The sequence below is a fragment of the Paenibacillus sanguinis 2301083 = DSM 16941 genome, assembly GCF_000374825.1.
Classification (GTDB): domain Bacteria; phylum Bacillota; class Bacilli; order Paenibacillales; family Paenibacillaceae; genus Fontibacillus; species Fontibacillus sanguinis.
Map to the genome: position 1 here is coordinate 169,998 of NZ_KB895382.1, position 57,671 is coordinate 227,668.

A 57,671-nucleotide genomic window follows, 5' to 3' on the forward strand; every position below is an offset into this window, starting at 1 on the left:
TAGTCAACCGCGAGCGCCGTCAATGCACTGGAATCCAGCCCTCCGGACAACAAGGTACACACCGGCACGTCCGAAATCAATTGCCGATCCATGGTATCCTGCAGCAACCGGCGAATTGTGGCTGCTGTCTCGGTGACATCATCCGCATGGGGTTCTGCCTCCAGCTTCCAGAAGGCATACTTGCGCAAGCCATTGCGGCTGTAAATCATCACATGGCCGGGGCGCAGCTCCTTCAGAGCCTTATATACACCATGCCCGGGGGTTCTGGCCGGACCTATGACGAAAATTTCAGCAAGCCCCTCAGGTCCAACGGCAGGCTCTACTTTGGGATGGCATAAAATCGATTTGGGCTCGGAGCCGAAGATGAGCGTACCGTCTATTTCACTGTAAAACAATGGTTTGACTCCCAGCCGGTCCCGGGCAAAAAAGACATGCTGCCGAATGCTGTCCCAAATGGCAAAGGCAAAAATGCCGTTCAACCGGTATACACAATCCGGTCCCCACTCGATATACGATTGCAGCAGCACCTCAGTATCGCATTGGGTCCGGAAGACCCGTCCTCTGCGTTGCAATTCTGCCTTCAATTCGAGGGCATTGTAAATCTCCCCGTTATATACAATGGTAAAAACCGCTTCTTCCTCGTAAGCGACCATCGGCTGAGCTCCATTGGCCGGGTCCATAACGCTAAGACGTTGATGTCCAAAAGCGCAGGGTCCGGAAATCCAGGTTCCCTGAGCATCCGGCCCTCGTTTTTCCAATTGACGGGTCATATTCAACAATAGATCAGACTGCTGAGTCAAATCCCGGTTCCATTCAATAAATCCGGTTATTCCGCACATGCTGCTGTCTCCTCTCTCTGTCTGTCTTCTCCAATTATCCATATCCAGATGAAAAGTAATAACAAAATATGCCTAGAGTAAGCATAAAATGTCTGTCCTGCATGGAAAACTATGCAGAATTGCGATGAGCAGGAGGATATAAAGAGGAGGCGTGAGCCAATGTACTATATAAAAGAGGCTATTTTCAGACATGTGACTAACCTGGATGGACAGCCCTGTGCCATGGTGCAGGTACTGCCGGGGGAAGCGGGCGGGCCGCAGTTGTATGTCTATCTTGCCCGATCAGAGTCTGCGGATGACGGCTATGAAATTATTCGGATGATTCGCAGTTACGCCGATGAGGAAATCGACTGGTTCAATAATGATATGCATCAAGCAACAGCGATTGTTAGCGAAGAGGAATTCGGGGATCAGGGGTGGCCTTCTCCCGAGCGGCAGCGCAAGGAATTCAAGGCAAGGCTTCTAGCCTATCCAGAGATTGCAGATCGCCTGAGAAAAGAGCTGCACGTATAAAGCTGAGATCACCGTAATTGGGAAAAAATACTTCTACGCCAAATAAGCCGCCCAAAGGCGACTTATTTGGCGTGGAAACGAATCTCACCGTCGGCAACAACCACGGCTTCCTTCGACTGTACCACGTTATTCCCGGAGGCCGCTTCCGGGGTGGCTCCAAGGGGCATGGCGGTGAGGGTATCCCCGGCTTGCTTCGAGCTCACGTTGTAGAGATAGTAAGCTTCATCTCGAATCCTTGATTCCGGGGTTACGTCTGGTCTTCCTTGAATTGTATATGATTTAATGACGGCTACATCTTCATCCATCCATCCAGCAATCTCCAAGGCGGCATTTTCCCGATCCGGGGCCGTCAGGGTTCCCAGGGATTGTCCGTTCTGATCATAGAAATGAAGCTCGCGGGGGGCGATGCACAAGTAATCGATATCGATGTCTAGTATTCGTTCCTGACTGGCTTCGGATTGCTCCATCCAGGCGATGGTGCCGGCAGGGTTCCACTTGATCTTTTGGGAGGGGACGTAATCTTCTTCCGGCAGCGCTATGGAACGAAGTCTTCTTCCTCCGCTGGTGTAAAAGGTCAGCTTCCCGCTTTCGTCGTCGTGCACGAACCGTTTGAAGCTCGGCGACAAGAACAGGGATGGCGCGCCGGTTGTCGAGTGAGGAATGACACGGTATTTTAACAGGTGAACTACATCGTCTCCCGTCTTCAGGTCAAACAACCAGACATTTCCCAAATAGCTCTGCATAAACAATTTTTGCTCGTCAGCGTTCCAATTGAACTGGTAAATATAGTCGTAATCCTCGGTTAGCGGCCAGAAGTTCTCCCGCAGCCGCTTGATTTCCCCTGTGCGTGTGTCGTATGCGGAGAGGTGATATTGCCCGGCAGTCTCCGTCAATTTGGGTTCCAGGAATACCAGTTGGTGCTCGCCCAGTGGAAACAGCAGCATATAACTGTTTATAAACGCGTTGTTCCAGATGTTGTTGGAATCGGTGAGCTTCTCGCTCCACACAACCTCTGCCCGTTCCGTAGAGGGATTTAGAGCAACGATAGCATTAATGAAGTTATGCTCTCCGTAAGATAACTGTGTGCTGACATAGGTGTTGCCTTGCAGCTTCAAGGAAGGACCACCTGACAGACTGTATTGATCCTTTCTCAAGCCTTCGGGCACGGCAAGCAGCTCTCCGTCGGAACCTTGCTCTGTCCGGAAGGTTAATTGCGTTATTTCAGGCTTTGCAAACATAACCTGCTTCAACTGCTCGGTAAGCTGCCTTGAAACGGTGTAGCCTGTCCGGGTATCCTGCATATCCATCAGCATGGCCTGCTCGCTGTTATCCCTGAGCCACAAAGTATAGGTGTATTTCTGGCCATCTGTATCTTCGATATGAAGACGATAATCCTGTTCTCCTATATTCAAGATGCCGGTGATCCGTTCGGCAGTATGGATGGCCTGCATAAATACTCCAATCTCATCCTGATCGGTATAGGGCGTATGAGATTCGCTCCCTAAAGACTCAACCGTAAGCGATTTTGCCACAATTAGCGGCTTGGTATTCTCGTCGATGTTGGTTTCCCGGGTTACAGGGCCTGGAGCAGACGGCTCGTTAGCCTGATCAACAGAGCAGCCAGCCAGCGCGGTCGAAAGGGCAATAGCAACGGTAAACACACTCACATTCCATTTTTTCATTTTCATGATTAGGTACGCCCCTTTTTTATAGATGTTATGACGTATAAGAAAAGGATAAAGTTGCTAATACGGATTCGTCCAGATACATGGATCGAGCAATGCAGGTTCCATTCAGCATTGAGCTTGCTGGGATCAAGATATTCTTGAATGGTGCTTGATAAAATGGAGCTTTGCGGTATAATATTACTGTTGTCTCAAAACGTGTCCCAGTAGCTCAGCTGGATAGAGCAACGGCCTTCTAAGCCGTCGGTCGGGGGTTCGAATCCCTCCTGGGACGTATAAAAAGAACCGATTCAATATGAATCGGTTCTTTTGGCGTCCTACCGGGATGAGAACCCCTAAGGGGTTCGTCGTAGCGAGCCAGTCGATGCCATGGCAGACTGGTGAACGGAGTCTCGCGCCGGAGCGCGAGTACCCCTCCTGGGACGTAAATGATAAAGGCTCCTTTTAAGGAGCCTTTTGCTGTCCCACCGGGATGAGAACCCCTAAAGGGGTTCGTCGTAGCGAGCCAGTCGATGCCATGGCAGACTGGTGAACGGAGTCTCGCGCCGGAGCGCGAGTATCCCTCCTGGGACGTAAATGATAAAGGCTCCTTTAAAGGAGCCTTTTGCTGTCCCAACGGGATGAGAACCCCAAAGGGGTTCGTCGTAGTGAGCCAGTCGATGCCACGGCATACTGGTGAATGGAGTCTCGCGCCGGAGCGCGAGTACCCCTCCTGGGACGTATAACAACAGGTTCATTTGAGACGTACTGCAAATTTAATTAACACGACAAAAACACACCTCCTAAAAGCTTGTTGGCAATTAGTTAGTGTGTTTGATTTTAAAGTCAGGTTTCAACATAGACACAAAATATAAAAGGCAAAAAAACCTTGGAAAGCGGGTGAAGGGAATCGAACCCTCGCCTCAAGCTTGGGAAGCTGGCATTCTACCATTGAACTACACCCGCAAAAGCTAAGCAAGAGATATTATAACTCCAAGTGAACGGAAGTTCAAGCGGTTGCCCAAAATCGGTTGCCCAAAATCGGTTGTCCAAAATTATGTGTTTCCCAAAAATACGACGGCGCATCCGATTTTTATAAGAAAACGCTTGCAGTCATTTTGGAAGTGTGATATAAAAAAAGAGAAATCTAAACGATTAGATTTTAATTTGACTTTGATTTATCAGGTTTCTAGTCAAGACATGGAAGGAGAGGGGCAAGCATGAGCAAGAGCCATCCAAGCATCAAAGATATTGCAGCCAAAGCGAATGTGTCTACGGCTACCGTCTCCTACGTGCTGAACGGAACACGCAATGTTCGTCCGAAGACCCGTGAACGGGTGTTGGCTGCTATAGCCGAGATGAACTACAAGCCCAACAATATTGCCAAAAGCCTCAAGCGCAGGCGTACCGATACCATTGGAGTTATCGCCGAGGATGTCACTGTATTCAACACGCCGGAGATTATCGACGGCATCAATGACTACGGAGATCGTCATGATCTGTACATTCTGCTGACTAACCTCCGGCTGGACAAGCGAATCGGCCGTAATTTCAGCCAGGTGGACAGCTATCGGGGTTATGCAGAGAATGCGGTATCAGAGCTGCTTAGCAAGCAGGTCGATGGAATCATTTACATCGGTGTTCATCCCCGCGATTTAACGGGACTGATTGATCCGGAGGGGAAACCGATCGTCTACACCTATGCCTATACGCAAGAGGATATCTCGATTCAATATGATGACGAGCAGGCCTCCTATGAAGCTATGTCCCATTTTGTTCAGCAAGGTCATCAGAGAATCGCTGTCATCAGCGGATTGATGGATTCCACCCCTTCTCGGCTGCGGTTGAATGGATACTATCGTGCTGTGACCGAGTTTGAGCTTCCGTTCGACCCGTCCTTAATCAAAATGGGTGATTGGGAGAAGGCGTCCGGCTACCGGCTTGCCAAGGAACTTCTGGTTATGGAGACGCCGCCTACCGCGATTTTGGCGATGAATGACGTGATGGCAGTTGGCGTGCTCGAAGCTGCAAAGGAATTAGGCGTTGACATCCCTGGAGATGTTTCGCTGATTGGCTTCGATAACCGTGAATTCAGCAACTATCTGACTCCGAAAATTACGACAATGGACCTTCCGCTCCATGAAATGGGCTACCTGGCGATGCAAACGCTGCATGAGCGTATGCAGGGGAAGGGCTCGGAACGTCCGCCAATGCCGGTATGCCGGTTAACTGAACGCGAGTCTGTAGCGCCTCCGCGTCAGCACAAAGAGATGGGGTAACACCTGAAGTCTCTTTTTGAGCAATAATTTAAACGTTTAGATTTTGATAATGGTGATTCCTTTCCGGGAGTAACCCCAAATCATCATGGTTCACCCGGCAAGCTCACATATAGCACTAACCATACCTTAAAGGAGGGTTCGTATTGAAACAGAGTAAGAAATGGGTGGTTTTTACTTTGATCTCCGTGTTGTGCATCGGATTGTTGAGCGCTTGTGGCAGTAAAAATGAAAGCGGTATCAAAAGTGGCGGAGATGGAGGCACAGCTTCCGACAAGCCGGAGGAAGTAACGCTGCGCTTCATGACCTGGGATTCGGGACAGACACTTCAGCCGTATCAGAACGCGATCAATGCGTTTATGGACAAGCATCCTGCAATTAAAGTTAAAGTGGAGTCTGTGCCGGACAATTACGATCAGAAGCTGCTTACCTCTCTGGCATCCGAGACGGCCCCTGACGTATTTATGGCGTGGAATTATCCGCTGTATGTTCCGGGTGGTGCTTTGGAGGATATGCAAACCTGGGTAGACAAGGATAGCTATGAACTGAACAAGTATTACCCCATTATTATGGACTATATGAAATATGATGGGAAGCTGTGGGGCTTGCCAACAACGTACTCTACCCGCGCTATTTATTACAACAAGAAGCTGTTTGACGAGGCGGGGGTGCCGTACCCGCAGGATGGATGGACCTGGGACCAATTTATCGAGACTGTACAGAAGCTTACCAAGCCGGGGCAATACGGGTTTATTATGACACCCGATGATGTGATGACGATGCAGCCGTATTTCTGGAGTAATGGCGGAGATATGGTCAGCGACGACGGTCAAACCATTCAAGGTGTATTGAACAGCGCCGAAAACATTGAAACCATGACATTCCTAAAGCAATTATACGATGCATCCTCCAAGATTAATTCGGCTGGCAAGTTCAGCACCAACAATGGCCTGGAATCGTTCCAGACCGGGCAAATCGCTATGTTTGATAACGGGATGTGGCCACTCGGCGACATGTTGAAAGAGGGCAAGCTTGATATCGGCACTGTTACTCATCCCCTTCCGGAGGGCGGAAGTCTGAAAGGGATTATCCATACATCCGGCTACTCTATGCCGAAATCCGGCAAGAACAAGGAAGCAGCCTGGGAGCTGATCAAGTTCATGTCCGGGGAGGAAGGGATCAAGATCATTACAGCGGACAAATTCGCCTTCTCACCCGTGATTTCCGTAGATGAGGAGAGCGGGTATGCCGCCGATCCTTATCTGAAGGCCTTTGCCAAGGAGTTGGAAGGAACGGACAAACTGGTCGCCAGCATGCGGCATGAAAGATGGAGTGAAGCCGAGGATTTGATTCGTGCGGCGGTACAAGCGATTTTCTATAGTAATGCCGATATCCAGAAGACATTGGATGAGGTATCCGAACAGGCGCAGGCCGTCTTAAAGTAATAAATGAGGACGAGGGGGCACCTGGCAAGGGCTCCCCATTCTTCATACGACGAGGTGATGGGAGAAATGTTAGCTGAGGCAAAATTGGCAACGACCAACCCGGACTTGGCTGGGCAACGTCGTTCACAGAGAAGGAAGCGGCGGCGTGAGAACTTGGCGGGACTGTTTTTTATTTCCCCCTGGCTGATTGGCTTTATGCTGCTCATGTTTTTTCCACTGGTCTTCTCCCTGGTGATCAGCTTTACACAGTGGAACATGACGGGAAATCCGCAATTCATCGGCATTGAAAATTATATTCATATGTTTACGAGTGACCCGTTCTATTTCAAGGCGATGGGCGTTACGTTCAAATATGTTTTCCTGATGGTTCCACTGCAAGTGGTGTTCGCTATTGTCATTGCCGTATTGCTGAACCGGGCTACTTATGGCATCAAATTTTTCAGAGCCGTCTTTTATTTGCCGTCCTTGATTCAGGGCGTGACCTTGGCTTTGATCTTCAGTTGGATGTTAAATGACGATTTTGGCCCGGTCAACTATATGCTCGAATTGGCTGGGTTGCCACGTGTACATTGGCTGACTGACCCGAACGTAGCATTGTATGCGCTGGTGTTCATTGCCCTTTGGGGCGTTGGCTCGCCGATGGTGCTGTACTTGTCGGCGTTGCGCTCGGTTTCCTCCGAGTACTATGAGGCTGCCGATATCGATGGAGCGGGACCCGTGCGCAAGTTTTTCAATATTACGCTGCCGCTGATCACACCGACTATTTTGTTCAATATATTGACCAGTCTGATTTCGGCTTTCCAGACCATCGTGCTGGCCTTCGTTCTGACGGGCGGCGGACCAGCCAACTCGACCTATTTCTATTCATTGCATGTCTATCGCAATGCATTTACTCATTTTAAGATGGGTTATGCCTCCGCGATGGCATGGGTTATGTTCATACTGGTGGTTCTACTGACCGGGCTTATTCTGAAGTCATCTAAATACTGGGTTTACTATGAAGCGGACGGAGGTGGTCGATGATGCAGACGTCCATAGGGAAAAAGCGGATGCAAACGGTGCTGTTTCAAATTCTGATCTGGCTGACAGCGGCGGCCTTTCTGTTCCCGATTGCCTGGATGTTGTCTACGGCGCTTAAGCTGCCGGAGGACATTTTTACGGCAAAACCGCAGCTTCTGCCGGAATCGTTCCAATGGAGTAACTTCATCAATGCGTGGAATGCCCAGCCGTTTGGCCGGTTTCTTCTCAATACACTTATTGTGGTAGGCGTGTCTACACCGTTTGCCATGCTGTCGGCCACGATGGTTGCCTTCGGGTTCGCACGGATTAACTTCTGGGGCAGGAACTCCTTGTTTTTGCTGGTCATCGGAACCATGGTCATCCCCTGGGATGTGACGGCGATCCCCCTTTATATCGAATACAATAAGCTGGGGTTGATTAATACGCTGTGGCCGATGATTTTGCCGGGTGCCTTTGGCTCCGCCTTCTTCATCTTCCTGGCAAGGCAATTTATTATGGGCATCCCCAAGGATTTGGATGAGGCAGCGGAGATTGATGGATGCAACCGATGGCAGATCTATCAAAGTATTATTTTACCTTTGTGTCGGCCGATTGTGGTAGTGATAGGTGTATTTCATTTTGTGTGGTGCTGGAATGAGTTTTTGACTCCGCTGATCTTTATTAATGACCAGAGCATGTACACCTTGCCACTCGGCATTAACTTGTTCAAGAATGCCTTCAATATTGAATATGAAAAGCTGATGGCCATCTCCTGCCTGTCGGTGCTCTTCCCGGCCACGCTGTTCTATTTTACACAAAACTTGATTCTGGGCGGCATTTCCCTGAGTGGAGTTAAAAAGTAAATGAGCTGACTGACGGAGGATGGAGGAGTCTGATGAACATACTGGAAAATGCAACATTCGCATTGGAATTTACTTCTCGCGGCGCGGTGAAGGGGTTTCGCTTCAAGGAGGACCCCAGCGCCATGAACTGGGTCGTGGATCCGGAATATTTACGCGAAGCCGGGTATTTGGATACGCTTGACAAGCTATTCGGGGAATGGAGCGCTGTGGTCGATGGTAAGACCATTGATAGCTGCGACTATACTCCAACCAGGATTCAGGCCAGCGGGGATGGTCTGATGGTTAGCTTTCAGGCGGAAATGCTGGAGGTTGACTTGGTTTATACCTTAGAAGGGGAGCGACTGCGCTGGAGCATCGCCTGCCGCAACGCATGGGATGCACCGGTCAGTCTGGACGGTCTGCATATATGGTTCTCGTTAGCCTATATCATGTTCCGCGACGAGAATGTACTGCGTAATATGCGAGAGTCTTGTGCGCTATTTGCCCATATTGGCGGGGACTTTGCCAAATTTGCCGCTATCCGTCGAAGTCATGAAGCTCCGCATTTGGCTGTTTACGGACAAGAAGGGATTACGGCGGCGTTTGGCTCCTTCTGCCGTTACGAGAACCGATTCCTGGAGCAGGTGTCTCCTTCGCTGGACGGGATCGTTTTTCACCGCCTGGGATTAGTGGAGAACGGAGCTTCTATGCCGGAATTGGCGGCTACAGACTGGATTTACGGGGATAATTTCTGTTCGGTGAAGCTAGAGGCTGGTCAGCAGTTGCGCTGGGAATATGTGTTTACTGCCTGTCAGGGAAGAGAGGACTTCTACCGCAAGGCGCTGGAGCATGGACATCCTCACTGGTCATATACGCCGGTGCTGACTGAAGGCGGGCCATTTGAAGCGGAATTGTCACTGGCAACAGGGCAAGAGATCGAATCCCTTCGTCTAGTCACGGTTGATACGCATTCTGATGGAGAACGACGTCTGGTCGTGGAAGACGTAACAGGACTTGCAACTATGGATCAGCAGTCCACAGGACAATATCAGCTCCATTACTGGGCGCATGACCCGGGGGAACGCAGGCTGGAATTAGTCCTGGAGGATGGACGTAAAGATATTCTGGTCTGGAACGTGCTGGAGCCGATTGACCGAATCCTGGAGAAGCGGGCAGGGTGGTTGTGCCAACACAGCTATGACGAGACCGGGCAGGCTGGAAGGCCCCACGCCTTTTTACCCCTGTCCAATCAAGGGGAGTCACTGGGCAAGCTGGGCTTCCTGCTGATGAAGAACAAGCTGGCGGCACCGATGGCGGAGCAGGTGCAAAAGGTAGAGGCTTCTGCGGTGCTGGACATGAAAAATCACTGGTTCGAGGCCGGTGACTTCTCGAAACCTCGAGCGTTATATGGATCGTTTTACCGGATTTTCGATCTGGATTATATCGCGCATGTCTTCTATTTGCTCTCGGAAATGGACGGTGCGCTCTTGAAGCTGAATTCACCGCAGACGTATTTGCAGTGGGCCGCTGAGGTGATGAGCGTCCGGCTTGATCCGGCTTGCCATGCCGGGCAACGGGAAAAGGATGAAACCGGGCTGAGTGGAGTGTTTATCCTTTACATCGATGACTTGTTGGCAGCTTTGGCTGCGTCGGGTCTGGAGCCGTGGTATAACAAGCTGAAAGGCCTTTGGGAGAGATTCGGCGAGCGATTGAGTCGTGACACACGCCAGTTCGCCGGGGCAGTAACCGAGCATTTCTACGATAACGCCGGGTTTGGGCCCACCTGCGAAACGCTGTTGCATCTTGGCATGAGCGAGGAAGCCGAGCAATACGGCCAACTGATTCTGGCCAACATTGGCTTCAGCAACGATTACCGGGCACAGAATCCGGATCGATGGTGGGAAGCGTTGTCCTATATGATCCATTCATTGTGGGGAGGATTGGTGGCGGCTTCGTCGCGGGTGGCTTACGAGTACCTGGGCAATCCCGAATATCTTGAAGCCTCTTACCGGGCTACGATGGCAGTATTCAACGGCTATGATTGGAACGTCAGGTCTACTCCCAGATGCTTGCAGCCGGGAGAGGCGGCTTCAACCTTTAGTGTAGCGGCTCCTAATCTGAATATGCCGGTGTTGTCCCGGAACCGCTTCGGTCAGTCGGTGTTCCAGAATGCGGATGATCCACTTTTTGCCGCTCTGTTCTCCAGTGTAACCGGAGATGACTGGGACATGGGCGAGGAACTGGTGGCTTACCTGCTCGGATTTGGAACGACAGCTTATGTGTACCGGGAGGCCTCCGGGAAGCTGCGATGTGTTAACGGGTATTTAACGGAGGAGCATGGGGGCGTTTGCATCACAAGCTATGCTGCATATCCGCAACGAATAGTCATGCTGGAAGAAGGACTTTCCCTGCAAGCCAAGCCCGGAAAGCAGCTACGAAGGGCCTGGCTCGTTGAGGGCGAGCTTCGGGAGATAGATGTGAAGACGAATGCATAGACGAATGCACAACATGCCCTAGTCGAGCCGGATTTCAGTGAAGAGTGGCGTAGCGTAAAAGCTACGCCATTGCTATCAAATAAATGGTGGAAGTTTATTCCCACTTAAAAAAGCGGAGAGAAGCAGTAGTGCATATTAAGGCAATTGCAATCATCACAACCACGGGAACTAATACACTATCTATTGGCAGACCAAGCGAAGCAGCTTTGAGAAGTTTTATCCCTTGTGTCAATGGCAATAGATCCGCGATTTTTTGCAGTGCAACGGGCATCATTTCGTAAGGCAGAGTAGCTCCCGAAAAAATAAGCATCGGAAAATACAGCAGGCTGGCAACGGCACTTGCTATTTTAAGGTTTGGCGCAATTCCTCCTACCAGCAGTCCAATGCTGAATATTGACAGCATAACCAGTAAGTATGCTCCCAAGAATTGAAGCCATGAACCGGATAACTGATAGCCAAAAAATATTGCCCCTGTGGCATAGACAAGGATAAGGGACAGAATCGAATAAAGTGCATAAATGACCACTTGTACCGTCAAGATAAGAGCAGGGCTGGCAGGTGTGACCTTGAACCGCTTTAATATTTTTCTGCTTCGATAGTCAGATATAACCAAGGGAAGCCCCATCACACCTCCGGCACAGATGGCAATGGTTGATACCGCACCGAAAGATTGTTCCAAAAAAGTATATTCTGCACCGTCGAAAGCAGGCTTGCTTCCAAACACCGCTCCCAAGATAATAACGACAACAACAGGCATACAGATAGCGAAAATGAACATATCCATCCCACGGAGGGATAACCTGATTTCTGTTATTAGCAAGGCTCTAAACGCTTTCATATCCTACCTCCTCTTCTGTGTACCAAAGGTATGCGTCCTCAAATTTTTCATAAGGACTGGTAGCGATTGCTTCTTGTGTTGTCCCATAAAAAATAGGTTCTCCCTTTTTCAAAATCATGATTTTGTCGCAAAGAGCTTCTACCTCGTCCATGAAATGAGAGGTTAATAAAATCGTAATTCCTTTCGCTTTTAATTTGGAAAGACTTTTCCACACCTCCCGTCGAGCTTTAGCATCCAAGCCGGTGGTTAGCTCGTCCAAGAATACGACCTCGGGATTTGGAATGAGTGACAGTACGATAGAAAGGCGCTGCTTCTGACCCCCCGAAAGCTCACTGACCAGGCCTTTCAACTTGTCAGAAAGTCCAAATTGTTTTAGAAGAGTGCCATAATCCAGGGAAGTTTTGTAAAGCGAAGCCGTGACCTCACAAAGTTCAGCTACCTTTATTTTGTCCTGATAGTTCGCTTCTTGAAATTGAACGCCAACTCTCTCAAACAATTTTTTTCGTTCTTTCTGCGGATTCATTCCCAAAATGGATATGGTACCGCTATCTTGCTTTTTTGTTCCCAAAATACATTCAATTGTAGTGCTTTTACCCGCACCATTTGCGCCCAGCAAGCCAAATACTTCTCCACGGCAAACGGAGATATTGATATTCTCCGCTGCTTTGATATGCTCGTAGGCCTTACATAGGTTTTTTACTTCAATCGTTGTTTCCATGCGATTATATCCCTCCCTTTTCTTTGTGTAAAAAAATAACACCAGAATGAAGTCTGGTGTTAAGGTGTAGGGTTTTCCTGAAATTGTTTTTTCATTTTCTCAAGCTGAGAAAGCATAATTTTTGCGTTCTGTTCCGCTTGGTGCAATGATGTTAGCAGCTGATCACACACAGAAATAATATCATTATTTTCCTTTGGGGTGTCAATCACTTGCCGAATGTCTGCTTCGGGATTTCGAGACAGGGTATTCAGCATTCGCAAAATTGCTGAAAGCGAATAATTGGCACAACGCAAGGAGCGTATGATTTTCAACCGTCGAATATCTTCGTCGCCATAAACGCGATAACCATTTTGTTTTCGCTTTATTGCAAGTAATCCGTTCATTTCCCAATTTCTCAAAGCATCTATTGAGATTTGTAAATCATCGGCCGCTTCTTTTCTGGTTAAAAACGTAGTGCCTGCTTCCTGCCGGTCGCCTAATAACAGTTTTTCAGTAATCGTTATGGCTTCTACAGCATTTCTTTGCTCTTTTCTAATCTGTTGCAGATAATATTTCGTCAAGCAAATGGCCTTGCCAAAATTACCAAGTGCGGATGTTTTAATAATAGTAATCGCTTGCTTCCTCAGGCCATTTTGCAGGACTTCAACCTTTAGAGCGAGTCTCGCAAATTTAATCTGCTCCATATGAAAATCTGTAAAGACACGATAACCATTTTCTTTACGCTCCGGTTTGGGAATTAGCTCAAGTTCTTCATAAAGCCGTACGGTATTGGGATGGATTCCAATGCTATTTGCTATTTCGGCTGTCTTGTAAGTGTTCATTTTTCACCGCCAATCTATTACATCATAATATCCAAATATATAAGTCTGGTGTTATAGTGGAGAGTTTTAATTGTACCTTACAAAAATGGAAGGACAAGCATGTGGAAACTATGGTTACCCTATAAAATGAAAACAAGCGTGTCGCCCATGTAGAACGATACGCTTGTTTTTAGACATTTTACTTGTCAGCAGCCCTTAATCCATATAGTTTTTTTATACAAGGTCGCAGGCCTCTGCCGGCATCCAGTGGGCATCCTGGCCTTCCCATTTGACATTGCAGCCAATCGGATTTGTTAAGGAGACGGAAATCGGCTTGCCTGAGACCAGCTCGGACAAGGCCCGCTCAAGATCATTTGTCGTCATCTTGCTAGTCTCGCGAGGATTATCTACCCCGCGGCCGGTATATACCAGTTTGCGTTCGGCATCAAATACATAGAAATGAGGGGTGCGCAGGGCTCCGTAAGCTTTGGCCGCTTCTTGCGACCGATCTCGCAAATAAACCCATGGAAAACGCTGCTCCTCCATTCGTTTAACCATATGCTCAAAAGAATCATCCGGATGCGTGATCTCGCTATTGGCATTGATGCCAACAAACGTGACGCCTTGCTCTTTGAATTTCTCGGCTGTCTGCCTTGTTACTTCATCTGACCCAACGACATAAGGACAATGGTTGCAGGTGAAGAACACGACAAGCACCGGGGATTTGGAAAAACTCTGTAAGGAATAAGTTTGGCCATCCGTAGCCGGCAGCAGAAAGTCTGGCGCAGTTGCTCCAATTTCCAACGTAAAACTCAAACCGATCACCTTCCCTATAAAATTTTGAAGCGCTTACTAGCATTGTACTTCATGCCACCTATTATCTCAATTTTTAATTTTAATCCTGACTTTTTGAACACTTTTTTAAAAGAAGATTGTGAATTTTTTTATTAAGGAGAGAAATAGAAAAAATAGTATTGTCTCTAGCGTAAAAATAATGTAAAGTAACTTAACAAATGAACCAATGCATTCTTCGCGTTAGTATTCCTCACACACAAATTGACCTCAGTTCGATTATTTGTCACTTATTTGAGAGTTAATGTGACACATGACATAGCATCGAACAGCGAAATGATTCAATCCGATCCTTTATCCAAACACAGCAAAGAAGCAATTATACACAAATGTCCATATGGGAGAGACGTTTTAGTTTGCCATATAAAGAGAAGCTTTAGCCACTTATGCTTGCAGATATGATTCCACCTTTTTTTCTTTAATGTATTGCAGCGAAGAAGAATTGGTGCACGCTTGTCCATGTATAGTGGATGTTTTGTCTACTTATTTTTGTGAGGAAAAGAGGCTGTGACATGATTCAACCTATTTTGCAGATTGAGGATTTGCACACCCACTTTTTTACCGATCGGGGCGAAATTCCTGCGGTGGACGGGATTAATTTGTATGTCAATCCCGGGGAAGTGCTCGGTGTGGTGGGCGAATCCGGTTGTGGAAAAAGCGTGACCTCCCTGTCCATACTCAAACTTATTCCCCAGCCGCCCGGTAAAATTACCGGAGGCTCTATCTTGTTCAAAGGACAGGACATCGTTGTGATGAAGGAACGTGAAATGCGCTCCATCAGGGGGAACTCCATTTCCATGATTTTTCAGGAGCCTATGACTTCGTTAAACCCGTTGTTCACCGTGGGTCAGCAAATTGGCGAATCGGTCCGGTTGCATCGTCAGCTCAGCAAAAGGGAAGCGCGGGACCATACCATCGATATGCTGAAAAAGGTTGGCATTGCGCGGCCGGAAGCAATGATTGACGAATATCCGCATCAATTGTCCGGCGGTATGCGGCAGCGGGTCATGATTGCGATGGCGATCTCCTGCAGCCCGGAATTGTTGATTGCCGACGAACCCACCACTGCGCTGGACGTAACCATTCAGGCGCAAATACTTGATTTGATTCGCCGTCTGAACGAAGAGAACGGCACGGCTGTCATGATGATTACCCATGATCTTGGCGTAGTCGCGGAGATGTGCCACCGGGTAGCGGTGATGTATGCAGGGAAAGTGGTGGAGGAAGGCGGCGTGCACGATATTTTCAAAAATCCACTGCACCCTTATACGCAAGGCTTGATTAAATCCGTACCTCGTATGGATGAAGACCGTAGACGTTTGTTTTCTATCCCTGGCAACGTGCCGATTTTGAATACGGAACTGACGGGTTGCCGCTTTGCGGAGCGATGTGAGCATGTTATGCCCGTATGCTTGGAGAAGCTTCCTGAATTGCGGGAATGCGAAACGGCGCACAGCTGTCGGTGCTGGCTTCATGAAACGCCATTGGAGGAAGTCATATGAGCGAACCGTTATTGCAAGTCGAACATCTGAAGAAGTACTACCCGATTGGGGGAGGTTGGTTTGGGAAATCTCCGCAGTTGGTCAAAGCCGTAGATGATATTTCCTTTACCGTACAAAAAGGGGAAACCTTTGGGCTGGTGGGAGAGAGTGGATGCGGCAAATCGACGACAGGCCGCTCTATCCTGCGACTGATTGAGCCCAGCGAGGGAACAGTGATCTTCGACGGGAAGGAGATTACGGCACTTTCCCCGGAAGAACTGAGACGCACGCGCAAGGACATGCAGATCGTGTTCCAGGACCCGTTCTCATCCCTGGACCCGCGCCATACTGTTCAGCGGATATTGGAAGAGCCGCTGATTGTGCACGGAATGAGCAATGCCAAAGAACGTCAGGCGATAATCCAGCGGCTTATTGATGTGGTAGGGCTAACCCAAAGCCATTTGCAACGGTATCCTCACCAGTTCTCGGGAGGACAACGGCAACGGATAGGAATAGCCAGGGCCCTGTCGCTGCAACCGAAGCTGATTGTGGCGGATGAGCCTGTCTCGGCGCTGGATGTGTCCATTCAGTCCCAAGTCATTAACCTGCTTCAGGATTTGCAGGAGGAGTTCGGATTGACCTATATCTTTATCGCTCATGATCTTAGTGTTGTGAAGCATATCTGTGACCGGGTCGCCGTCATGTACCTGGGGCGGATTGTGGAAATTGCCGACAAGCACAAATTGTATGCCAAGCCACAGCATCCATATACTCAGGCTTTGCTATCTGCCGTGCCGGAGCCGGATCCCGATCGCAAGCCGGAGCGCATTATTCTGCAAGGTGAAGTTCCAAGCCCGGCGAACGCGCCCATTGGCTGCGCATTCCACACGCGATGTCCCCAGGCGCTGGACATCTGTCACACGCATCGTCCTGAGTTAGCTGAGACGGACCAGGGACATCTGACAGCCTGCCATTTATTCACGGAGATGCGTGTGGCTGGCAAAGCTCATTTAGCCTGATAACAATAGGAGCATGAACCATGGTTTATAGCTGGGCCTCAGGTCTGGCTGCTTATAAACAACCTAAAAATAATCGTGATTCAGAAGGGAGCCATAATTATGAGAGTACAGAGATGGAGCAGTATCGTTTTAGTTATGATGCTTGGTGCAGCCGTTGCCCTTGCAGGTTGCAGTGGCAGTAACAACAGTGCCGCTGGTACCAACGCGGAGACCAACATGGAAGAGAATACATCATCGACATCCGTTCAGGATACGTTGATTGTTGGGCGAGGCGGGGATTCCGCTTCCCTGGATGCAGCGATCGTCACGGATGGGGAGTCGCTCAAGATTGCGCACCAAGTCTATGACTCCCTGGTGGAATATAAAGAAGGAACCACCGAGGTTCAAGGATCCCTTGCTGAAGATTGGACAGTCTCCGAGGATGGCTTGACGTATACGTTCAACCTGCGCCAAGGTGTAAAGTTCCATGACGGAACCGACTTTAACGCCGATGCGGTGGTGTTCAATTTCACTCGTTGGTCCGACCCGGCCAGTGAATACAAGTTTGAAGGGGACTCTTTCGATTACTATGATTCAATGTTTGGCCCGGATGGCAAACGCGTCATCAAAGAGGTCAAGGCTACGGATGCCAACACGGTAGAAATTACGCTCCATCAGCCGCAAGCGCCATTCCTGCAAAATTTGGCTATGACTTCCTTTGGTATTGCCAGTCCAACGGCAATTCAAGAGAAGAAGGAGAACTTCAAGAATGAGCCTGTAGGAACCGGACCGTTCGTGTTCAAGGAGTGGAAGCGCAACGACTCTATCACTCTTGAGAAGAATGCCGACTACTGGAAGGAGGGGCTTCCCAAGCTGAACAGAGTTATTGTTCGTTCTATTCCGGACAATTCTGCCCGCTTCAATGCTTTGCAAAGCGGAGAGATCGATTTGATGGAAGACTTGAGTCCGGATGATCTGGCCACGCTGGAGGCTAATCCGGAACTGCAGAAGATTGAACGTCCTTCCAACAACGTAGGTTATGTTGGTTTCAACCTGAAGAAAGAACCCTTTAACGATGTGAAGGTCAGAATCGCATTGAGCCATGCCGTAAATAAACAAGCTATTATTGATGCTTTCTTTGCAGGTCAAGCGGAGCCAGCCAAGAATCCTATGCCTCCGTCCCTCTGGGGCTACAACGATAGTATTACCGATTACGAATATGATTTGGACAAAGCCAAGGCTTTGTTAGCAGATGCGGGTTATGCCGACGGGTTGCCAGGCGAGTACACTTTCTACGCAATGCCGGTACCTCGTCCTTATATGCCGGATGGTAAAAAGGTTGCTGAAGTCATCCAGGCTGATTTTGAGAAGATTGGCGTAAAAGTGAACATCGAATCTCCGGAATGGGCGACCTATCTGGATGATGCGCAAGCCGGGGAGAAGGATGACTTGTTCATGCTTGGCTGGACCGGTGACAACGGGGACCCGGACAACTTCTTGTACACGCTGCTGGACAAAGATGCGATTCCGTCCAATAACTACAGCTATTATGCCAATGATGAGCTGCATGAGCTGCTCGTTGCCGCACAGACCGAGACCGAGCAATCCAAGCGGGAAGAGCTTTACAAGCAAGCCCAGGAGATCATTAAGGCGGATGCACCCTGGATTCCACTCGTGCATACAACACCACTGTTGGCTGCTAAGGCCAATCTGAAAGGGTACGTTCCAGCGCCAACAGGCACGGAGTATTACAGCAACATCTATTTTGAATAACAGGCGGTCTCTTTACGCCTCTGGCAGGTGAGCCTCAACTTGAAAGCTTATATTTTAAAACGATTATTCATCATGATCCCAGTGCTGATTGGCATGACAATTATTGTATTCTCCATTATTCATGCGATTCCCGGTGACCCGGCCGAGACGATTTTGGGCCAGAAGGCCACGGAGCAGTCTAAGGAGGCACTCCGTGAGCAACTGGGCTTGAATAACCCGTGGTATCAGCAATACTTCACGTATATGGGGGATTTGCTGAAAGGGGATCTGGGACAATCGATCCGTACAAGAGTGCCCATTGCACAAGAGATTACGCCTTATTTAGCGGCAACCGCAGAACTTACGATTGCAGCGATGGCCTTTGCTATCTTTTTTGGAGTAAATGCAGGCATTATCAGTGCATGGAAACAAAACTCATGGTTTGATTACATCTCTATGCTGATAGCCTTGATTGGCGTATCCATGCCAATATTCTGGTTAGGCCTGATAGAACAGTGGATCTTCTCTCTGAAGCTCCACTGGCTTCCTTCCATTGGCCGGATGAACCAGCGAGATCCGGTGGAGGTCGTGACCAATCTGTATCTTGTTGATAGTTTGATCGCGGGCCGCTGGGATCAATTATGGACGGTCATCCGCCACCTGATCTTACCGAGCATAGCGCTTGGCACCATTCCTATGGCGGTAATCGCCCGCATGACCCGTTCCAGTATGCTTGAGGTCATGAGTTCTGATTTCGTTCGGACTGCCAAAGCGAAGGGGTTATCCCAATTCATCGTCGTCTACAAGCATGCGCTCAAGAATGCATTTATTCCGGTGCTGACGGTGATTGGGTTGCAAACGGGGGCTTTGCTTGGCGGTGCGGTGCTGACAGAAACGATATTCGCTTGGCCTGGTGTCGGAAGATATATTTACGAAGCCATCAGCTCTCGAGATTATCCTGTCATTCAATCCGGAATTTTGATTATTGCTTTCCTGTTCGTATTCATTAATCTGATTGTGGATTTGCTGTATGCAGCAGTGGATCCGCGTATTCGCTACCGGTAAAGGAGGGGAACCATGGCACAGGCTACGACGAGCACAAACAATGTACCCGTAATACAGGTCGAGAAGGTTTCCGGACCTTGGCGCGATGCGTGGAAAGCTTTTCGCAGGAATAAAATTGCTATGGCCGGCATGATCATGATTGTGTTGTTTGTCTTGATCGCTTTGCTGGCTCCGGTTATTGCTCCTTATGACTATAAAGCCCAGCAACTGGCTGACCGGCTGAAGCCACCGTCTTCCGCACATTGGTTTGGCACGGACGATTTGGGTCGAGATTTATTCAGCCGGGTGCTCTATGGGGCACGTATTTCATTGTGGGTGGGTACGTTCTCGGTGGTAGGCTCCATTATTTTGGGGACGCTATTCGGCATTTTAGCGGGCTTCTATGGTAAATGGGTGGATATGATCATCTCCCGAATGTTTGATATTTTGTTGGCTTTCCCAAGCATCTTGCTGGCGATTGCCATTGTTGCCATTTTAGGACCCTCCTTGCAAAATGCCTTGTTAGCTATCGCCATTGTCAACATTCCGACCTATGGTCGACTGGTGAGGGCCAAGGTGCTTGGCTTGAAGAACGAGGAGTATATTACGGCAGCGCGCTCCATCGGTATGAAGGATAGTGGCATTCTACTCTGGCATATATTGCCGAATAGCCTAACGCCAATTATTGTGCAAGGGACGCTGGGGATTGCTACGGCAATTATTGAAGCGGCCGCATTGGGATTTCTGGGACTGGGTGCGCAGCCGCCTGCCCCTGAATGGGGCAAGATGCTGTCGGATTCGCGGCAATTTATCGCTACGGCTCCGTGGACAGTTGTCTTTCCAGGGGTATCGATTATGCTGACTGTACTGGCTTTTAATCTGATGGGGGATGGCTTGCGCGACGCACTGGACCCTCGAATGAAGAACTAGTAGATTTGTTCTCGCAAAAGACTGCCGGGGGTGATTGGCCCATGGCAGTCTTTTTGGTATTTTTGCAGAAGAATAGCCTGGTTTATGTGAAATGTCAGTTAATATGACACGGATTTATTTTTCAGTTATAATCAATACATAATAGAGCCATCCAACAGGATGGGAGGAGGCGGACGTATGGCTATAAAAGCAAGGAAGGTAAGCATCGTTGGTTCTGGTTTGGTAGGGACCGCCTGCGCTTACTCCATGATTAATCAATCGATCAGCGACGAGATCATGATGATTGACCGAACCTATGAGCGGGCGGTGGCTAATGCACTGGATCTTTCACATTGTATGGATTTTACCTCGACCCGTACCAAGGTTTCGGCTGGACGGATGGAGGATTGCAGTGACGTCGATGTGGTAGTGCTGACGGCTGGGGCTAATCCAAAGCCGGGGCAAACCAGACTGGATGTGCTGGAGGATGCGGAGAAGATCACGCGTGATATCGTACAACGCATCGTAGAGGGCGGCTTTCAGGGAGTTTTCGTGGTTGCAGCCAATCCCGTGGATATCGTAACACATATTGTACGTGATGTGTCAGGTTTTCCGCGCAATCGCGTAATCGGAACAGGGACCTCTATTGATTCTGCTCGCTTAAAGACGCTGTTGTCCGAGGTTTTTGAAATTGACCCGCGCAGTGTGAACGGGTACGCGATGGGGGAGCATGGAGATTCACAGTTTGTTGCCTGGTCTCATGTTACGATTGGCGGCAAGCCGCTACTGCATATCCTTGAGCAGCATAAGGAGCGGTTCGCTCACGTAAACCTGAACGATATCGCTCGCAAGACAAGAGATGCAGGCTGGGAAATTTTCACGCGCAAGGGCAATACACAATTTGGTATCGGGAATGCCTTGGCGTACATTGTACGTTCCATCCTTAATGATGATCATAAGATCATTGCCGTATCGGCGGTTCTGGAAGGTGAATATGGTCAGTCCGGCGTGTGTGTAGGAGTGCCGGCGATTATTGGAGAGGGCGGCATTGAAGAAGTGCTGGAGCTGCAATTATCTCCGGAGGAACAGCTATTATTTGAACGCTCCTGCGGAATAATTCAATCTGCTATGGCGAGTCTGACGCATTAGTCAGGTCTGACTTGTTAGTTAATGAAGGAACCGATGGAATTAGGCTAGATGGGGAGCGGTAAGAGAGCTGAAAAATTCTAATACAATGGATTCAAACACTTCAGGGTATTCCAAATTTGCAAGATGTGATGCATTTTCCATTATGATCTTTTTAGATGAATTTATTTCTTTATGGATAAGGTTTGCAATATTCTGAAAATCCTCCACATCGTGGTCGCCAATCACTATCAGAATCGGTATTTTAATATTTCTCAATTTTAAGACATTATCCTCTTCTTCAATTTCTATACTTTTGGTATCCGGTTCTTCTTTCATTAATGCTTTCATTTGCATATCTACTACTAAGTCTTTGATATCTTGTCGTACAGCATCCACAGGTCTGTCTCGCAAAATCCAGGTATTGAAATTCAATGCTGCAATTTTCTCAAAATCTTTCGACTGCAACAGTTTATCTTCTTCATCATAATAAGCAAGCAGAAATTGAGAATCATGCCAACCGCTGACTGCAGGTGCCATCAATACAATGCCCTGACAGATGTCCTGATTAGACAATACAAAGTCAAGTGCAATTTTCCCCCCAAAGGATGCGGCTACAATATAGGTGTTTTCAGCTTTTAAATAGTGAAGTAATTCTTTTAATATTTCGTTGTAGGAATACTCTCCACCTGTAAAATCACTTAAGCCATAACCGGGCAGGTCCATTCTGATTGTTCTGTAATAATTAGACATATTCTTAAATTCTCTATCCCACATACGACGATCTGTGATACCTGCATGGATGAAAAGTAAGTTTTCCCCTTCGCCTTGAGCTTCAAAATAAATATCAGCACCGTTGGCATGAAAGATTCCTTTGTTATTGCTCGCGTCCATTTTCCAGCTCCTTTTTGATTTGAACTGCATTCACTCTAATAATACCAGCAACTCGTGATAATGTGCAGGAAGAGTTATTTTAGAATATCTGTATTTCGCTTCATTTCTATAATGGGGGCTTGAAATAATAGTGGAGCCTGTTGGCCTGAGAAAGGGTTTCAGAATTTCGGATGACATCATACAGAAATAATTGCTTCATCTAATAGATGGGATAGACGGATCAGGAAAAGAGTCCCTGTCTATAGATTTGGTTCCTGACGACTACTCTCGAAGTAGGTCAAATAGTTTTAATGCTAGTTGTAATCGGTTAAGGTGGCGGCTACTCGCGCTCCGGCGCGAGACTCCGTTCGCCAGTCTGCCAAGGTATAGACTGTCTTACTACGACGAACCCCTTATGGGGTTCTCATCCCGTTGGGACGACAAAAGGCTCCCTAAAAGGAGCCTTTATCATATACGTCCCAGGAGGGATTCGAACCCCCGACCGACGGCTTAGAAGGCCGTTGCTCTATCCAGCTGAGCTACTGGGACATCTCGATATGAAAATGCAAGCAAAAAATATATTATCATAGGAGCAGGAAAGAAGCAAGGTAAAATATGTGATTTGTTGGTGACCACTGCTTTTTTGTCTTCCTCCAAGACTGTGCTATAATCTCAATTAACTGAAATACGGAGATAGGAGGTGCCCTTATCAGCGGATTACGACCCGAGGAGAAGGATAACGTCGTTTTGTTCCCGAAGACGTTGGATTATTATCAAATTGAATTGACTCGCATGTTGGAAACGGAGCGATACGGAGAAGCGGTGGAATTGTTGCAATTCCTGCTGCAATGTCAGGGTGAAGATCCGCGCCACTATGAGGAATGGCAAGCCTTGCTCGATTGGCTTATCGATGCGTTCCCTGCCTTGAAAGATGGTGCCTATGGAGCCGTGGCTGACGAAGAGGATGAAGAGACCGAGGAATCACTGGCTCGCCGACATGTGGAGGCGAAGCTGGCTGAGGATCCTGCTTATATGGACAAATTGCTGCAAGCTGCCATGGGTCGGCCCTTCTCGGAGCAAACCCTGCTTGCTCTCGATCAACTGGCCTATGTGAATCAGGGGGAAGTTGACGAAGCGTTGACCAACTGGTTAAGCGAGACGGAACTCCATCCGATGCTGCAATATCGAGTGCTCCAGACGCTGTGCCGCCGGGGATATACGGGAACGGTGTCGTTTTTTCGCGGTGGTGAATGGGTCGAGGTGGAGGTCGAGACGGTACCGCTCAAGCCTGAGGACTTTCCTGCGGCGGTACAAGCTGTTCAGGAGCGTGTGGCACAGCAGACGCAAGTGCATGATCCAACCTTGTTTTATTTCGCGCAGGAATTATGGCTGCAATTGGTCATGGCACTCTACGGCACGGCAGATTATCGCTCATTGCTTGGCGATGAGGATGCGGTGCTTGACGTTTGGGCTGCTGCCCTGCATCAAATGGTGGCGGACAGCCTGCCAGGAGGAAAGACGGAGGAAGAAATCCGCTCGCTTTATGGTATTACCGATGAATTGAGGCTCCGTTACGAGCAGGTGTGCCGAACATTTGGCAAATTTATGTCAACAAGCCAAATACGTAATTAATAGCCCGTATTTGAGCCTGCTCTTGTAAAAAAATCTATTGTTGTTTATAATATAGTGGTTATTCTGAACGTGCTCATAGAGACAGCTATACTGATTCCTGATAGCTGCTTTATTCGCGATTCGGGCTCAGTATTTAAAGTATATGTGAAATTTGGAGGGGAAGGCATAAAATGAAAGCAACTTGGGAAAAAATAGAGAAGAACCTCGGCGTTCTTGAGGTTGAAGTGGATGCGGAACGTGTATCCGCAGCACTGGATAAAGCTTTTCAAAAAGTAGTAAAAAAAGCAATCGTACCTGGATTCCGTAAAGGTAAAGTGCCTCGGTCCATCTTTGAAGCTCGTTACGGTGTGGAAAGCTTGTATCAAGATGCGATCGACATTTTGTTGCCGGAGGCTTACAGTGCTGCGATCGATCAAACTGACATCTTCCCTGTGGATCGTCCTGAAGTAGACGTAGAGCAATTTGCTAAAGGACAAGCATTCAAATTCAAAGCTAAAATTACTGTAAAACCTGAAGTGAAGCTTGGCGAATATAAAGGCGTAGAAGTACCGGCTGTTAACGTTGAAGTGAGTGAAGAAGAGCTTGCTGAAGAGCTGGAACGCTTGCAACAACGCCATGCTGAACTTATTGTTATCGATGAGGAGCCTGCTCAAAACGGCGATATCGTTGTTATCGACTTTGACGGTTACGTCGATGGTGTTCCTTTCGAGGGCGGCAAAGCGGAGCGTCATTCTCTGGAACTGGGAAGCAATACCTTTATTCCTGGCTTTGAAGAACAAGTGGTTGGATTGGCTACTGGCGACTTTAAGGATTTAACAGTAACCTTCCCGGAAACCTACCATGCCAAAGAATTAGCCAGCAAAGAAGCGGTCTTCAAAGTGAAAGTGCATGAAATCAAACGCAAACAGCTGCCTGAACTGGACGATGAGTTCGCCAAAGACGTTAGCGAATTTGATACTCTTGCTGAGTTCAAGGAAGATTTGAAGAGCCAACTGGCCAAACGTAAAGAGCAAGAAGGCAAAGCAGCTCGTGAATCCGCCCTGGTGGACAAGATTGGCGAAAGCGTAGAAGTCGAAATTCCTGAAGCCATGATCAGAGGCGAAGTGGACAATATGGTCCGCGATTTCGACAACCGTCTTCGTTCCCAAGGAATGGATATGGACATGTTCCTGGGCTTTTCCGGTCAAACATTGGACGATCTCAGAGCGCAAATGCAAGGTGACGCTGAGAAGCGTGTTCGTAATAACCTGGCATTGGAGCAAATCGCCAAAGAAGAGAAGTTTGAAGTTACTGAAGATGAGGTCAACAAAGAACTTAACAATATGGCGGAAGCTTACAAACGTTCCCCAGAAGAAATTCGCAACATTCTTGCAGCCAATGGTTCGCTTGCCGGGTTGAAAGAAGAAATTCTGATCCGCAAAACGATCGATTTCTTGCTGGAGAACTGTAAGGAAGTTCCTGCTGAAAAAGCGGAAGCGCCAAAGGCAAAAGCAGACAAGGAAGCAAAAGCAGACAAAACAGAAAAAGAAGCAAAACCGGCAGCCAAGAAGACGACGAAGAAAACGGCCAAGGCGGCAGATGCTGACAAAAAAGAAGCAGAAGCAGCCAAAGATGAAGAATAGTAGTTCATTATTCTTCCAGCGGAAGCTTCGCCTGAATACATGATTACAGTTAGGGCACGTATACTCAAATGCGTGCCTTAATTTTTCATCGTTTTGCGATACATATATTTCCATTTAGTGGGTCCAGGCTTCCGGTTATATAATATGTGGAGGCCAACATAAACTGTATGGTGTGAAAAATGACATGACGCTTTGAACATGGTAGAATGTTTCTGTAAGCGCAAGGGAAACTGAAAAGGAAAAGAGGTTGGTCACATGAGTCTGGTGCCTATGGTCGTAGAACAGACGAGTCGTGGAGAGCGTTCTTACGACATCTATTCGAGACTCCTTAAAGATCGCATTATTTTTCTCAGTAACGCAATTGATGATGAAGTTGCCAATCTCGTGATTGCTCAACTGTTGTTTTTGGCGGCTGAGGACCCTGAAAAAGATATTCACCTGTACATCAATTCTCCGGGTGGTTCCGTGACTGCGGGGATGGGTATATATGATACAATGCAATTCATTAAGCCCGATGTGTCCACCATTTGTGTGGGAATGGCGGCAAGTATGGGATCTTTGCTGTTAACAGCGGGGGCTCCAGGAAAACGTTTTGCGCTTCCTAACAGTGAAGTTATGATCCATCAACCGCTTGGTGGGGTGCGTGGTCAGGCTGCGGATATCAAAATCCATGCCGACTGGATTATTAAGACCAAGCAGAAATTAAACCAAATCTATGTGGATCGTACGGGTCAACCCCTTGAAAAGATCGAGCGCGACACAGACCGCGACTTCTTCATGAGTGCGGAGGATGCTGCTGCTTACGGGATTATCGACCGGGTCATCAACAAGCCCACTAATTTGTAAAGGGGTGTTTACATGTTTAAGTTTAACGACGAAAAAGGTCAACTCAAATGCTCATTCTGCGGCAAATCGCAGGAGCAGGTTCGTAAGCTTGTAGCAGGACCGGGCGTTTATATATGTGATGAATGCATCGAGTTGTGTACCGAAATTGTAGAGGAAGAGCTTGGTCATGAGGAGGAGCTGGACCTTAAGGAAATTCCGAAACCAAAGGAAATTCGCGATATTCTGGATCAGTATGTCATCGGTCAGGAACAAGCTAAGAAATCGTTGTCCGTTGCGGTGTATAACCATTACAAACGGGTAAACACACAAAGCAAGATCGAGGATGTGGAGTTACAGAAGAGTAACATCCTGTTGCTTGGACCAACAGGCTCCGGTAAGACGTTGTTGGCCCAAACGATGGCCAAAATTTTGAATGTGCCGTTCGCTATCGCTGATGCTACCTCCTTGACGGAGGCTGGTTATGTTGGTGAGGACGTAGAGAATATTTTGTTGAAGCTGATTCAAGCCGCCGATTATGATGTAGAGAAGGCGGAACGCGGCATTATTTATATCGATGAAATCGATAAGGTTGCGCGCAAGTCGGAGAATCCTTCAATTACTCGTGATGTATCCGGAGAAGGGGTTCAGCAGGCTTTGCTGAAAATCCTGGAGGGTACGGTTGCTTCGGTGCCGCCCCAAGGTGGACGCAAGCATCCACATCAGGAATTTATCCAGATCGATACGACCAACATCTTGTTCATTTGCGGCGGTGCCTTTGATGGCCTTGAGCAAATGATCAAACGCCGGATCGGCAAGAAAGTCATTGGCTTTAATGCGGTCAGCGATGGACAAAAAGAGCTTAAACCGGGCGAATACCTGTCCATGGTGTTGCCAGAGGATCTACTCAAATTCGGCTTGATTCCTGAATTTGTAGGTCGTCTGCCAGTTATTTCGACCTTGGAGCCGCTCGATGAGAAGACTTTGGTTCGTATTCTATCCGAGCCGAAGAACGCGCTTGTCAAGCAATATCAGAAGCTCCTTGAACTGGATAACGTCAGTCTGCAATTTGAACCGAAGGCGCTTGAGGCGATCGCTCAAGAGGCGATCAAGCGCAATACGGGGGCACGGGGACTTCGTGCCATCATTGAAGGCATTATGCTGGATGTGATGTATGAAGTACCATCCCGCAACGATGTGACGGACTGTGTGATTACTGAGCAAGTAGTTCAGGAGAAGGCGGTGCCTGAATTAAGCGCCACAACCAAGAAGAACAAAAAACAAGAAGAAAGCGCGTAAGCTATCGCGTAAAATAAAGACCGGGGTCTCCACCTTTGCGCTTGATCTGCCTGCCAAGGCTCTTCGCAGGGGTGGAGTTTGGTCGTTATGGGAGAGACTGAAGAATGACATACTTGAGACAAGATACGCGGCCCGTCAAGATTGGTAATTTGACGATCGGCGGCAGCAACGAAGTGATCATCCAGAGTATGTGTACGACAAAGACGGCCGATGTGGCTGCTACGGTCGCAGAAATCCTCCGGTTGGAGGAGGCCGGCTGCCAACTGGTACGCGTGACGGTGAACAATGAAGAAGCAGCTGCGGCGATCAAGGAAATCAAGAAACAAATTCATATCCCCCTTGTTGCCGATATTCACTTTAACTATAAGCTGGCTTTGTTAGCTATCGAGAACGGTATCGATAAGGTACGGATTAATCCGGGAAATATCGGACGCCGTGAGAAGGTTGAGGCTGTAGTGAAAGCCTGTAAGGAGCGGGGGATTCCGATCCGTATCGGTGTAAATGCCGGCTCCCTTGAGAATCACTTGCTGGAGAAATACGGTTATCCCACCCCGGAAGCTATGGTGGAAAGTGCCTTGTTCCATATTGGAATACTGGAGGAGCTGGATTTTCACGATATTATTGTATCCTTGAAGGCTTCTGATGTGCCAATGGCGATCGCAGCTTATTCCAAGGCGGCAGAGGTTATTCCTTATCCATTGCATCTGGGCATCACGGAGGCCGGGACTCTGTTCTCGGGGACAGTGAAGAGCGCAGCGGGTATCGGTGCATTGCTATCTCAAGGTATTGGCTCGACGCTGCGCATATCCTTGAGTGCCGACCCTGTCGAGGAAGTAAAGGTTGCTCGTGAGCTGCTCAAGACCTTTGGGCTTATTACGAACGCAGCAACCTTAGTATCTTGCCCGACCTGTGGGCGACTGGATATTGACCTGTTCTCTATTGCCAATGAGGTTGAGGATTACATCGCTAACCTGAAGGTGCCGATTAAGGTGTCTGTTCTGGGATGTGCCGTTAACGGTCCGGGCGAAGCTCGTGAAGCTGACATCGGAATTGCTGGTGCTCGCGGCGAAGGCTTGCTGTTCCGCTATGGCCAGATGATCCGAAAGGTGCCTGAAGCGGAGCTATTAAATGAATTAAAGAAGGAAATTGACAATATCGTGGAGGTTTTCGAGGCGACGGGAGAAATACCTGGACGCAAGGAACATCGTCCCCACGCCAATCCGTAATCATCCATACTAACCTTCTGTAGCCTTGAGAAAGACTACAGAAGGTTTTTTTGCATTTTGTTTGATGATGGAGGGAAAAGGCTATACTACCAAGTAACAGTCAAAGTGTGGGAGGCCTAACGAATATGGAGCTAAATGTCATTTTGATCGCAGTTCAGATGTTTTTTGCGATTGTCATTGGGATGTATTTCTGGAATCAATTGCGCAGCCAGAAAGGAAATCGCGTGGCGATCGACCGGGAGTCGCGTAAAGAAATGGAGAAGCTGCGCAAGCTGCGCGCAGTATCGCTGACCAAACCGCTCGCCGAACGTACACGCCCGGCTACGATGGATGATATCGTTGGGCAGAAGGATGGATTGCGGGCTTTGAAGGCGGCATTGTGCAGCGCCAATCCTCAGCATGTGATTATCTATGGACCGCCTGGCGTGGGAAAGACAGCCGCTGCTCGCGTGGTGATGGAGGAAGCGAAGAAGAATCCAGTGTCTCCGTTCAAGTCGAACGCCAAGTTTACAGAAATAGATGCAACGATTGCCCGGTTTGATGAACGGGGGATTGCCGATCCATTAATTGGCTCGGTGCACGATCCTATCTATCAAGGTGCGGGTGCTATGGGGATTGCCGGTGTCCCGCAGCCTAAACCGGGAGCGGTCACCAAGGCGCATGGCGGCATTTTGTTTATTGATGAGATAGGCGAGCTGCATACGATCCAGATGAATAAGCTGCTGAAAGTACTGGAGGATCGCAAGGTCTATTTGGAGAGCGCCTATTACAATTCGGAGGATACAGGCACACCTGCCTATATTCACGATATTTTCCAAAATGGCTTGCCCGCGGATTTTCGTCTGGTCGGCGCAACAACACGCTCTCCACAGGAGATTCCTGCGGCTCTTCGCTCTCGCTGTATGGAAATTTACTTCCGGCCCTTGCTGCCTGAAGAGATCGCCCAAATTGCCGAAGATGCCGTTGGACGAATTGGCTTTCAACCTTGTCCGGAGGCAGTGGAGGTCATTAAGAAATATGCTACGAATGGCAGGGAGGCCGTTAACATGGTGCAGTTGGCGGCTGGACTGGCCTTGACGGAGTCACGGGATCACCTGCTGTCCTCAGATCTGGAATGGGTGGCTACGAGCAGTCAGCTGGCTCCTCGACCGGACCGCAAAATCCCTGCCGGTCCAGCCGTGGGTGTGGTAAACGGGCTGGCGGTATACGGTGCGAACATGGGAACCTTGCTGGAGATTGAGGCTACAGCGGTGCCTGTGGATAAAGGTAAGGGGGTTTATCATATTACAGGCGTTGTGGATGAAGAGGAAATCGGTGGAGGCAGCCGGACGCTGCGGCGCAAAAGTATGGCCAAGGGCTCGGTGGAGAATGTGCTGACGGTATTGCAGCGCATTGGTCTGAACCCGTCGAATTATGATTTGCATATCAACTTCCCGGGGGGAACTCCGATTGATGGTCCTTCGGCTGGACTGGCGATCGCTACAGCAGTAGCCTCGGCAATCAAGCAAGTACCGGTGAATCATCAGATTGCCATGACGGGAGAACTCGGCATTCATGGCAAGGTCAAGCCGGTCGGCGGTGTCGTATCCAAGGTAGAGGCGGCGCTGCAAGCGGGAGCCTTGACCGTACTGATCCCCAAGGACAACTGGCAGTCCTTGTTCGAAGGTCTTGAAGGCTTGCGAGTCATTCCGGTTGAAACGCTGGCGGAAGTGTTCCAGCATGTATTTGGCCCTGAGGTAGAGAAGAGCCTGGAGGTGTCCATGGGTGGGGAGCATTTTGCCCCGGCATCGACTCCGGCGTCCTTCCTGCATGCGGAGTCGCCTTCGCAGGGTGGAGTCATTTAGCACGGCGCGATGAATCATAAGCTACATGGGGTTGAGTTGACGGGGAGCGATTGCTGCATTGGCAGCCGCTCCCCGTTGGTGTTTTTATAGAACATTTGCTAAAATAGCAATGATATCTACTGAGAACGTTTGGGAGGTGCATAAGTGGTGGGACCCTATAAGTCGAAGGGCCGGCGCTTTCCGCTGTTGCCACTGCGGGGCCTTCTCGTCTATCCGAGCATGGTGCTGCACTTGGATGTAGGACGGGAAAAATCCGTAAAGGCTTTGGAAAAGGCCATGGTCGAAGATAATCTGATTCTCCTCTGTTCTCAATCTGAAGTGAACATAGAAGAACCAAGCCAGGAAGATATATTCCGCATCGGAACGGTTGCGAAGGTGCGGCAAATGCTTAAGCTGCCTAACGGTACTATCCGTGTGCTGGTTGAAGGCATGGAACGCGCTGAAATCATGGAGTATTTGGATAATGAGGAATATTACGAGGTTATGGCCAAAGAGCGTCCGGAAGAAGAGAATGATGATCCGGAGGTTGAAGCGCTGATGCGCACGGTGCTAACCCAGTTTGAACATTATATTAACCTGTCCAAGAAGGTCACGCCTGAGACGTTGGCCGCCGTGTCCGATATTGAGGAGGCGGGGCGTCTTGCCGACGTTATTACCAGCCATCTTTCCCTCAAGATCAAGGATAAGCAGGAAATTCTGGAGACCGTCGATGTCCGCAAGCGGCTAGAGAAGCTGCTCGACATTCTGAATAACGAACGTGAAGTGCTTGAACTGGAACGCAAAATTAATCAACGCGTCAAGAAGCAGATGGAGAAAACCCAAAAGGAATATTATTTGCGCGAACAGATGAAGGCGATTCAGAAGGAGCTTGGCGAGAAGGAAGGACGGGCCGGAGAGGCGGAAGAGCTTCGCGCGCAATTGCAGGAAAAGGAGCTTCCGGATAAGGTACGGGAGAAGGTCGATAAGGAGATTGATCGTCTGGAAAAAATGCCGGCCAGCTCTGCTGAAGGGGGCGTCATCCGCAATTACGTAGATTGGCTGCTCAGCTTGCCATGGAGTGAGCGGACAGAGGATGACTTGGATCTAGCCAAGGCGGAGCAGGTACTTAATGAAGATCATTATGGACTGGAGAAGCCGAAAGAACGCGTCCTGGAATACCTGGCTGTACAGAAGCTGGTCAAGAAACTGAAAGGGCCAATTCTTTGTCTGGTGGGCCCTCCGGGAGTTGGTAAAACCTCGTTAGCCCGCTCCATTGCTCGCTCGCTTGGTCGTGAGTTCGTGCGTATTTCGTTAGGCGGAGTACGTGATGAGGCCGAAATTCGCGGCCATCGCCGCACTTACGTGGGCGCCATGCCAGGACGAATTATTCAAGGGATGAAGGCAGCAGGGACTTTGAATCCGGTATTTCTGTTAGACGAAATTGATAAGATGGCCTCTGATTTCCGTGGCGATCCTTCATCGGCATTGCTTGAGGTGCTAGACCCGGAACAAAACAATACGTTCAGTGACCACTTCGTTGAAGTGCCATTTGACTTATCCAACGTCATGTTTGTCACCACGGCCAATGCCGTGCATAATATTCCCCGCCCATTGCTAGACCGGATGGAAATGCTATTCATCCCCGGCTATACGGAGCTTGAGAAGCTGGAAATCGCAGGCCGCTATCTGTTGCCCAAGCAGAAGAAAGAGCATGGCCTGGAGCCTGATCAGCTTGAGATTGGTCAAGATGTCTTATTAAAGGTGATTCGCGAGTATACAAGGGAATCAGGCGTGCGTAATCTGGAGCAGCAGGTGGCAGCCCTTTGCCGTAAGGCGGCCAAGCAGATTGTGTCGACGCAGGAAACAGAACAAATTGCGATCGCACCTGATGATGTCAAGGATTACTTGGGAACTGGCAAATTCCGTTATGGCATGGCCGAAATGGAAGACCAGATCGGTACGGTGACCGGACTTGCCTGGACCGAAGTGGGGGGAGAGACGCTGGTCATCGAGGTAACGGTTGTTCCCGGAACAGGCAAGCTAACCTTGACTGGCAAGCTGGGTGACGTTATGAAGGAGTCAGCGCAGGCGGCATTCAGTTATACCCGCTCTAAGGCAGGAGAGCTTGGCATTGCGTCAGACTTCCATGAGAAGAACGATGTGCATATCCATATCCCCGAGGGGGCCATTCCGAAGGATGGTCCATCCGCAGGGATTACGATTGCTACGGCTCTGATCTCTGCGCTTACTCATCGGCATGTCTCCAAGGAGGTTGCGATGACCGGAGAGATTACGCTACGGGGCCGAGTATTGCCCATCGGTGGGCTTAAAGAGAAATCCCTGGCTGCTCATCGTGCGGGATATCGCAAGGTGCTGCTGCCGAAGGATAACGAACGGGATCTGGGAGACATTCCGGAGAGCGTGAAAGAAGATATGGTGTTCATACCTGTGTCCCACATGGATCAGGTGTTGGAACATGCGTTAGTTGAACAGCCCAAGTTGCATTGACGCACAAGGTTAGAGGCTGTTTGCACGCAAGCAGAGAGGATTGAATCGATGAAAGTAACAAATGCCGAGTTTGTAATCAGTGCTGTGGGTCCCAAGCAATATCCTGAGGACGGCTTGCCGGAGATTGCGTTGGCTGGTCGCTCCAATGTGGGCAAGTCATCGCTGATTAACCGGATGATCCAGCGTAAAAATCTGGCCAGAACAAGCTCTACCCCCGGCAAGACCCAGCATCTCAATTATTACCGAATCAATGAGGAACTGTACTTCGTGGATGTTCCTGGATATGGTTATGCGAAGGTCTCCAAGACCCAGCGAGAGCAATGGGGGAAGATGATTGAGCAATACCTGCAGGAGCGCGAGACGCTCCGGCTGGTGCTGCAAATCATTGACCTCCGGCATCCGCCGACCAAGGATGATGAGTTGATGTACGACTGGCTGAAGGCGTTTGATCTTCCGGTGTGTGTCGTGGCAACCAAGGCGGACAAGATTCCAAAGTCGCGCTGGCAGAAGCATATGAAGATTGTACGTGAAGGCTTGGCGCTTCGGGCCGGCGATCCGATCGTACTTTTCTCCTCGGAGGAAGGCACTGGCAAGGATGAGCTATGGGCCCTGATTAGCCAGCATGTCAAGGCGGAGGAATCCGGCAGAGAAGAGGGAACGGATGTCTCCGAAGACCCTGTGCGGAATTCAGTGGAAACCGATGGATAGCAAAGAGATTTAGAGCGGTCTAGGTAGGAAAGTGAGCATGTAGCGGGAATGCTATGGTTAAAAACGGCTTAATCCTGTTTTTTCTGGAAAATGGCAGAAATTCACGTTTTGGTTGCTGAGCAAAGGCTTTGGATCGTGGTGTATAATGTTGATAAAGCGAAACAATAAGAATTGAGGAGATTTTTATGGCTCAGCGGTTAGCCACAGAGTATGTTAATGCCAATATGCGTTTGTCGGAAGAACAGATGTCCCAATTTATTCACAAGGTATATGACCCGCATGTACGCCAGTACGTCAAGGTGCTTGATCACGGTGGACAGGAGGTTGTGCTGGAGGATGATGGCGGGGAGGAAGTTCGTTTGCCCTTCGACCGCAGAGAAGGATATTACGTCTGTGAGCTGTCCTTCCGTCTGGAGGCACCTCATTTGACCAATGTCATGAGATTGCTGTTTGCCGCGTTCAAAGGCACCGGCATGGTGACAAGGATTTATAACGGGTTCATGATGATGTATTATTATCAGGGAGGACGGGTCCGCAAAATTGTGGAGTATTCCCGGGATTCCTACAAGCTTGTTTTTGAACAGAAGGATGCGGCTGCGAATTTACAGCAGGTGTATATCAATAATGATATCGAAACAGAAATTTCCGGGATTCACAAGCGAATTAACGCGTTGCTTGATGCCCGCTTCGCTAGCAGAGACGCCCTGGAAACGGCAGCAATTGATGACGAACTGCGTAATTGCTCCCGCCGGCTCTTTGCGCTTGAAGCTTAGCAAGTAGAGTTGGGCAGAAGGGGAAATCAGTTCATAAGGTGAACGTCTCGCGCTCGCCAAGATATCTACAACCTGGGTGCTTCAAGAGAATAATTACTTTCGGACTCAGCCTTCTACATTCACCAATTCGTGAGTGGAGGAGGCTGTTGTTCGTTTAACCGATTAGGAATGCAGTAAGGCCGACTCGGTGGGGGTCGGGTTTGACGGATATAGTCTCAATAACCTACAATAATTTGGAAAGCTGCTTCAGAAGCATATTGGAAAATGAAAACGCATACCTTGGCGGAGTGATAGGAATGGAGGCGGACGATGAGTCGATGGTGGTTCAAAAAGCAGATGCTATCTTACCTTCCGCTGTTACTATTGATCATCTTTGTCCTGTTAGGTGCAACCTTCCTGTCAATTGTCCAGCAATCCAAACAAGATGTTGTTCGTGCCAATGGGGTATTTGCAGAGCATGTTCAGCAGATTGTTGATTTCAATCTCAAGGCAGTTGAGACGCAGGTTCTGAACGCGGCACTGCAAAATGAGAAGCTTGCCACTTATTTTTATGAGGAGGAACTGGGCAAACGTTATTTCTATAAATACGAAATCTCTAAAGAGCTGGATAAGATCAAGCTGTCATTGCCATTTATTGAATCGATCTATCTGTATCGCACCGCAGATGAGACGGTGTTGTCTAATGCGATGCTTCTGCCGTTGAACAAGCATGGCGATCAGGCGTTCATTCGGAGCTGGCTGGAACATAGTGAGCGTGATCACAAATGGTCCAATGCACGATCACTTCGTAACAAATATTCAGATCAGCCTGGAGATGTTGTTTCGTTAGTAAGCGCTTACCCTCCTCCAAAGGGTGAAAGTGGACTTATTGTTGTCAATGTGAAGGTGTCCGAACTGCAGCAACTGGTTGCGGAAATGAATCAGGCAGCGGACATTAGCAGTGCAAGGTTAATTGGCAGTAACGGCCTGGATATCTTCAATTCCTCGCTTACGAGCGACATGGAGGAACTACATCACATTGTATCGGACTATACAGGCTGGACGATTGCGACTGGCATACAGGACAACTCGGTTTATACCTTCGCCTCGGGGATGTTCACGGTGATGCTTGGGATTTCCTTTGTTATGTTAATATTGGGCATTGCCTGGATTGTTTATACAGCACGTAGTCAATACAAGCCAATCCATACCATCATGCAGCGTATTGTTTACTTTCGCTCGGCTCAACACGAGATTTTCCAGCCGCAGTCGCAGCCGACGAAGGATGAACTGAAATATATCGAAAAGGCCTTTCAGCATCTTACTAAACAGGTGCTCGAATATGAGCGTGAACAGGAAGAAAGCTTGATGTTCAAGCGTCGACACAAGCTGCGTGAGTTAGTTGCAGGTACCGAAATCTGGAATCGGGATGAATGGAAGAAGGCAGCTGTCAGGCTGAAAGTTTGCGGTTTCTCCACACAGTTGTCGATTGGAATTGTTGAGATCGATCATTACGCGGAATTTGCCAATCGTTACGCTACACGTGATCAGTATTTATTTCAGTTTGTTATGAACAGTGTATCCAAAGAGCTCGCAGGTCAACATGCCGTGAATATATGGGCAGAGTGGCTGGAGGGATCAAGGATGACGATCTTGCTGGTCGATACGAATGGAACCGAACAGCTTACTGAAGGGGATTCATTGAATAGAGATGATCGGGAGCTTCAGGAGAGGGTACATGTGATTGCTGCCAGTCTGTCTGATTGGGTCAGAAATAATCTTGATTTCACAATTTCGATTGGACTCAGCAGGATAATCTCCGATCCGGAGCAGCTATATTTGATTCATGCAGAAGCTCAGGAAGCTCTGAATGACAAGTTCATTCAGGGCAGCGGACGAGTGATTGCTTATGAGGAATTACATGTTGAGAGTCAGCAAGAAGTTTATAGACTGATCCCAAGGATTCGTTCCCTCACCCATGCCTATCGGATTGGAGAAGAGCGCTGGAAAGACGAGATGCATCTCCTATTCGAGGAACTGACCACCGGAGGCTTCGCCAGGAGTGATGTATACTATTTGATTAATCAAATTGTCCATATGCTGCGCAGAGAATTGATGGAGTTCTCTGAGGAGGGGCGGTCGCTATGGAGCCATGATATGTATCCGGCTCTGGAGCGTATGTTGCAAGGAATGGAGACGATTGAAGAGACCAGGCAGCAACTCATGGCATTATTTACCGAGATGGACGGCCGGTTTGCAAAATATCGCGAGTCGCGCAAGCATCATAGTCGGATGCAAGAGGTGCGACAATATATTGAGCGGCACTATGCGAATCCGCATCTGTCACTGAATATGCTGGAGGAGCGATTTGGCATTAGCGGCAAATACATGAGTGCCTTGTTTCGCGAAGAAATTGGCGATAAGTTTGTTGACTTCCTGGCCAAGATGCGCTTGAGTCATGCGGAGCGTCTGTTGCTGGAGACGAATGAGGCGATTCAGCAGATTGCGCTTCAAGTTGGGTATACGAATCCGATGACTTTTATTCGCAGCTTCAAGAAGCATTATGGCATGACACCTGGCGATTATCGCAAACAGGAAAAACGGGAAGGTCCATTGCTTTGAGCTTGTTCAGTTATCCGTTAAGGATGGCTGGTACAGGCTTTTTTCTGCGTGGATAGTGTTTTTTTGTAAAAACGTCAATCACCTGGAATTAACGCAATTGAGAATAAGGTCAACATTCTACCAAATGGAGATTAGTGGAATCTTGATGATTGCTTATCTGCGGGCAACCGCCCTATAGTCGATGTTAGGGTGGTACCACATCATAACATAAGCTAATTTGTTTTTAATGATCTGATTGAGGATGAAGGAGGTTGCGTGTGGCAAACTCAACTGGCGGTGTACTGAAGTTAAGTAATCAGGGTCGGCGCCGACGTGAGGCCAAGCGGAGATTTAGAGAAAACCTGCCGTTGCTCTCATTATTCGTGCCAGTATTGCTGTTCTACTTGATTTTCAAGTATGTACCGATGTTCGGCGCAATTATGGCGTTCAAAAACTACAACTTTACAGATGGCATTCTTCATAGTCCATGGATCGGGTTGGGCAACTTCGAGATCCTGTTCAATAACCCGCAGACGATTAACATTATTCGTAATACACTGGTGCTTAGCGTATTGAATATTGTCGTTGGCTTCCCAATTCCGATTTTGCTCGCTATTCTGCTCAATGAAGTACGCAGACAATGGTTCAAGAAATGGGTGCAGACGCTGGTTTATCTCCCGCATTTCTTCTCCTGGGTTATTGTTGGCGGGATCGTAGTAACGATCTTTGCTGAGCAGAATGGGATTGTGAATGCTGTTCTGGAACGGATGACTGGCAAGACCTTTCCCTTTCTTTATGACGAGAGATCATGGATTGCAATTTTCCTCGGAGCTGGTATTTGGAAGGAAGCCGGATTTAGCACGATTATCTTCCTGGCTGCCATCACGGGCATCGATCCCTCTCTCTATGAAGCGGCGAGCATGGATGGCGCCAGCAAATGGCGGCAGATAATCAATATAACCCTGCCGGGAATTAGTGCCACCATTGTCCTGCTCCTGATCTTGCAGATGGGCAGTGTGATGAGTGTGGGCTTTGATCCTGTGTATGTCCTGCAGAATTCCGGGGTGCACAACGTATCAGAGGTTATCAGTACTTATATCTACAAGGTCGGTATTCAAGGTGGACAGTTCAGCTTGACCTCCGCTATGGGCTTGTTTGAATCAATCGTGGGTTTCGTGCTGGTGTTCAGCGCCAATGTGGTCGCTCGGAGATTTGGCAATGGCCTATGGTAAACAAGACCATAGGCAATCAGCGGCTGCTGATACAGAGGGAGGGCGAGAGAGACTATGAGAACAACACGAGGTGAAAGATGGTTTTATGCATTTAATTACGGAGTACTGACATTGGCTGGACTCAGTTGCTTGCTGCCGCTTATTCACCTGATGGCGGTGTCCTTGAGTGATAACCATGCGATCCTGTCCGGGATGGTTACGCTGTGGCCGGTGGGCTGGAGCTTTGAGACCTATCGCTCGCTGTTTGAAGGCACGCGGATCGTGGAAGCTTTCAAGAATAGTGTCATTCTCACAGTTGTCGGGGTAGGTCTGAGTATGCTCTTCACGGTGATGGCGGCCTATCCGTTATCCAAGCGGCATTTCTATGCACGGAGAACGTTTACGTTGATTATTGTCTTCACCATGCTTTTCGGTGGCGGAACGATCCCGACTTTTCTCGTCCTGAAGGCATTGGGGCTAATCAATAGCTATTGGGCATTATGGCTGACGGGGCTGGTCAGCACGTACAATATGCTGGTCATGCGAACCTTCTTCGAGGGCATACCTGAAGAGGTGATCGAGTCGGCTAAAATAGATGGTTGCGGAGAGTACAGACAGTTGCTGCGAATTATATTGCCCTTATCTATGCCGGTCATTGCAACCTTGACGTTGTTCTATGCGGTCGGTTACTGGAATTCCTTCTACAGTGTGATGATTTTTATTCATGACACGACCAAATATAACCTTGCCGTCATGGTTCAGCAGATGGTGCAAAGTCAGACGATGCTGCAGGAGATGAATAATCTTCAATCGGAGAGTGTGCAGCAGATGACTCCGGAATCGATCAAGGCCGCTGCATTGTTCGTGATGCTCATTCCGATGCTGGTGGTATATCCTTTTCTGCAGAAGTATTTCGTAAAGGGTGTCATGATTGGTGCGGTTAAAGGATAGCTATAGAATTGTCTTGCTGAGAATTACGGTAAAATATATTAAATGGAGGTTATAGGATGATAGGCAGGAATCCAAGCAAGAGTGCGTTGCTAATCGCAGCGACTATGTTGGTTATGCTGGTGCTCGCTGCATGCGGAACAGGGAATAATGAGTCGACTGCAAGAGACAAGTCTGTCAATGGGGATAAGTCAGCAACCGGCCGCAGTACAATTACCGTTACCTTGTATGATCGCGGTAATGTGCCTCCAGCAGCAGGGACAGTGGACGACAACATCTGGTCTCAATGGATTAATGAACATAGTCCTGTAGGCGTTGATTTCATTCCATTCCCGCGCTCAGAGCAAGTGCAGAAGCTGAATCTGCTGTTTGCTTCAGGGGATGCACCGGACCTGATTCTGGAGTATGACGGTAACTTTCTTAATCAGCTGTATGGGCAGAAGCAGCTGTTGAGGCTTGATGACCTGATTGCCAAACACAGCACAACCTATAAGAAAATGACAGAGGAATATCCACAGCTGCGTACCCTCGGACAGATGGATGATGGCGGTACCTATCTGGTTGGGCGAATTCTGGGTATGAAGACCAATGACTACATGCTGATTCGCAAGGACTGGCTGGATAAGCTGGAGCTCGATATGCCGACCACAACTGAAGAACTTTTTGAGGTGGCCAAGGCATTCCGTGAGCAGGATCCCGATGAGAATGGGGAGCGAGACACATTCGGTATGAATATGGGCGGCAATAATGCAGAGTCTGTTATCAATGCCATGTTTAATAATGGCAGTCGTTTTGTACAGGATGGTAGGCTCGTTAATCCAACGGTAGGCGAGCAGGCAAAGGCAGCGGCCGATTTCCAGAAACGCTTGTTTGAGGCAGGCATCGTGGATAAGGATTTCCTGACAGATAAGACGGGTGAAGTGGCCAAGCAAAGCTGGATAAGCGGCAAACTGGGTATTTATCTGTCGAGTAGCGGGATTGACAATGCCTTACTGCTGGAAGCACACAAATCCTTGTTGCAGAATAATCCGGAAGCGGTGATTGAACCAGTCCCACTGCCAGAAAGCCCATATGGCGCCTTTAATCCCAAATATAAATCACCGATTCAAATGACCGGTGCAATCAATGCCCATGCCAAGGATCCGCAAGCCGTTATGCAATATATTGACTTCCTGGTAGAACAAGACACAATCATGACGTTAAAGAATGGGATTGAGGGTGTTCACTATAACAAGGATGCAGACGGTGTTGCGATCCCGATTGATGTGGAGAAGAATAAGACTGAACTGGTGGGCATGCTGGATTACAATATGCTAAGCTTCATCGGCACATTGCCAGAGAAGGAGCAAGCTGAGGTCAAGCTCAACATGGATGTTCCCGCAGAGAAGGCATTCAGTGAGCTGATTGACTCTGCACACGCAGCATTTCTGAATCCGGATCGGCCATTCGCTCATCCGATTATCAACTGGCCAGGCTTGCCGTCTGATCTGCAAGTGATATCTAAGAATACGGAAACCATTGGTGATATCTGGAGAAAGTCCATTGTTAGCGGTGATAAATATACGACCGATCAGGCGCTGGCTGATGTGCAGGCGCTATGGAACAATGCTGGCGGAACCAAGATTGATGAATATTTCAGCAATTGGCTTGAAGAGAAAGCAGACAATGTATTGTATATCAGTGATTTTCAACAGTAATATGACCAAAAATGAAAGCCCTTACCAGGAGAGAAGGAGAGAGACCGATGCAAGCTAATCTTGGCTTTCCCATTCAATCGAGCAAGCATATCCATCGCCATCCGGCTAATCCCGTGCTTACTCCCAAGGATGTGCCCTATGGCCCGGCAATGGTCTTTAATGCGGGCGTTGTCAAATTTCAGGGCAAGTATGTAATGGTATTCCGCAATGACTATGGCGATGAGCAAGGAGAGCAAGTATACCCAAGTCATACCACGAACCTGGGGCTAGCCTTCAGTGAGGACGGGGTGGCGTGGACGGTCGCGCCGAACCCGTGCTGGAGCTGGCATGATGAGGAGATTCAGCGGGTGTATGATCCGCGGCTTACCGTGATTGAGGGACGCTGCTATCTTTGCTTTGCAGTAGATACCAAGCATGGCATCCGTGGCGGAATTGCCGTTACCGATGATTTCCAATCGTTCGAGGTGCTCAGTCTGTCTGTGCCGGATAATCGAAATATGGTGTTGTTCCCGGAGCGGATCTGTGGTAAGTATGTACGTCTGGAACGCCCGTTCACGATATATAGCAGAGGGGGCAGGGATCGATTTGATATGTGGCTGAGCCGCTCGCCGGACTTACGTTATTGGGGGGACTCAGAGCTGTTGTTGGCCGTGGAGCAGGTACCCTTTGCGAATGATAAAATCGGACCGGGGGCACCTCCGATCAAGACGGAGCAAGGCTGGCTCACTACATTCCATGCGGTTGACCTGGACCCGACGCGTGGCAAAAACGGCTGGGAGCCTGCGTGGAAAAAGCGTTACACCGCAGGAATCATGCTGCTGGACCTCGACAATCCGAGTCGCGTGCTAGGGATGTACAAGTCGCCGCTCCTCGTGCCGGAGGCGGACTATGAGATTGCCGGCGGCTTCCGAAATAATGTCATCTTCCCGGGGGGGATGCTGCTTGAAGATTCCGGCGAAGTAAAGATTTATTACGGTGCTGCTGACACGGTGGAATGTCTGGCTACAGCAGACGTAGATGATTTGATTCGCCTTTGTTTGGAGCCGTAGAGCGGGGTGTAGAATTAAATAAACTGATGTAGAATGAATGCATATAGGCTGTTAATCTGGGCAAATGCATCAGTTTTTGGCGGATATCCTGAAAAAAGGTTGCAATTGCCCGTAATAGATGTTATTTTAAACTTCGTTGAAAAGAATATAGGAACCAGGATTCACTCAGGACATGGAGATGTTGCGAGAGAGTTTTCCCTCGGGAAGTGAATGACGTAGGTCCTAGCGGATGAAATTTTGTGACATATTTTATTCCTAGGAAGGGGGAACCGAAAGGTGGAACATTCGACTTTCGGAAGACACGTTGCTGTTGATGCTTGGGGGATCGACCCTGAAGTGCTGAACAACGCGGGGCTGTTGGAAGCTCACCTGGTGGAGGCCGCAGAAGCTTGCGGGGCCACGATATTGTCTATGCAATCCAGACAGTTTGAGGCACAAGAAGGGGCCGCTGTACTGGTGATGCTGTCGGAGAGCCATCTCTCGATTCACACATACCCTGAGAGAGGGTTTGCTGCAATCGATTGCTATACCTGCGGTGAAATGGTTGATCCGCAAGTAGCGGTGGAATATCTGGTATCCGTATTGGAACCGGAGAAGACGTACGTGAAGAAGTTGATTCGTGGCATGGGCGAGATGCAAGTCGTTGAGCCGAAGATTCAGGCTGCTGAATTCGTATAAACCTGATTGTTGAATTTGCATAACATGATAAATATAGTTTATAAATAACCATGGAGCCAGTCCATGGTTATTTATGTTGAATGAATACGATTTCATAAATTAGTCATAAAATACTCACGGATAGCTACGGGATCAAATAATTAATGTGATATAATTAACACAGTTTGCTTTTTGGTTCATGTTGAAGACATTTCATTTGAGGCAGGTGAACTTTGCAATGCACATTGTCGTGGTCGGACTAAACTACCGAACAGCGCCTGTGGAGGTCAGAGAACGCTTCTCTTTTGCTGATAAGGATATGCCGCAAGCGCTGCAGGAACTTATGCGCACCAAGAGTGTATTGGAAGGCGTGATTATCGCCACCTGCAACCGGACGGAAATATATGTTGTGGTAGATCGTCTGCACATGTGCGGATACTTTATCCGAAGCTTCATGGAACGCTGGTTCGGGGTTCCCCGTGAAGAGTTTACACGTCATTTATATATGTATGAGGAAGAGCAAGCGATTCGCCATCTGTTTAGAGTCGCTTGTGGACTGGACTCCATGGTTTTGGGCGAGACGCAAATTCTCGGCCAGGTGAGAAATGCTTTTTTGCTGTCGCAACAGGAGAAAGGGACAGGTACGTGGTTTAATCAGCTGTTCAAGCAAGCGGTAACGCTTGGCAAGCGGGCTCATTCGGAGACAACCATCGGGGAGAGCGCGGTATCCATCAGCTATGCGGCTGTAGAATTGGGCAAGCGAATATTTGGCAGCTTTCAGGGCAAGCGTGTACTGATTCTTGGCGCTGGAAAGATGAGCGAGCTTACGGCCAAGCACCTAAGCGGCGCAGGTACGGAAGAAGTGTTGGTAGCGAACCGGACCTTTGCCCGGGCTCAGGAGCTTGCCGCCAAGTTCGGCGGGGTGCCTTGTACGATGCAGGAGGCGTTGCAACGTCTTGAAGAGGTTGACATTCTCATTAGCTCAACGGGAGCGGAAGGTTATGTCATAACTTCTTCGCAGGTTGCCCGCAGTATGCAGCATCGTCAGGACCGTCCGCTGTTCATGATCGATATTGCGGTGCCCCGGGACATTGATCCGGCTATCGGAGAGCTGGAGCAGGTTTTTCTTTATGATATCGACGACCTGGAAGGGATCGTGGAGAGTAATATGGAGATGCGCCGTGCCGAAGCTGTCAAGATTGAAGCCATGATTGAGGAAGATATGGAGGCTTTTGGCGGATGGCTGCATACGTTGGGGGTCAAGCCGGTCATTCGAGCACTTCAGGAGAAGGGCTCTGATATTCATTCGGCTACACTCGATAGCCTCTTTAATAAGCTGCCTGAATTGGATGAACGCCAGCGTAAAGTCATTCGGCGTCTCACGAAAAGTATCATAAACCAGATGCTTCACGATCCGATTAATCGGGTCAAGGAGTTGGCAGGTGAGCAGCAGGGGCCAGAAGCGCTGGATTTGTTTGCTCACATCTTTGCTTTGGAAGACCGTCTCGCTGAAGAACATGCCGCTGCTTTGGTTGAAGAGGAGGCGCCGCCTGGGGAATTTCCAGAAATTCCGGTTGCTGAGAATAACCCGGAGCTTGCGGATACCCCAAGTGTAGCCGCAAGCCCGGTCTCCTATCAATCAGAACCTTCATTGCCCATGGTGAATATATAGGCATAGCGACAACATAATGTTTAGGATGAATTTGTGATCCCCGCCCTTGTTCCCTCCTGCGAATTGACTGTACAATTCGGGAGGGAAGGGCGGTTTTTTTCTGCCGAAAGGCAACCCGGAGTTCCTCTTGTTGTCAGAGACGGCATGGAAATATACGGTAGGGTAAGGTATGCTAGAAGCGATGCAACAACGCGATGGCGCGCCGTCGGGAAAGGAGCTTGGCATGCCTCATTACGTACCTGTGATGCTGAACCTGGAAGGCCAGAAATGCATGGTGATTGGCGGCGGGAAGGTGGCCGAGCGCAAAGCTGCGCTGTTGATTGAAGCGGGGGCGCAGACGATTATCATTAGTCCGGCAATTACAGCATACTTACAAAAACAGAGGGATGAGCATAAAATTCACTGGGTTAAGCGTAAGTATTTACCGGGTGATTTGGGGGGTGCTTTTCTCGCTTTCGCGGCAACGGACCAACAAACGGTGAATAGTGCCGTGGTTGCCGAAGGCGCCATGCTGGGAATTCCGGTCAATGACGTTAGTGAGGGCTCGCAAGGCAGCTTTATAACGCCAGCGGTTATTCGCCGCGGTGGCCTTGTTGTTGCCGTATCCACATCTGGTGCTGGACCAAGGGCTGCGCTTGCACTGTGCCGCGAGCTGGATGATTACATCGGAGATGATTATGAGCGGTATATTGAAGTGTTAAGCTCAGCTCGCTCCTGGATCAAGATGAACATATCGGAACCGGGATCAAGAAAACGATTGTTTCAAAAATTGGCTGAGGCGGATATTTTGACATCGATTCGGGCGGGGACATTCCATCCGCAGAGCGGCGAGGATATTGTGGCCTGGATCGAGAAGCAGGAGGAGTAGGGAATGACGAAGCGTACAATAGTGGTGGGAACGAGACAAAGCCAGTTAGCCTTGACTCAAACAGGGCAAGTTATAGAAGAATTGACCGCATTATGCGAGAGACATCATCTTCCCTTTCAATTTGAAATTCGTAAAATCATAACAAAAGGAGACCGGATTCTGGACGTCACCTTGTCCAAGGTGGGGGGCAAGGGGTTATTTGTGAAGGAGATTGAGCAAGCCATGCTGAGCGGGGAGATTGATCTGGCCGTGCATAGCATGAAGGATATGCCTTCAGTCCTGCCGGACGGCTTGATTAACGGAGCGGTCCCCAAACGGGTGGATCCTCGGGATGCCTTCATCTCCAGAACCGGGTTGCATCTGGATAAATTGCCGGAGGGCGCCAAGGTGGGTACGAGCAGCCTGCGCAGAGCCAGCCAGCTTCAGGCTTATCGTCCGGACCTGGTACTGGAGCCCGTAAGGGGCAATATTGATTCCCGGCTGCGCAAGCTTGAGGAAGGTCATTTTGATGCTATTATTTTGGCGGCTGCCGGATTGTACCGAATGGGTTGGGAGGGACGTATCACGGAATATTTGCCGGTGGACGTATGTCTCCCTGCCGTTGGACAAGGCGCATTGGGCATCGAATGCCGCGAGGACGATGCTGAAGTACGTCATTTACTGTCGCTATACAACGATGAAGAGACGGCCTTGACGGTGGCGGCGGAACGTCGTTTCCTCGGTGTACTGAACGGTGGCTGCCAGGTGCCGATTGGCGCTTATGCGACACTGGAGCATTCCTCCCGGCGTATTTCCTTGACCGGTATGGTTGGATCGACTGATGGGGTGACCATTCTTAAGGAGCATGCCGAAGGAGAGCGTCCGCTGGAGCTGGGTGAAGAAGTCGCGGAACGTCTGCTCTCTCTCGGGGCCGCTGATTTGTTAAAGGAAGCCGGGGTGTAATGGAGGATGGCAGGCAAAGTCTATCTGGTTGGAGCGGGTCCTGGGGATGCGCGCTTGATTACGTTGAAGGGCCTGGATTGCCTGGAGAAGGGTGATGTTATCGTCTACGACCGCTTGGCTAATCCAGGGTTGCTGCGGAGAGCCAAGCCCGGCGCAGAGAAGATATACGTGGGCAAACGGACGGAAAGACACACGATGAAGCAGGAGGATATCAATCAATTACTGGTTGACCTGGCACTGGCGGGCAAGACGGTCGTACGCCTTAAGGGCGGCGACCCGACAATATTTGGGCGAGTAGGAGAGGAAGCCGAGCTGTTAAGGCGTCACGGCATTCCTTACGAGATTGTTCCAGGAATTACAGCGGCGATTGCCGTGCCTGCCTATGCAGGGATTCCCGTGACTCATCGTGATATAGCCTCCTCCGTATCGATCATTACGGGCCATGAACGTCCGGATAAGCTGGATTTGGCCATTGATTGGGAAAAGGTAACCCATGCTACAGGCACGCTGGTCTTTATGATGGGGGTTGCCAATATCGGCTATATCACCAAGCAGCTAATACATTACGGCCGCCCGTCGGATACGCCGGTAGCGTTGATACGCTGGGGCACCCGGGCAGAGCAAGAGACGTTGACCGGTACGCTTGAGGATATTGAGGAGAGGGTGCTCGCTGCTGACTTTAAGCCTCCAGCAGTAATTGTTGTTGGCGAGGTCGTCAGTCAGCGGGAGCAGCTTCAATGGGCGGAGGCACTTCCCCTATTTGGCAAGCGAATTCTTGTCACCCGTGCCCGTTCCCAGGCAAGCGAACTGGTGCGGAGTATAGAAGATCTTGGCGGCGAAGCCTACGAGCTTCCGGTGATCGATGTAGTGATGCCGGATCATGCTCAAATCCAGGTGACTGATCAAGCCCTTGAGGCTTTGGAACGCTATGATTGGGTGTTCTTTACCAGCGTTAACGGGGTGGAGTATTTCTTCCGGCACCTGGAGAGACTGGGGAAAGATATCAGAGCGCTTTACGGTGCACGGATAGCTGCGGTTGGTCCGGCTACACAGGCGGCACTTCGCGCACATGGCATCGCTGCCGAGGGGTTGCCGGGACGGTTCCAGGCCGAGGGACTGATCGATGTTTATGGGCCCGAGCTGCTGGTCGGACAGCATGTGCTGCTGCCCCGGGGGGACCTGTCGAGAACATGGCTGCCCGCGGTGTTGCGGGAGCAGGGTCTTGAGGTTACAGAAGCGGTGATGTATCGAACGGTGCCTGCGAACGAAAGCGATGAGGAATTGGTAAAGTTGCTAGAGCTTGGGCGTATTCATGCCGCTACCTTTACCAGTTCATCCACGGTAACTAACTTGCTGTGTGCGCTGCGGGCAAGCGGTGCTGCTGATCCGGCCTCTGCACTTAAGGGTGTGGAGATTGCTTGCATCGGTCCGCTCACGGCCAAAACGGCCGAGGAGGCCGGGCTCAACGTGTCTATTCTTGCCCAAGAAGCCACGATTCCCAGCCTGATTGAGGCATTGTGCGCTTGGAAGCAACGGACTTCATAATAAAAATAAAGCTAATATTGACGGGATGCCCGTTACAGTTGATTACAGGAGGCTCATGATATGAATTTTCCAGTAGTAAGACATCGCCGTTTGCGGCAATCGGCCGCCATTCGGGGCATGGTGCGCGAAACGGTTCTGACGGTGGACGATTTTGTTCAACCGATCTTTGTCACTTATGGAAGTGGCGTTAAGCATGAAATCTCCTCAATGCCCGGCGTTTTTCATTTTTCGCTGGATACGCTGGAGGAAGAGGTTCAGACCATCGCAGATTTGGGGATCCCCGCGGTACTCTTGTTTGGTGTTCCCGATACCAAGGATAGTGTAGGAACTTCGGCTTATGCGGAGCATGGTATTGTCCAGGAGGCTACTCGAGTCATCAAATCACGTTATCCTGATATGCTCGTTATAGCGGATACTTGCTTATGCGAATTTACGGACCATGGTCATTGCGGCATGGTGCATACCTTTGAACGGGACGGGCAGGTATGCGGCGATGTGTTGAATGATGAATCGCTGGAGCTTCTGGTCAAAACAGCGGTCTCTCAAGCCGAGGCAGGTGCTGATATTATCGCCCCTTCCAATATGATGGATGGCTTCGTGCAAGCGATCCGTACAGGACTTGATGAAGCCGGGTTTAGCCATATTCCCATCATGTCTTACTCTGTTAAATATGCCTCGGCTTTTTACGGACCGTTCCGGGAAGCTGCGGATTCTGCGCCGCAATTTGGAGACCGGAAGACCTATCAAATGGATCCCGCTAATGCCCGCGAAGCGCTTCGGGAAGCGAAGTCCGATGTGCTGGAGGGTGCGGATATGCTGATGGTCAAGCCTGCGCTGGCGTTCATGGACATCCTGCGGATGCTGCGCGACCAGTTCGATCTGCCTCTGGTGGCCTACAATGTCAGCGGCGAGTATTCCATGGTCAAGGCTGCGGCACAACAAGGCTGGATTAATGAACGCGCGATCGTGACGGAAATGCTGCTTGGGATGAAGCGTGCCGGTGCGGACATCATCATTACGTATTTTGCCAAGGATATGGCACGCTGGTTGCGTGAAGGGCGTTAAGACAGCTAAGAGAGTAGCCGATTTGGCCATTCTTTTTATTATTGAGGAGGGTTATCGTTATGCAGGAGAAGTTAGGACGACGTGGAGCAGCACTATCACAGCAAGCTTTTGACGAAGCGAAGAAGGTTATGCCCGGGGGCGTCAACAGCCCGGTACGAGCTTTTAAATCGGTAGGCTTGACGCCGATGTATATCGACCGCGGCAGCGGCTCACGCATTTATGATATTGATGGCAACTGCTTTATCGACTATGTTTGCTCCTGGGGCCCCTTGATTATGGGACATGCTCATCCAGAGGTGGTTCGGACCCTTCAGGATACGGCTACCAAAGGAACGAGCTTTGGTGCGCCTACGCTATTGGAAACACAGATGGCACAATTGGTTGCTGAACGAGTCCCTTCAATAGATGTCGTGCGAATGGTTAACTCGGGCACGGAAGCGACGATGAGTGCAATTCGGCTGGCACGGGGATACACCGGGCGCAGTAAAATCATGAAATTTGAAGGCTCTTATCATGGTCATGCTGATAGCCTGCTCATTAAAGCCGGGTCGGGCGTGGCCACGCTGGGGTTGCCGGACAGCCCCGGTGTGCCGGAGGGAGTAGCAGCCAATACAATTGCTGTGCCCTATAATGACCTGGCTTCCGTAGAGTTAGCCTTCAACCGGTTTGGGGAGGAGATTGCTGGCATAATCGTGGAGCCTGTGGCTGGCAATATGGGGGTTGTTCCGCCGTTGCCGGGATTTCTTGAAGGGTTGCGCAGCATCACCGAGAAATATGGCAGCTTGCTGATTTTTGATGAAGTCATGACCGGCTTTCGCGTGGACATGCATTGTGCTCAAGGACGGTTTGGCATCACACCTGACTTGACTTGCCTGGGCAAAGTTATTGGAGGCGGGTTGCCGGTAGGCGCTTATGGAGGCAAACGCGAAATCATGGAGCATATCGCTCCAAACGGCCCGATCTATCAGGCCGGAACGCTAAGTGGCAACCCACTGGCAATGGTGGCTGGCTACACAACGTTGTCGCTGCTGACACCGCAGGTGTATGATCGCCTGGAACACTTATCAGCCAAGCTGGAGGCGGGATTTGTGCGCAATGCCAAGGAGCGGGGGATTCCATGCACGATCAATCGGGTTGGCTCCATGGTATGTCCGTTCTTCACCGATAGCCAGGTGATAAACTACGAAACCGCGAAGAGCAGCGATATTGCTTTGTTTAATAAATATTTTGCGGCGATGCTGGAGCAGGGCATTAACGTGGCCCCTTCTCAGTTCGAGGGAATGTTCGTGTCCGGTGCCCATACAGAAGAAGATATCGATCTGACCATCGAAGCGCACCGGCTTGCGCTACAAGCTTTGTGAGCCGGATAACCTATGGGGCGCGACGGGGAGAATGGCTGGAGCTGATGCCGGGCAAGCTGTCGCCAGCAGAAGGAGAAGAGCGGGTTGACGCTGCTTTGACCTGGCTCTTGGACCATATTGGCGCTCCGCCCAAGCTGATCCGTCGATTACACGCCGAGGGAGGGGTCAAGCTTGCCGGGGATCGCCTGCGGCTGCACCTCTTTCCGCCTCGGACCTCATCCTATGCTCCGCTTATAGCGGAGCTTGATCTTTTGGTGGAGGATGATTGGTGTCTGGTGGTGCATAAGCCGGCTGGCTTGAAGGTGCACCCCGATGGCGCTGGAACAGTCGCCCCTGTTTTACAGAGCGGGCTGACGACGACTCCGCCCAATACGCTGGCCAACCAGGTATCCGGGCTGTATGCGTTGCGCGGAGAAGCGGTTGCAGCAGCTCATATCCACCGCCTGGACGAGTACACCTCCGGACCGGTATTGTTCGCCAAAAATGAATATGCCCAGCTAAAGCTGGATGAAGCGATGAGTCGCAAAGTGATTCATCGTACTTATATTGCCTTCGTGCAAGGGGTGGTCGATCCGGAGCTGAAGATCATTGATCTGCCTATTGGGCGGGACCGTCACCATAATCAGAGGCGCCGCGTGTCTCCTGGCGGGAAGCCGGCGGTCACGCATGTGGAGAGGCTGGAGGTCTTCCCGCAGCACAACCTTAGTCTGGTCCGCTTGACGCTGGAGACGGGAAGAACCCATCAGATTCGCGTTCATCTTAGTCATGCCGGGCATCCGCTAGCGGGAGATACGCTTTATGGAGGAGACACTAGATGGCTGCCTTATCAGGCGCTTCATGGAGAGAGCCTGGCGTTCCCCCATCCGTTTACCGGAGAGATGGTAGAAGTGGCCGATCCCTGGCCGAGGGCACTAAACCAACTCTACGAGCAAATCCAGTAAAGTATTGACCCGCTGGCCAGATGTCCAACTGTTTATGAAAAAGCTGGCATGCACTCTTTTTTGAAGCATATAGATTAAAACGAGGATGATTTTGGATCATTGGCAACCGATGCTAAATCATGTTTTGGATATGCTGAAAGGAGGTAACGTTTTGGCTGATCAGTCCTATGGTCTCAGGTTCGATATTTATGAGCGCGTTCATTTATCGGAAGAAGTGATTGGTATTGAGGAATTGGAGGAAATCGAACTCTATCCAAAAATCCAGGTCATGCCCGGTGATGAGTATGCTGCGCTGCGCGGTCATTTGCTGCTGACGGGCTCTTACCTCGGCGAGGGAGAAAAGCGGGAGCTGGAGCACTATATTCCCGTGGAAATTACAATCCCCCTGAGCCGGGTGAACCGGTTGGAGGATATCACCGTCGAAATTGAAAATTTTGATGTGGACCTTCTAAGCTCACGAAGCTTGAACATTACGGGGGTGTTGTCGCTACAGGGAATTGAGACCTCCACCTTGCTATCGGAGAGCCATAGCTGGAAGGATCGGGAGTTTACGACCGCCCATGTAGTTCGCGGGGAGGAAGACGATGCCGAGGATGGATTGGAGGCGGAAACGTCCAGCTCGCTGCTGGCGGATGAGGATCGTTCCGGCTCGCCGCTTGGCTGGGAGGAAGCGGATACGGAAATATACTCCGAATCATCGGAGCATGAGGAGCAGTCAGCACCTGCCCTATCCACTGCTCCATGGCAAGCATTTCCGGAGGAGCGGTTGCCCTCTCAGGCGCCAACTGGGGACGAGCAGCAGGAATTAAGCTGGTCTGATGATATTGCCGGCTTCCAGAATACCGCCGCATGGGCGGACAAGGAATATGAAGCGGCGGAGGAGCGAGACGAAAAAGCGGACAGTCATGTCTGGTTTAAGGGAGAAGCGCACACCTATGGCGATATTCGTCATGCGCAATCCGACACGGAGGCCCAACAGAATGCCGGATACGCTGATGACGTTCAAGAAGCCGGGACTCTGCCCGATGAAGTTCTGGCTGAGGATGACTATGCTTTAGAGGCTTCCTCTCAGGGGATAACCGAAGAGTACTCCGATCCGCCAACGGAAGAGAAGCAGGAAATGAAGATTGCGCTTGGCGCCAAGAAGAACGGCTCAAGCGACAGCGAAGGCTTTGGCCTCACCAAGCTGCTCTCCTCCTCTTCAAGACTTGCCGAAGAAGGGGAGGCTGATGAGGAGGATCTCGCCGATGAGGCGGGAGCCGAGGTGGGCGAAGGCGAGGAGCTGAGATGGAAGAACCTGTTCATTCAGAGCGAGGACCAAACTCCATTCCGAAAGGTAAAGCTGGTGATCGTGCAGCGTGAAGAGACGCTGGATGATATCGCTGAGCGCTATCATCTTAGCTCCAGGGAGCTGCAATTGTATAATCGACTCTCTGAGCATGAACTGGCCGAAGGGCAAATTCTCTACATTCCCTAGGCTCGTGACTGGTTAGCCGGACTTAGGATTGACTCCGGGAGTGTTCCAAGTTATGATAATATAGATCAACATAAATGGATCTATGGCAAAGACTTGGAATGGGAAGAGTAGGCAGGGTGAACCCTTCAGAGAGCGGAATCAGAATGCTGAGAGATTCTGCGGGACACGTAGCTCGCCGAAGTCGCCCGGGAGTTGTTCGTTTGAGCGCAGCAATCGTTAGAATGAACCGGTAGCAGCCGTTATCTGCATAAGTGTCGTATAGCTCTTTATTTTAATTTGAAGACTTGCGAAACAAAGGTGGTACCGCGAAAGTAAAGCCTTTCGTCCTTTGAGACGAAAGGCTTTTTTTGTTTTTTGCAGCGGGCAAGCGATGTTTGCTTGGCTAGCGATTATCTTCAAAAAACCAAGGCTATGCTTATTGTAACGGAGGTTGAAAGGGATGACAGAAAACCAAGGTCAAGGTAAACAAGCGTCGACGGAAATGCCAACGACGTATGATCCGAAATCGGCAGAACAGAAATGGTACTCCTACTGGTTGGAGGGGGGCTTCTTCCAGGCTGGAAAACGTCCGGAGGCCAAGCCGTTTACTATCGTAATTCCGCCGCCTAACGTCACGGGCGTATTGCATATTGGTCATGCGCTGGACTTCACGCTTCAAGATATCCTGATCCGTGTCAAGCGGATGCAGGGCTATGATGCGTTGTGGCTGCCAGGCTCCGACCATGCAGGTATCGCGACGCAGGCCAAGGTGGAGCAGAAGCTGCGCGAGCAAGGCGTTAGCCGTTACGATTTGGGACGCGAGAAGTTTCTGGAGCAGGTTTGGGAATGGAAAGAGACGTATGCCTCGAACATCAAGTCGCAGTGGGCGAAGATCGGGTTGTCACTCGACTATTCCCGGGAACGCTTTACGCTGGATGAAGGCTTGTCAGATGCCGTAAAAGAAGTGTTCGTCAAGCTGTATAACAAAGGGTTGATTTATCGCGGCAAACGGATTATTAACTGGGACCCGGCTGCACGCACCGCTTTGTCTGATATCGAGGTGGAGTACAAAGAGACGCAGGGACATTTGTATCATTTGAAATACCCGCTGAAGGACGGAAGCGGCTCCATTACGGTGGCTACGACGCGTCCGGAAACAATGCTGGGCGATACGGCCGTAGCCGTTCACCCGGAGGACGACCGTTATAAGGACATGATCGGTAAAATACTCGTGTTGCCTGTTATTGGCCGCGAGATTCCTATTATTGCCGACGAGTACGTGGAGAAGGACTTTGGTAGCGGCGCGGTGAAGATTACGCCGGCGCATGATCCAAATGATTTTGAAGTGGGCTTGCGTCATGATCTGCCGCAAATTATCGTGATGGACGAGAGCGGCGTCATGAACGACGAAGCTGGACCCTACAAAGGTCTGGACCGGGCCGATTGCCGTAAGAAAATTGTCGCGGATTTGAAGGAGCAGGGTGTACTGATCAAGATTGAAGATCACCTGCATCAAGTTGGCCATAGCGAAAGAACGGACGCCGTTGTTGAGCCTTACTTGTCCACACAATGGTTTGTTAAAATGCAGCCGTTGGCAGAGCCTGTTATAAATGCGCAAAAATCGAACGAAGGCGTGAACTTCGTGCCAGAGCGGTTCGAGCGGACCTATCTGCACTGGATGGAGAACGTACGCGATTGGTGTATTTCCCGTCAGTTGTGGTGGGGACATCGCATTCCGGCCTGGTATTCCCAAGAAACCGGCGAGATGGTTGTAGCCAAGAGCGAGGAGGAAGCGCGTGAGAAGCTGGGCCGCGACGATCTCGTTCAGGACAACGATGTATTGGATACCTGGTTCAGTTCAGCCCTCTGGCCATTTTCAACGATGGGCTGGCCGGATGAAGAAAGTGAAGATTTCAAGCGTTATTATCCGACGGATGTGCTCGTAACAGCCTACGATATCATTGCATTCTGGGTATCGCGGATGATCTTCCAGGGCTATGAATTCACCGGCAAAATGCCGTTTAAGGATACGCTCATTCACGGCCTTGTACGTGATAGCGAGGGGCGGAAAATGTCCAAGTCCCTGGGGAACGGGGTTGATCCGCTTGAAGTTATTGAGAAGTATGGTGCTGACGCGATGCGGTATATGCTGTCGACCAGCAGCACGCCAGGACAGGATCTGCGCTTCCGCTGGGAACGCGTAGAGCAGGCGCGTAATTTTGCAAATAAAATTTGGAATGCCTCCCGCTTTGCTTTAATGAATCTGGAGGGCGTGCAGTATGAAGATATTGATATCAGCGGGGACCTGTCGACTTCGGATCGTTGGATTCTCCACCGCCTGAACGAGACAGCGCGGGATATCACCCGTCTTATTGATGCCTATGAATTCGGCGAGACTGGCCGCTTGCTATACAACTTCATTTGGGATGATTTATGCGATTGGTATATTGAATTTGCCAAGCTGTCGTTCTATGGAGAGGATGCTGCTGCCAAGCAGAAAACCCAATCCGTATTGGCCTATGTTCTGGACCGAACACTGCGTATGATCCATCCGTTTATGCCGTTTATTTCCGAGGAAATATGGCAGCATTTGCCGCATGATGGCGACACGATTATGCTGGCCGCTTGGCCGGAGTTCAAGACCTCTCTGGAAGCACCGGATGCTGTTCAGGAAATGAACCTCTTGATGGATGTCATCCGTGCTGTACGGAACATCCGTGCCGAGGTGGGCGTACCGATGAGCAAGAAGGTGGAGCTATTCATCAAGCCGGGGAATGCCGAAGTGCTGAAGGTGCTGGAGCGCAATGCTCATTATATACGCCGCTTCTGCAACACCTCGGAATATGAGGCTTCCCTGACGGTTGCCGTGCCGGACAAAGCGATGACTGCGGTAGTGACTGGCGCCGAGCTGTTCCTGCCGTTATCCGGACTGATTGATATCGGTCAGGAGATCGAGCGCTTGTCCAAAGAGCTTGATACGTTAAACAAAGAGGTTGAGCGGGTAGAGAAAAAGCTGGCGAATGAGGGATTTGTAGCGAAGGCTCCGGCCAAAGTCATCGAGGAAGAACGTAGCAAAATGGCGGATTATGCTGAAAAACGCGATAAAGTGCTGGCCCGGATTGCTGAACTGAAGGGCTAAGCTGGAAAATAATAAATCGAAGGTGACGGAAACATGGGGGATCATACAGACGAAGAATCACGCTCCCCGGGACTGCAAAGCTATGACGAAGCGGTAAGCTGGATTAACGCGCTGCTGCCGTTTGGCATTCGGCCAGGACTGGAGCGCATCGAACTAATGATGGAGCGGCTAGGGCATCCTGAACGGAGACTCAAGTTCATTCATATTGCCGGGACGAATGGGAAGGGCTCTTCCTGTGCTTTTCTGACCCGAACATTTCGCGAATGCGGTTACCATGTGGGGACGTTTACGTCCCCGTATATCACCAAATTCACGAATCGGTTCCAATATGATGAGACGGATATTCCTGAGCAGACACTGCTTGAATTAAGTAATCGTATTGCTCCGTTGGTGCAGGAGATTGCCGATACCCAGCTTGGTTCTCCGACGATGTTCGAGGTTAGCACAGCGATCGCCATTCTGTATTTTGCCGAGGTCTGCTATCCTGATGTGGTGGTATGGGAGACCGGGCTTGGGGGAAGGATGGATGTTACCAACATCGTGACGCCAATCGTTTCGCTCATCACGAATATTGGCTACGATCATATGGATGTGCTAGGTGACAGCATTGAGCAAATTGCCAGGGAAAAGGCGGGAATTATTAAGCCCGGTGTACCTGTCGTAAGCTGCGTGGAGCAACCGGAGGCTATCGCAGTGCTGAAAGAAACGGCGGAGGCCAAGCGCGCCCCCCTATATTTGCTGCAAGAGCAGTTTCATTATAAACGCCTGTCAGCCGGAGAATCGGAGCAGCAAATTCATTTTTGCGGCCCTTTTCGCGAGCTTCCGCTCACCCTTGGCCTGATTGGCGAACATCAATGCAAAAATGCATCCGGCGCTATGATGGTACTGGAATTGCTGCGACAGTATATGGCCTTCGTCCTGGAGGATGAGTCGCTACAGGATGGCTTCCGCACCACCTTCTGGGCAGGGCGGCTGGAATTGATTCGCAAGCAGCCACGCCTGGTGCTCGATGGTGCCCACAATCCGGAAGGAGCGGCATCGCTTGCCCAAAGCTTGCCTGAGGCCTTTCACTACCGCAAACTTCATTTAATGATGGGGATGTTAGCCAATAAGCATCATCATGGCTACTTGAAGCATATATTACCAATAGTGGATACACTTATACTGACCGAGCCCGATTTTCGCAGGAAAATGGATGCCGAGGCATTGTACAACCTCGTGACCCAAGTTAAGGGAACGGATGCGAAAGCGGATTTGAAAATTATCGTGGAACGTGACTGGAGAAAGGCCCTTTCGCTGTTGGAGTCACGGACGGAACGGGACGATCTTGGGGTAGTGACCGGTACATTATATATGATATCCGACGTGCGGGCGGCCCTTTTGCATCAAACCGATTCTGAAAAAGGCTGGTGACCATTTTGTCAAATATTACGGAACAACATGTACACTTTATTGGCATCGGGGGCTATGGTATGAGTGCCATTGCCCGCGTCATGCTGGAGATGGGTTATACCGTCACGGGATCGGACGTCGCTTCCCAGGAATTGACGGAGAAGCTTGCTGCCAAAGGGGCGAAAATTTATATCGGTCATACTGCAGAGCATGTTCATGGAGCTGATCTGGTAGTCTACTCCACGGCATTGCCGCAGGATAATGTGGAGCGT

The 57,671-nt window shown here is 49.7% G+C and carries 46 protein-coding genes, 3 tRNA genes and 1 other annotated feature (2 of these 50 cut by a window edge); of the genes, 39 read left to right on the top strand and 10 right to left on the bottom strand.

Going from position 1 to position 57,671, the window contains the following annotated elements:
* On the bottom strand, positions 1–839 hold the 5' portion of the coding sequence (gene asnB, locus C557_RS0112975) for an asparagine synthase (glutamine-hydrolyzing) (RefSeq protein WP_018752305.1). The gene continues 1,006 nt to the left of window position 1, outside the view; only the first 839 of its 1,845 coding nucleotides appear in the window; it begins with the start codon at positions 837–839; its stop codon lies beyond the left edge, outside the window.
* A 159-nt stretch (positions 840–998) separates the two neighbouring features.
* Between asnB and C557_RS0112980 the strand changes: the two genes are divergently transcribed.
* Positions 999–1,352 (top strand): hypothetical protein, encoded by a 354-nt coding sequence (locus tag C557_RS0112980; protein ID WP_018752306.1) that lies wholly within the window; start codon positions 999–1,001, stop codon positions 1,350–1,352.
* Between the two features lie 62 nt (positions 1,353–1,414).
* On the opposite strand, the gene C557_RS24210 is transcribed toward C557_RS0112980, so the two are convergent.
* Entirely contained in the window at positions 1,415–3,040 is a 1,626-nt protein-coding gene (locus C557_RS24210) for a YhfM domain-containing protein (protein WP_018752307.1), read from the bottom strand.
* 197 nt (positions 3,041–3,237) lie between these two features.
* Here C557_RS24210 and C557_RS0112990 point away from each other — a divergent pair.
* Positions 3,238–3,311 (top strand) — tRNA-Arg (locus C557_RS0112990).
* A 208-nt stretch (positions 3,312–3,519) separates the two neighbouring features.
* Here the strand turns inward: C557_RS0112990 and C557_RS24985 are convergent.
* Together C557_RS24985 and C557_RS0112995 are read right to left on the bottom strand one after the other, a co-directional pair.
* Positions 3,520–3,774, bottom strand: a complete 255-nt coding sequence (locus C557_RS24985) for a hypothetical protein (protein WP_154656229.1) — start codon at positions 3,772–3,774, stop codon at positions 3,520–3,522.
* A gap of 137 nt (positions 3,775–3,911) precedes the next feature.
* Positions 3,912–3,982: transfer RNA gene (locus C557_RS0112995), tRNA-Gly, on the bottom strand.
* Positions 3,983–4,236: 254 nt separating this feature from the next.
* On the opposite strand from C557_RS0112995, the gene C557_RS0113000 reads away from it, so the two are divergent.
* The 5 genes from C557_RS0113000 to C557_RS0113020 all read left to right on the top strand — a co-directional run bounded on the left by C557_RS0113000 (position 4,237) and on the right by C557_RS0113020 (position 11,073).
* A complete protein-coding gene (locus tag C557_RS0113000; protein ID WP_018752308.1) occupies positions 4,237–5,295 on the top strand; it encodes a LacI family DNA-binding transcriptional regulator in 1,059 nt (352 codons plus the stop codon).
* A 143-nt stretch (positions 5,296–5,438) separates the two neighbouring features.
* Positions 5,439–6,737: an ABC transporter substrate-binding protein gene (locus tag C557_RS0113005; protein ID WP_018752309.1), complete on the top strand. Its 1,299-nt coding sequence runs from the start codon at positions 5,439–5,441 to the stop codon at positions 6,735–6,737.
* Positions 6,738–6,803: 66 nt separating this feature from the next.
* The gene (locus C557_RS0113010) at positions 6,804–7,760 is read left to right on the top strand and encodes a carbohydrate ABC transporter permease (RefSeq protein WP_018752310.1); all 957 of its coding nucleotides are present in this window, start codon (positions 6,804–6,806) and stop codon (positions 7,758–7,760) included.
* The gene (locus C557_RS0113015) at positions 7,757–8,599 is read left to right on the top strand and encodes a carbohydrate ABC transporter permease (RefSeq protein WP_018752311.1); all 843 of its coding nucleotides are present in this window, start codon (positions 7,757–7,759) and stop codon (positions 8,597–8,599) included. Before C557_RS0113010 ends, C557_RS0113015 begins: the two co-directional genes overlap by 4 nt.
* 32 nt (positions 8,600–8,631) lie before the next feature.
* Positions 8,632–11,073, top strand: coding sequence for a hypothetical protein (locus tag C557_RS0113020; protein ID WP_018752312.1), 2,442 nt, complete (start codon positions 8,632–8,634; stop codon positions 11,071–11,073).
* A 94-nt stretch (positions 11,074–11,167) separates the two neighbouring features.
* On the opposite strand, the gene C557_RS0113025 is transcribed toward C557_RS0113020, so the two are convergent.
* From C557_RS0113025 to C557_RS0113040, 4 genes are all read right to left on the bottom strand, one after another.
* Complete coding sequence (locus C557_RS0113025) at positions 11,168–11,911, bottom strand: ABC transporter permease (RefSeq protein ID WP_018752313.1); 744 nt, start codon at positions 11,909–11,911, stop codon at positions 11,168–11,170.
* Entirely contained in the window at positions 11,898–12,629 is a 732-nt protein-coding gene (locus C557_RS0113030) for an ABC transporter ATP-binding protein (RefSeq protein ID WP_018752314.1), read from the bottom strand. Before C557_RS0113030 ends, C557_RS0113025 begins: the two co-directional genes overlap by 14 nt.
* A 59-nt stretch (positions 12,630–12,688) precedes the next feature.
* Positions 12,689–13,450: a MerR family transcriptional regulator gene (locus C557_RS0113035; RefSeq protein WP_018752315.1), complete on the bottom strand. Its 762-nt coding sequence runs from the start codon at positions 13,448–13,450 to the stop codon at positions 12,689–12,691.
* Between the two features lie 213 nt (positions 13,451–13,663).
* On the bottom strand, positions 13,664–14,245 hold the full coding sequence (locus tag C557_RS0113040) for a thioredoxin family protein (protein WP_018752316.1): 582 nt from the start codon (positions 14,243–14,245) through the stop codon (positions 13,664–13,666).
* Between the two features lie 548 nt (positions 14,246–14,793).
* Here C557_RS0113040 and C557_RS0113045 point away from each other — a divergent pair.
* The 6 genes from C557_RS0113045 (at position 14,794) to C557_RS0113070 (ending at position 21,614) form a co-directional block, all read left to right on the top strand.
* On the top strand, positions 14,794–15,783 hold the full coding sequence (locus C557_RS0113045) for an ABC transporter ATP-binding protein (RefSeq protein ID WP_018752317.1): 990 nt from the start codon (positions 14,794–14,796) through the stop codon (positions 15,781–15,783).
* On the top strand, positions 15,780–16,781 hold the full coding sequence (locus C557_RS0113050) for an ABC transporter ATP-binding protein (RefSeq protein ID WP_018752318.1): 1,002 nt from the start codon (positions 15,780–15,782) through the stop codon (positions 16,779–16,781). Before C557_RS0113045 ends, C557_RS0113050 begins: the two co-directional genes overlap by 4 nt.
* Positions 16,782–16,880: 99 nt before the next feature.
* Positions 16,881–18,533 (top strand): ABC transporter substrate-binding protein, encoded by a 1,653-nt coding sequence (locus C557_RS0113055; RefSeq protein ID WP_026263463.1) that lies wholly within the window; start codon positions 16,881–16,883, stop codon positions 18,531–18,533.
* 39 nt (positions 18,534–18,572) lie between these two features.
* Positions 18,573–19,577: an ABC transporter permease gene (locus C557_RS0113060; RefSeq protein ID WP_018752320.1), complete on the top strand. Its 1,005-nt coding sequence runs from the start codon at positions 18,573–18,575 to the stop codon at positions 19,575–19,577.
* A gap of 12 nt (positions 19,578–19,589) precedes the next feature.
* The gene (locus C557_RS0113065) at positions 19,590–20,486 is read left to right on the top strand and encodes an ABC transporter permease (RefSeq protein WP_018752321.1); all 897 of its coding nucleotides are present in this window, start codon (positions 19,590–19,592) and stop codon (positions 20,484–20,486) included.
* 177 nt (positions 20,487–20,663) lie between these two features.
* The gene (locus C557_RS0113070; protein ID WP_018752322.1) at positions 20,664–21,614 is read left to right on the top strand and encodes an L-lactate dehydrogenase; all 951 of its coding nucleotides are present in this window, start codon (positions 20,664–20,666) and stop codon (positions 21,612–21,614) included.
* 39 nt (positions 21,615–21,653) lie between these two features.
* On the opposite strand, the gene C557_RS0113075 is transcribed toward C557_RS0113070, so the two are convergent.
* Together C557_RS0113075 and C557_RS0113080 are read right to left on the bottom strand one after the other, a co-directional pair.
* Positions 21,654–22,484 carry an alpha/beta fold hydrolase gene (locus C557_RS0113075; protein ID WP_018752323.1) on the bottom strand — a complete coding sequence of 277 codons (831 nt, stop codon included), beginning with the start codon at positions 22,482–22,484 and terminating at the stop codon, positions 21,654–21,656.
* A gap of 454 nt (positions 22,485–22,938) precedes the next feature.
* Positions 22,939–23,012 (bottom strand) — tRNA-Arg (locus C557_RS0113080).
* Between the two features lie 198 nt (positions 23,013–23,210).
* On the opposite strand from C557_RS0113080, the gene C557_RS0113085 reads away from it, so the two are divergent.
* The 26 genes from C557_RS0113085 to murC all read left to right on the top strand — a co-directional run.
* On the top strand, positions 23,211–24,095 hold the full coding sequence (locus C557_RS0113085; RefSeq protein WP_018752324.1) for a hypothetical protein: 885 nt from the start codon (positions 23,211–23,213) through the stop codon (positions 24,093–24,095).
* Between the two features lie 170 nt (positions 24,096–24,265).
* The gene (tig, locus tag C557_RS0113090) at positions 24,266–25,717 is read left to right on the top strand and encodes a trigger factor (protein ID WP_018752325.1); all 1,452 of its coding nucleotides are present in this window, start codon (positions 24,266–24,268) and stop codon (positions 25,715–25,717) included.
* Positions 25,718–25,972: 255 nt separating this feature from the next.
* Positions 25,973–26,563, top strand: a complete 591-nt coding sequence (gene clpP / locus C557_RS0113095; protein ID WP_018752326.1) for an ATP-dependent Clp endopeptidase proteolytic subunit ClpP — start codon at positions 25,973–25,975, stop codon at positions 26,561–26,563.
* 12 nt (positions 26,564–26,575) lie between these two features.
* The gene (clpX, locus tag C557_RS0113100; protein ID WP_018752327.1) at positions 26,576–27,838 is read left to right on the top strand and encodes an ATP-dependent protease ATP-binding subunit ClpX; all 1,263 of its coding nucleotides are present in this window, start codon (positions 26,576–26,578) and stop codon (positions 27,836–27,838) included.
* A gap of 104 nt (positions 27,839–27,942) precedes the next feature.
* A complete protein-coding gene (gene ispG / locus C557_RS0113105; RefSeq protein ID WP_018752328.1) occupies positions 27,943–29,064 on the top strand; it encodes a flavodoxin-dependent (E)-4-hydroxy-3-methylbut-2-enyl-diphosphate synthase in 1,122 nt (373 codons plus the stop codon).
* A gap of 125 nt (positions 29,065–29,189) precedes the next feature.
* Positions 29,190–30,908 carry an ATP-dependent protease LonB gene (lonB, locus tag C557_RS0113110; RefSeq protein ID WP_018752329.1) on the top strand — a complete coding sequence of 573 codons (1,719 nt, stop codon included), beginning with the start codon at positions 29,190–29,192 and terminating at the stop codon, positions 30,906–30,908.
* Between the two features lie 147 nt (positions 30,909–31,055).
* Positions 31,056–33,395 carry an endopeptidase La gene (lon, locus tag C557_RS0113115; protein ID WP_026263465.1) on the top strand — a complete coding sequence of 780 codons (2,340 nt, stop codon included), beginning with the start codon at positions 31,056–31,058 and terminating at the stop codon, positions 33,393–33,395.
* A 48-nt stretch (positions 33,396–33,443) separates the two neighbouring features.
* Positions 33,444–34,103, top strand: coding sequence for a ribosome biogenesis GTP-binding protein YihA/YsxC (yihA, locus tag C557_RS0113120; protein ID WP_018752331.1), 660 nt, complete (start codon positions 33,444–33,446; stop codon positions 34,101–34,103).
* A gap of 185 nt (positions 34,104–34,288) precedes the next feature.
* Positions 34,289–34,876: a hypothetical protein gene (locus C557_RS0113125; RefSeq protein ID WP_018752332.1), complete on the top strand. Its 588-nt coding sequence runs from the start codon at positions 34,289–34,291 to the stop codon at positions 34,874–34,876.
* A gap of 309 nt (positions 34,877–35,185) precedes the next feature.
* Positions 35,186–37,477: an AraC family transcriptional regulator gene (locus C557_RS0113130; protein ID WP_018752333.1), complete on the top strand. Its 2,292-nt coding sequence runs from the start codon at positions 35,186–35,188 to the stop codon at positions 37,475–37,477.
* Between the two features lie 257 nt (positions 37,478–37,734).
* On the top strand, positions 37,735–38,688 hold the full coding sequence (locus C557_RS0113135) for an ABC transporter permease (protein ID WP_018752334.1): 954 nt from the start codon (positions 37,735–37,737) through the stop codon (positions 38,686–38,688).
* Positions 38,689–38,742: 54 nt separating this feature from the next.
* Positions 38,743–39,618, top strand: a complete 876-nt coding sequence (locus tag C557_RS0113140) for a carbohydrate ABC transporter permease (RefSeq protein WP_018752335.1) — start codon at positions 38,743–38,745, stop codon at positions 39,616–39,618.
* Between the two features lie 56 nt (positions 39,619–39,674).
* Entirely contained in the window at positions 39,675–41,312 is a 1,638-nt protein-coding gene (locus C557_RS23545; protein ID WP_018752336.1) for an extracellular solute-binding protein, read from the top strand.
* Positions 41,313–41,359: 47 nt separating this feature from the next.
* Positions 41,360–42,361 carry a glycoside hydrolase family 130 protein gene (locus C557_RS0113150; RefSeq protein WP_018752337.1) on the top strand — a complete coding sequence of 334 codons (1,002 nt, stop codon included), beginning with the start codon at positions 41,360–41,362 and terminating at the stop codon, positions 42,359–42,361.
* A gap of 276 nt (positions 42,362–42,637) precedes the next feature.
* On the top strand, positions 42,638–43,039 hold the full coding sequence (gene speD / locus C557_RS0113155; RefSeq protein WP_018752338.1) for an adenosylmethionine decarboxylase: 402 nt from the start codon (positions 42,638–42,640) through the stop codon (positions 43,037–43,039).
* Between the two features lie 217 nt (positions 43,040–43,256).
* Positions 43,257–44,690 (top strand): glutamyl-tRNA reductase, encoded by a 1,434-nt coding sequence (gene hemA, locus C557_RS0113160; RefSeq protein WP_018752339.1) that lies wholly within the window; start codon positions 43,257–43,259, stop codon positions 44,688–44,690.
* 169 nt (positions 44,691–44,859) lie between these two features.
* The gene (locus tag C557_RS0113165; protein WP_018752340.1) at positions 44,860–45,558 is read left to right on the top strand and encodes a precorrin-2 dehydrogenase/sirohydrochlorin ferrochelatase family protein; all 699 of its coding nucleotides are present in this window, start codon (positions 44,860–44,862) and stop codon (positions 45,556–45,558) included.
* 3 nt (positions 45,559–45,561) lie between these two features.
* A complete protein-coding gene (gene hemC, locus C557_RS0113170; protein ID WP_018752341.1) occupies positions 45,562–46,500 on the top strand; it encodes a hydroxymethylbilane synthase in 939 nt (312 codons plus the stop codon).
* Between the two features lie 6 nt (positions 46,501–46,506).
* Positions 46,507–48,045, top strand: a complete 1,539-nt coding sequence (cobA, locus tag C557_RS0113175; RefSeq protein ID WP_018752342.1) for a uroporphyrinogen-III C-methyltransferase — start codon at positions 46,507–46,509, stop codon at positions 48,043–48,045.
* Between the two features lie 60 nt (positions 48,046–48,105).
* Positions 48,106–49,110, top strand: coding sequence for a porphobilinogen synthase (hemB, locus tag C557_RS0113180; RefSeq protein WP_018752343.1), 1,005 nt, complete (start codon positions 48,106–48,108; stop codon positions 49,108–49,110).
* Positions 49,111–49,169: 59 nt separating this feature from the next.
* Positions 49,170–50,471, top strand: coding sequence for a glutamate-1-semialdehyde 2,1-aminomutase (gene hemL, locus C557_RS0113185; RefSeq protein ID WP_018752344.1), 1,302 nt, complete (start codon positions 49,170–49,172; stop codon positions 50,469–50,471).
* Between the two features lie 44 nt (positions 50,472–50,515).
* Positions 50,516–51,412: an RluA family pseudouridine synthase gene (locus C557_RS0113190; RefSeq protein WP_018752345.1), complete on the top strand. Its 897-nt coding sequence runs from the start codon at positions 50,516–50,518 to the stop codon at positions 51,410–51,412.
* Positions 51,413–51,563: 151 nt separating this feature from the next.
* Positions 51,564–52,889, top strand: coding sequence for a LysM peptidoglycan-binding domain-containing protein (locus C557_RS0113195; protein ID WP_018752346.1), 1,326 nt, complete (start codon positions 51,564–51,566; stop codon positions 52,887–52,889).
* An 85-nt stretch (positions 52,890–52,974) separates the two neighbouring features.
* Positions 52,975–53,221: a binding site (T-box leader), on the top strand.
* A 107-nt stretch (positions 53,222–53,328) separates the two neighbouring features.
* Positions 53,329–56,007 carry a valine--tRNA ligase gene (locus C557_RS0113200; RefSeq protein ID WP_018752347.1) on the top strand — a complete coding sequence of 893 codons (2,679 nt, stop codon included), beginning with the start codon at positions 53,329–53,331 and terminating at the stop codon, positions 56,005–56,007.
* Between the two features lie 33 nt (positions 56,008–56,040).
* Positions 56,041–57,420, top strand: coding sequence for a bifunctional folylpolyglutamate synthase/dihydrofolate synthase (locus C557_RS0113205; RefSeq protein ID WP_018752348.1), 1,380 nt, complete (start codon positions 56,041–56,043; stop codon positions 57,418–57,420).
* A 59-nt stretch (positions 57,421–57,479) separates the two neighbouring features.
* Positions 57,480–57,671, top strand: the 5' end (the start) of a protein-coding gene (murC, locus tag C557_RS0113210) for a UDP-N-acetylmuramate--L-alanine ligase (RefSeq protein WP_018752349.1). Its footprint extends 1,143 nt past the window's final position; 192 of the gene's 1,335 nt are visible here — the first part of the coding sequence; its start codon is at positions 57,480–57,482; its stop codon lies beyond the right edge, outside the window.

Bases quoted from the DNA above. Each gene is read 5' to 3' on its own strand.
- C557_RS0113050 (WP_018752318.1), top strand. From the start codon at position 15,780: ATGAGCGAACCGTTATTGCAAGTCGAACATCTGAAGAAGTACTACCCG.
- hemC (WP_018752341.1), top strand. From the start codon at position 45,562: ATGACGAAGCGTACAATAGTGGTGGGAACGAGACAAAGCCAGTTAGCC.
- C557_RS0113205 (WP_018752348.1), top strand. From the start codon at position 56,041: ATGGGGGATCATACAGACGAAGAATCACGCTCCCCGGGACTGCAAAGC.
- C557_RS0113045 (WP_018752317.1), top strand. From the start codon at position 14,794: ATGATTCAACCTATTTTGCAGATTGAGGATTTGCACACCCACTTTTTT.
- C557_RS0113190 (WP_018752345.1), top strand. From the start codon at position 50,516: ATGCCGGGCAAGCTGTCGCCAGCAGAAGGAGAAGAGCGGGTTGACGCT.
- C557_RS0113025 (WP_018752313.1), bottom strand. From the start codon at position 11,911: ATGAAAGCGTTTAGAGCCTTGCTAATAACAGAAATCAGGTTATCCCTC.
- C557_RS0113000 (WP_018752308.1), top strand. From the start codon at position 4,237: ATGAGCAAGAGCCATCCAAGCATCAAAGATATTGCAGCCAAAGCGAAT.
- C557_RS0113130 (WP_018752333.1), top strand. From the start codon at position 35,186: ATGAGTCGATGGTGGTTCAAAAAGCAGATGCTATCTTACCTTCCGCTG.
- C557_RS0113200 (WP_018752347.1), top strand. From the start codon at position 53,329: ATGACAGAAAACCAAGGTCAAGGTAAACAAGCGTCGACGGAAATGCCA.
- yihA (WP_018752331.1), top strand. From the start codon at position 33,444: ATGAAAGTAACAAATGCCGAGTTTGTAATCAGTGCTGTGGGTCCCAAG.
- C557_RS0113020 (WP_018752312.1), top strand. From the start codon at position 8,632: ATGAACATACTGGAAAATGCAACATTCGCATTGGAATTTACTTCTCGC.
- C557_RS0113125 (WP_018752332.1), top strand. From the start codon at position 34,289: ATGGCTCAGCGGTTAGCCACAGAGTATGTTAATGCCAATATGCGTTTG.
- ispG (WP_018752328.1), top strand. From the start codon at position 27,943: ATGACATACTTGAGACAAGATACGCGGCCCGTCAAGATTGGTAATTTG.
- C557_RS0113065 (WP_018752321.1), top strand. From the start codon at position 19,590: ATGGCACAGGCTACGACGAGCACAAACAATGTACCCGTAATACAGGTC.
- C557_RS0113140 (WP_018752335.1), top strand. From the start codon at position 38,743: ATGAGAACAACACGAGGTGAAAGATGGTTTTATGCATTTAATTACGGA.
- C557_RS0113070 (WP_018752322.1), top strand. From the start codon at position 20,664: ATGGCTATAAAAGCAAGGAAGGTAAGCATCGTTGGTTCTGGTTTGGTA.
- tig (WP_018752325.1), top strand. From the start codon at position 24,266: ATGAAAGCAACTTGGGAAAAAATAGAGAAGAACCTCGGCGTTCTTGAG.
- lonB (WP_018752329.1), top strand. From the start codon at position 29,190: ATGGAGCTAAATGTCATTTTGATCGCAGTTCAGATGTTTTTTGCGATT.
- cobA (WP_018752342.1), top strand. From the start codon at position 46,507: ATGGCAGGCAAAGTCTATCTGGTTGGAGCGGGTCCTGGGGATGCGCGC.
- C557_RS0113015 (WP_018752311.1), top strand. From the start codon at position 7,757: ATGATGCAGACGTCCATAGGGAAAAAGCGGATGCAAACGGTGCTGTTT.
- hemA (WP_018752339.1), top strand. From the start codon at position 43,257: ATGCACATTGTCGTGGTCGGACTAAACTACCGAACAGCGCCTGTGGAG.
- C557_RS0113165 (WP_018752340.1), top strand. From the start codon at position 44,860: ATGCTAGAAGCGATGCAACAACGCGATGGCGCGCCGTCGGGAAAGGAG.
- C557_RS0113075 (WP_018752323.1), bottom strand. From the start codon at position 22,484: ATGGACGCGAGCAATAACAAAGGAATCTTTCATGCCAACGGTGCTGAT.
- clpP (WP_018752326.1), top strand. From the start codon at position 25,973: ATGAGTCTGGTGCCTATGGTCGTAGAACAGACGAGTCGTGGAGAGCGT.
- C557_RS0113010 (WP_018752310.1), top strand. From the start codon at position 6,804: ATGTTAGCTGAGGCAAAATTGGCAACGACCAACCCGGACTTGGCTGGG.
- C557_RS24985 (WP_154656229.1), bottom strand. From the start codon at position 3,774: ATGAACCTGTTGTTATACGTCCCAGGAGGGGTACTCGCGCTCCGGCGC.
- clpX (WP_018752327.1), top strand. From the start codon at position 26,576: ATGTTTAAGTTTAACGACGAAAAAGGTCAACTCAAATGCTCATTCTGC.
- C557_RS24210 (WP_018752307.1), bottom strand. From the start codon at position 3,040: ATGAAAATGAAAAAATGGAATGTGAGTGTGTTTACCGTTGCTATTGCC.
- C557_RS0113030 (WP_018752314.1), bottom strand. From the start codon at position 12,629: ATGGAAACAACGATTGAAGTAAAAAACCTATGTAAGGCCTACGAGCAT.
- C557_RS0113035 (WP_018752315.1), bottom strand. From the start codon at position 13,450: ATGAACACTTACAAGACAGCCGAAATAGCAAATAGCATTGGAATCCAT.
- C557_RS0113150 (WP_018752337.1), top strand. From the start codon at position 41,360: ATGCAAGCTAATCTTGGCTTTCCCATTCAATCGAGCAAGCATATCCAT.
- hemL (WP_018752344.1), top strand. From the start codon at position 49,170: ATGCAGGAGAAGTTAGGACGACGTGGAGCAGCACTATCACAGCAAGCT.
- C557_RS23545 (WP_018752336.1), top strand. From the start codon at position 39,675: ATGATAGGCAGGAATCCAAGCAAGAGTGCGTTGCTAATCGCAGCGACT.
- C557_RS0113055 (WP_026263463.1), top strand. From the start codon at position 16,881: ATGAGAGTACAGAGATGGAGCAGTATCGTTTTAGTTATGATGCTTGGT.
- hemB (WP_018752343.1), top strand. From the start codon at position 48,106: ATGAATTTTCCAGTAGTAAGACATCGCCGTTTGCGGCAATCGGCCGCC.
- C557_RS0112980 (WP_018752306.1), top strand. From the start codon at position 999: ATGTACTATATAAAAGAGGCTATTTTCAGACATGTGACTAACCTGGAT.